Below are 55,900 nucleotides of genomic sequence, written 5' to 3'. Positions count from 1 at the left end.
CTTGGGGTTGCTGCCGGTGACCGGGATGCGGGTGCACGCGGAGCGGTTGCGCTGCGAGTAGACCAGGTTGACCGGCGCCTCGAAGCCCGGCACGAGCCGCCGGTACGAGTTGATCGTCGGGTTGGTGAAGGCGAGCAGCGACGGCGCGTGGTGCAGCAGGCCGCCGATGTACCAGCGGGCGGTGTCGGACAGGCCGGCGTAGCCGGTCTCGTCGTAGAACAGCGGCTGGCCACCGCGCCACAGGCTCTGATGGGTGTGCATGCCGGAGCCGTTGTCACCGAACAAGGGCTTGGGCATGAACGTGGCGGTCTTCCCGTGCGCCCACGCCTCGTTCTTGATCAGGTACTTGAAGAGCTGGAGCTGGTCGCCGGAGTGCAGCAGGGTGGAGAACTTGTAATTGATCTCCGACTGCCCGCCGGTGCCCACCTCGTGGTGCGAGCGCTCGACCGTGAACCCGGCGTCGAGCATCCGGCGGACCATGCTGTCACGCAGGTCGGCGTAGTGGTCCACGGGCGGTACCGGGAAGTAGCCGCCCTTGTAGGCGGTCTTGTAGCCGCGGTTGCCGCCCTCCTCGACCCGGCCGGTGTTCCAGGCGCCCTCGATCGAGTCGATGTAGTAGAACGACTGGTGCGCCGACGTCTCGTGGCGGATCGAGTCGAAGATGTAGAACTCGGCCTCGGCGCCGAAGTACGCGGTGTCGGCGATGCCGCTGGCGGCGAGGTACGCCTCGGCCTTCTTGGCCACGTTGCGCGGGTCCCGCGAGTACGCCTCGCGGGTGAACGGGTCGTGCACGAAGAAGTTCAGCGCGACCGTCTTCTGCGCCCGGAACGGGTCCACGAACGCGGTGGCCACGTCCGGGAGCAGCAGCATGTCCGACTCGTGGATCGACTGGAAACCGCGGATCGACGAGCCGTCGAACGCGAGGCCGTCGGTGAAGACGCTGTCGTCGAAGGACTCGACCGGCAGGTTGAAATGCTGCATCACGCCGGGCAGGTCACAGAAACGTACGTCGACGAACTTCACGTCCTCGTTCTTGAGGTATCGCAGGAGTTCCTCGGGATTGGCGAACACACGTCCTCCTGGCAGGCGTTGTTGATCTCCGGCCACGTCCCGTGGCCGGACCGCCCGGGGACATGGCCCGTACGGCCACCGTACGACGGCTCGCCGTTCCCGGCTCGCCAACCGCCCATCCCGGGTTTCCTCCGTCACATGCCGGGTAGTCGCCGACATGTGCGGGATCAGCGGTGAGGCCCGCTTCGACGGGGCGGCCCCGGACGCCCGGGCGGTCGACCGGATGACCGAGGCCATGCGCTCGCGCGGCCCCGACGGTGAGGGCCGGTGGAGCGACGGCTGGGTGAGTCTCGGGCACCGCCGCCTGACCGTCATCGACCTCTCCGAGGCCGGCGGCCAGCCGATGGCCCGCGACGACCTCGACCTCGCCCTGGTCTTCAACGGTTGCGTCTACAACTATCCCGAGCTGCGCGACGAGCTGCGGGCCGCCGGACACACCTTCCGATCCACCAGTGACACCGAGGTCGTCCTGGTCGCGTACGCCCAGTGGGGTGAACAGTTCGTCGACCACCTCGTCGGCATGTTCGCGGTAGCACTGGTGGACCGGCGGCGGCGCCGGCTCGTGCTGGCCCGCGACCGGTTGGGCATCAAGCCGCTCTACCTCGCCGAGACGCCCGGCCGGCTGCGGTTCGCCTCCACGCTTCCGGCGCTGCTGGCGGCCGGCGACGTGGACACCGGCATCGACCCGGTGGCGCTGCACCACTACCTCTCCTGGCACTCGATCGTGCCGGCGCCGCGCACCATCCTGCGCGGGGTGCGCAAGCTCCCCCCGGCCACCGTCCGGGTGGTGGAGGCCGACGGGCGGACCCGCGAGCACGTCTACTGGCGCCCCGAGTACCGGCGCGACCCGGCCCACGACGGCATGGACGCCCACGACTGGCGGGCCGCGATCGGCGACGCGCTACGCACCGCGGTACGCCGGCGCCTGGTCGCCGACGTACCGGTCGGGGTGCTGCTCTCCGGCGGCCTCGACTCCAGCATGATCGTGGCCCTGCTCGACGGGGCCGGGCAGCACCACCTGCAGACGTTCAGCATCGGCTTCGACAGCCGCGGCGACGAGGCCGGCGACGAGTTCCACTACTCCGACCTGGTCGCCCGCGCGTTCGACACCGACCACCACCGCATCCGCCTCGCCGACGGCGACCTCGGCCCGGCGGTACGCGCCACCGTCGCGGCCATGACCGAGCCGATGGGCAGCCACGACGTGGTGGCGTTCCACCTGCTCTCCGAGCAGGTCGCCCGGCACGTGAAGGTGGCGCAGTCCGGGCAGGGCGCCGACGAGGTGTTCGCCGGCTACGGCTACCACCACCGGCTCGCCGAGGCGGCCCGGCCGGACGCCGCGGCGGAGTTCACCACCGCGTTCTTCGACCGGGACCACGCCGGGCTGAACCGGGTTGTCGACCCGGCGTACGCCTGCGACGCCGACGTCAGCGGCGAGCTGGTCGCCGCGGAGCTGGCCGCGCCGGGCGCGCAGACCGCTGTCGACGCGGTGCTGCGCCTGGACACCCACCTGATGCTGCCCGACGACCCGGTCAAACGGGTGGACAGCATGAGCATGGCCTGGGGGCTGGAGGTGCGGACCCCCTTCCTCGACCAGGACCTGGTGATGCTGGCGGCGGCCTGCCCACCCGAGCACAAGCTGGCCCAGGGCGGCAAGGGCGTGCTCAAGGACGTGGCCCGGGAGGTGCTGCCGGCCGAGGTCATCGACCGGCCCAAGGGCTACTTCCCGGTGCCGGCGCTGCGCAACGTCGACGGTCCCGTGCGAGAGTTGGTGGTGGAGGCCCTGGGCGCGCCCGAGGCACGCCGGCGCGGCCTGTTCCGCCGCGCGTACGTCGACGAGCTGCTCGCCGAGCCGGACCGGGCGCAGGCGGCCGCCGGCAGCAACAAGCTGTGGCAACTGGGCCTGCTGGAGCTGTGGTTGCAGTCCCACGGCGTCTGATCGGCGGAAGGAGCGCGGTGAAGTTCGTGATCGAGAGCGAGACCGACGGCCGGGTGGGCTTCACCGTGCTGGGCGGCGACGGGCAGGTGCTCGCCACCGGCCGGCCCTGCCCCGACAAGGGGTCGGCGCTGGCCGCCATCGGGGAGCTGATGCACGGGCTGGGCGATGCCTGCATCGAGGACCGCACCGAGGCCGTGACCCCGCCGCCGACCGCGACCAGCGAGATCGGTGGCGGCGACATGTCCGCCATCGGCCGCTCCGGCATCCCCCCGGTCTGACCGCCCGTTCTCGGCGGGTCACTGCTCGTCGTCGACGACCTCGGTCCGGCCGTCGACCGTGGTGGTGACGTCGAGGTGCTCGTCCGGCTGCGGCGCCTCCGCCAGGGTGTGGTGCGGGTCGCCGTCGGGGGAGTAGAGCACCTGGTCGGTCTTGCGGGTCTTCTCCTGGTCCTCTTCCGGTTCGGTCACGGCCTTCCCTCCGGTCCCGGCCGCCTCCCTGACAGGCCGCCCCTGCCCCCACGCTATGTGCCACCGGCACCCCGGGCGGGCGTTTCCGCCGTCCGGCGCGGTCACAGGTGCTGGCGCCGCCAGGCGCTCACCGCCTCCTCGGCGGCCTGCTCCTCCTGCCGCGCCCGGGCCTTGATGCCCCGGCGATCGCCGGTGAGCCGCTGGACCAACGCCAGCGCGCCGCACACCGCGACCAGCAGGCCCAGGTCGACCAGCGGCGGGATGACGATCGCCGGCACGGCCAGCCCGGCGACGACCAGGCCGGCGACGAGCCGGGTGCGTCCGCTGCCGTGGAACGTCCGCCGCGCCACCGCGGCGGCGGCGAGCAGGAAGAGCGCGACGCCGGCGTGCAGGATGATGTTGGTGATCGGGGGTACCGGACGGGGCGCGGCAATCGCCTCCACCAGCAACTTGAGCCCGAGCGCGGTGGCCACCACGCCGAGGACGAGCAGCAGGTGCAGGTAGGTGTACACGTCGCGGGCAAGCGGGATCCGGGCCTCGTCGCGGGTGGCGTGCAACACCTGCTCCACCCGCGACGACAGGCTGTCGAAGTGCAGCCACCACAGGGCGGCGATCAGGGCGATGCCGAGGACGCAGGCGACGAGCACCATGGCGGTGAGGGCGAGCCGGTCGAACTGCCCCGGCCCGAAACCCAGCGAGATCACGGCCTCGCCGAGGGCGATGAGCACGATGAGGCCGTGCCGCTCGGCCCAGTGGCCGGCCGACGGCAAGGTCCAGCGCGCGTACGGCAGGAACAGCCCGACCGCGTACTCGACCACCAGCGCCGCGGCCCACAACGCCAGGCGCACGGTCAGGACCGCGTCGGCCGGAATCCACCAGGACACCGTGACCGAGGCGACGACGAGCGCGCCGGCCACCAGCGGCGGGAGCGCGGTCACCAGGATCTGTCGGCGGTTCTGCCGGGCCGGGGTGAACACGAACGCGAAGCCGGCCACCGTCAGCACCCGCACCACCAGGTACGCGGCGGCGAACACCGCCGGCCCGGACAGGTCTCCCGGCTGGTCGACGAACGCCTGCGGAAGCGTGACCGCCAGCACGAAGACGGCAGCCATGATCCCGAAGCCGAGCAGAGGCAGCACGCCGTGGTCGGCGCGTACCACGTTGCCGAGCGCGGCGAACCCGGTCCAGCACCACCAGAGCAGCGCCACCACCATCGCGCCGGCGAGCAGCCCGAGCCAGGACAGGTGGCGGGCGACGAGCGCGGTGACGTTGAGGAACGCGAAGACGAAGATCACGTCGTAGAACAGCTCCAGCCGGGTCACCCGGCTACCCGGCGCCACCGGCATGGCCCACCGTGACCGGCGCACACGCGGCAGGCTGCTCACCCGGTCAGTCTGGTGCACGCCGACGGGCTGGTTCCCGGCTTTGCCGGCACCCGCGCGCCCACCCCGCCCGTGTCGTACCGGGGTCGTAGGGTCACCGCCATGACGACGACACGGACCCACACGCTCGCCGTGCCCGGCGCCGATCTGGTCTACGACGTGCGCGGGCCGCTTCCGCCGGCGGACGCCCGCCCGGTGCTGCTGATGATCGGCCAGCCGATGACGGCGGAGGGCTTCTCGGCGCTCGTCGAGCACTTCGCCGACCGCACCGTGGTCACCTACGACCCGCGCGGGCTGGGCCGCAGCCGGCGCACCGACGGCCGGTCCGACCACACGCCACAGCAGCAGGCCGCCGACCTGCACCTGCTGATCGAGGCGCTCGGGGCCGGCCCGGTCGAGGTCTTCGGCAGCAGCGGCGGCGCGGTGACCGGGCTGGAGCTGGTCGCCACCCACCCGGGCGACGTCGTCACGCTCGTCGCGCACGAGCCGCCGATCAACGCGGTGCTCCCCGACGCGGCGGGCGCCGAGCGGGCCCGGGCCCGCTTCCACGAGGCCTACCAGGCGAAGGGCTCCGGCGCGGGCATGGCCGACTTCATCGCCATGACGTCCTGGCAGGGCGAGTTCACCGACGACTACTTTGCCCGGCCCTCGCCGGACCCGGCGGCGTTCGGCATGCCGGCCGACGACGACGGCAGCCGCGACGATCCGCTGCTGTCGAAGAACTCGTGGGCGGTCATCGACTACCGGCCCGACGCGGCCCGGCTCACCGCCGCGCCGACGCGCATCGTCGTCGCGGTCGGCGAGGAGTCCGCCGGCACCTACACCGCACGCACCGCGCTGGGCACGGCGGCGCTGCTCGGGCAGGAGGCGGCCGTCTTCCCCAGCCATCACGGCGGTTTCCTCGGCGAGCACTCCGGCTACGCCGGCAAGCCCGCCGAGTTCGCCGCCCGCCTCCGCGAGGTCCTGGCCTAGCCGTACGGGCGGCGGGTGAGCGTCGCGTGGGCCATCGTGGTCAACGTGACGATGTCGAACACCGGCACGCCCAGCCGCGCCTGGATCCGGTGGGCGAACGGCACCAGGTCGGTGCACTCGATCACCAGCGCGCCCAGCTCGGGGTGGGCGCGGGCGAGCGCGTCCACCCGGCCGTCCACCTCGGCGGCCAGCCGGTCGACGTCGAGCGTGTCGCGCCGCCCCTGCAGCATCACCTCGCGGAACTCCGGCTGACCGGCCATGCCGGTGACCGCGACCGGCACGTCCGCGGCGCCGACCGCGGCCAGGTGCCGTGCGGTCAGCGCCGCCTCGTCGGCGACCAGCAGCCCGACGGTGCGTCCGACCATCCGGTGCACCATCGGCAACTGCACCAGACTGGACGACCACAGCGGCACGTCCACCGCGGCGGCGAGTTCGGCCTGGAACAGCACCAGGAAGCCGCACGCGCCGGTGATGCCGGCCACCCCGGCGGCCTGCAGGTCGCGGGCCGCCGCGACGAACGGCTCCAGCAGCGTCGGGTCGGCCTCGCGCACCAGCCGCTGCGGCGTCGCGCCCTCGACCACCCGGTAGCGCACCGGGAAGTCGAACGTGGTCGGGTTGCGGATGTGCCCGGGGATCTTGTCGAAGCTGGTGTCGAGGCAGAGCACCCCGATCTCCGGCCGGTCGTCCATCAGATCCCCCTCCGAAAGCGGTCCAGGGCGAACGTCTGCAACGGCTGGGCCGGTTCCGCGCCGGTGACGAGCTGGGCGAGCAGCTCCCCGCCGGCCGGCGCGAGGCCCATCCCGATGTGCCCGTGCCCGGTGGCCACGCTGACGTTGTCCCAGCCGTCGGCCCTGCCGATCAGCGGCAGGCTGTCCGGGGTGCACGGGCGCAGCCCGCTCCACACGTCGAGCCGCCGGTCGGTCTCCAGCGCCGGCAGGTAGCGCCGGGCGGTGTGCAGGATCCCGTCCACCCGGCGCGGCGACACCGAGGTGTCCAGCCCGGACAGCTCCAAGGTGCCGCCGACGCGTACCCGGTCACCGAGCGGCATCACCGCGACCTTGCCCTCGCTGAGCAGCACCGGCCGGGTGGGCGTGCCCGGCCCGGCCGGCACGGTGACGGTGTAGCCCTTGGCCGGTTGCAACGTCAGGCCGACGCCGAGCATCCGGGCGCAGGCCGCCGACCAGACCCCGGCGGCGATCACCACCTCGGTCGGGCGCAGGTCGCCCCGGCCGGTCCGGACGCCGCGCACCCGCCGGCCGGTCACCTCGAAGTCGCGTACCTCGGCGCCGGTGAGGATCTCCACGCCGCGCGCCCGCAACGCCTCGGCGAGGGCCACCAGGAAAGCGGGGATGCGCAGCGCGGCACCCTCCTCGTTGAGCAGCGCGCCGGCCACCGCGAAGTCGACGCCCGGCTCCAGCCGGGCCAGCTCCGCGGCGTCCAGGTCGCGCAGTGGCACCCCGCGCGCGGTCGCCGCCGGGATCGTGCGGCGCGCCTTCGCGTACCCCTGCTCGGTGTGGCAGGCCAGGATCATGCCGCGTTCGGTGAGCGTCCCGGCCAGCTCGTCGGCGGCGCAGATCTGGCGCAGCAGCGCCAGGCTGCGCTGCTTGAGCGCGAGCAGCGTCTCGAAGCCGGCGCGGGCGTGCCGTTCGGTGCAGTGCCGGCGGAAGTGCCACAGCCAGGCCAGCAGCGCGCCGTCGAGGCGGGGCTTGACCGAGAACGGGCTCTCCGGGCTGAACAGCCAGCGGACGCCCTTCGCCGGGACCCCGGGCTCGGCCAGTGGCGCCGAACCCTGGGTGCCGACGAAACCGGTGTTGCCGGCCGAGCAGGCCGCCGGGTCGCCGACCTGGCCCCGGTCCACCACCGTGACGGTGTGCCCGGCACGGCGCAGGAACCAGGCGCAGCACAGCCCGGCCACGCCGGCGCCGATGACCAGCACGTCGGGGTCGCTGCGGGCGGGTGTCGTCATCGTCCCTGCCGGTCAGAGCGTGACGACGAAGAAGCAGGTGGGCAGGTTCACCACGACCCGTTCCCAGATCTCGGCGCGCAACGCCACCCCGGGCTCGGCGAACGTGCCCGGCGGTGGCTCGGCGAAGCCGATCCGGGACCGGCCGGCGTCGAACAGCAGCGCGCCGTGGCCGAAGTCGCCGACGATCGCGGTGCCCGGGTCGACCAGGCGGGTACGCACGATGAAGACGCCGTTGTCCTCCACGTCCCGCATCAGGGTGCCGCTGCCGAGCAGCCGGTAGTAGTCCGCCGGATTGATGATCAACCCGTCGGCGGTGCTGCCCATCTGCTCGACCTCGTTGCAGGCGGAGAGGATGGTGGAGCCGAACGGTCCCGGGTCGGTGAGCCGGCCCAGCTCCGGCATGCCCAGCAGCCCGCCCTCGCCGCGCAGGATGGTGTGGTTCTCGGCGGTCGCCAGCCGCACCACCAGCCGGTAGTCGATGAACTGCGCGAAGCTGACCGGGTCCTCCCACAGCGTGTCCGGCACCTGCACCCACGCCGTGGTGGTGAGCAGCGGCGGGATGGGGGAGCGGTGGAAGTGGTTCGCCGCCTCCCGGCGCAGGTCCGCGCCGTCGACCGCCGGGTCGTCGGGCCGGGGCGGGCTCTCGTGCCAGTAGAAGTCCTGCGGGTCCGCCGACAGGTCCACCACCTTGAGCACGTTCCGGGACGGGTAGCGCGGTTTGCGCCGGGAACTGGTCAGCGAGTCGGTGATCGTGACGTCGTAGTCGACGCTGGTGTCGAAGCCGTCCTTGGCGAACGCCTCGACGAACAGCCCGCCGGGCGACATCTGCGTCTTGCGGGCGGCGACCACCTCGGCGATCGTCCGCTTCACGGTGTCGACTGGTTGTGGCATCTGGTGTCCCTTCCTCAGGCCGGCTTGCGGGCGACGAACATGCCCCAGCCGAACTCGCCCCGGTCGATGGCCGACTGGATCTCGTCGCAGGAGTCGGCGAAGTTCCCGATCCAGGTCCGCGCCGCCTCGTCGGTCGTGGCCGCGGCGCGCTCCCGGGCGGTGCGGCCCAGCACCCGGTACGTCTGCCGGATGTGCGCGTCGAGGCTGCGGGCCACCACGTCCACGAACCCGGCCTCGGACAACGCCTCGCGGTAGCCGTCGAGCGAGTAGCCGCCGTTCCAGCGCACCCGGTCGTAGACGTGCCGGCGGGCCGCCTCGCCGATCCGCTCGGTCGGCTGGAGGAAGTCCGAGACGGCAAGCACCCCGCCGGGGGCGAGCACCCGGAACATCTCGGCGTGGCTGCGCGGCTTCTCCGGCACCAGGAACAACGCGTCCTGGCTGACCACGTGCGTGAACGTGCCGTCGGCGTACGGCAGCGCGGTGGCCGAGCCGTGCCGGAACCGCACGTCCAGCCCGGCGCCCCGCTCGGCGCGCCGCTGTTCGGCGAACCGGACCCGCTCGATGCTCAGGTCCAGCCCTTCGCCCCGGCACCCGGTGCGCCCGGCCAGCCGCAGCAGGAAGTTGCCGCAGCCGCAGCCGACGTCGAGCACGTTCGACGACGCGTCGATGCCGGCGTCGTCGGCGAGGATGTCCGAGGTCCGGTCCGCCGCCGCGTGGTAGTCGACGTCGTCGTCGCCGGCGAAGTAGCCGGTGTGCAGCACGCCCTCGCTGTCCCAGAAGCTGAGGTACGTCTGCGTGGTCTGGTCGAAGAACTCGGAGACGTCGCGCTCGGTGAACTGGCTGGTCGTGGACATGGGCACTCCCTCGTGCGGCGGTCGGGTGGACTCAGGCGTAGGTGTCCTTGCGGACCCCGGTCAGGTGCGGCAGGTCGGGGCCGGTGGCGGCGGCCCCGCCGTCGATCAGGTGCACGCCGGCGGTCACGTACGACGCCCGCTCGCTGGCCAGGAACGCGGCCACCGCGGCCACCTCCTCGGGGCGGGCCAGCCGGCCGACGGCGCTGTGGTGGCCCATCGCGGCCAGCCGGGCCGCCACGTCGCCGTCGTCGCCGGCCAGTCGGGCCGCCGCGCGCTCCATCGGCGGGGTACGCACCCCACCGGGCGCGAGCACGTTCACGGTGATCCCGTCCCGACCCACGTCCACGGCGAGCCCCTGGGCGAAGCGGACCAGCGCGGCGCGGGTCACCCCGGACAGCACCAGCGGGCCGATCGGCACGCAGGCGGTCTCGGAGGCGACCAGCAGCAGCCGGCCCCGGCCGACCGCGCGCATGTGCGGCACCGCGGCCAGCGACAGCGCGACCGCCGGCAGCAGCACCCGGTCGACGGCCGCCCGGTAGTCGTCCGTGTCGAAACCGGTGGCGGTGCCGATCGGCGGGCTGCCGCCGCTGACCAGCAGCACGTCCGCCCCGCCGAGGTCGGCGGCGACCCGGTCCACCCAGCGGGCCGCGGCGTCGGTGTCGGTGACGTCCACCCGGTCGGCGCTGACCCGCCCGGTGGCCACCGCGGCCAGCTCCCGCTCGGCCGCGGCGAGACGATCCGGATCGCGTCCGCAGACCGCCACGTGCGCGCCCTCGACGGCGAACTCCTTCGCGCAGGCCAGCCCGATGCCGCTGGTGCCGCCGGCGACCAGCGCCACCCGGCCCTTGAGCCCCAGATCCACGTCCGTCACCTCTCCGTCTCGCCGACGCGCGTCGCCGCGCCGGGATGTGTGCCGGTCGGCCCGCCGCCGGGCCGGTAGCCGTAGCGGGCGGACAGCGGCCAGGCCAGCGCCGTCACGGCGAGGCGCTGCCGGCCGTTCAGCGTGCGCCGCCACCCGTCGTCGGTGTCCCGGATGACGGTCGGGCCGGTCCGGAACCGGTCGGGGTTGCCGGTCACCGTGTGGTTGCCGCGCAGCTCGACGGTGCGGTCCCGGACCGGGTTGCCGGCCGGATCCGCGCCGACCAGCCGCAGCAGCGTGTCGACCGTGCCGGCCGGGTCGGCGGTGAAGTCCTCGTAGCGCAGGAACGTCGACCGTGCGGGGTGCCGGCGGTTGATCGCCGCCGACGCCAGGTTGAACCCGTGCCAGTACGCCGTGCTGCGCGCCGCCGACATGGCGTAGACGTAGTCCTTCGGTTCCCGCCAGGAGTGCGCCACCGCACGCGGGTCGCGGACCAGGTGCAGCCAGTACGGCCCGACGCCGGGCACGTGCGGCAACAACGCCGACTCCCCGGGGATCTTGGTGCTGTCCACGATCACCCGGGCGCCGGTGCGCGCGGCGATCTCCTGGTAGACCGCGCCGAGCAGTTCGGCGTGCGCGCGGGTGTCCGGGTCGGGTGCGCCTCGGCGCAGCACCCGCCAGGTGTGCCGGGTCCGCAGCCGGGCGCGTTGACGCCGGATCACCTCGGCGGCGTGCGCGTCGGCGGACATGCCGGCCGGGCGGCCGACGGGCAGCACCGCCGACCAGAGCGGGCAGGCGGTCAGCGGCAACCCGCAACCGCACCGGTCGTTGACCCCGCGGCCGGCGGAGTTCTTCCACAGGAAGTGCAGTTCGCCGACGTGCACTACGCCGGGCACCTCGCCGAGGACGTTGCCGATGATGGTGCTGCCGTTGCGACACCAGCCGGTGACGCTGAGCACGGTCACGGGTGCGCTCATGTGCGTACCTCCATCGGGGTTCGGTGGCCGATGCGCAGCGCCATCGCGGCGGCGACCGCCGCGCCGGCCGCGCCGGCCACGAACACCGCCGGGTAGCCGAACCCGGCGGCGACCAGACCGGTCGCCGGACCCCACACCGCCAGCCCGAGATCCCAGAACGAGGTGTACGCACCGATCGCCGCGCCCTGCCGCGCCGGGTCGGTGCGGTTCATCACCATCAGCGCCAGCGACGGGTGCAGCAGCGAGAACCCGACGCCCATCACCACGCTGCCGGCCACCGCCACCGGCAGGTTCGGGGCGACCGCGATGACCAGCAGCCCGACCGCCTCGCCCACCCCGCACCAGGCGGCCACCCGGCGGGGGCCGAGCCGGTCGGGCAGGTGCCCGATGACCAGCCGGGTGCCGGCGTAGACCGCGCTGAAGCAGCTCAGCACCACCACGCCGTGGCCGATGCCGCGGGCGTCCAGGTGCAGCACCACGAACGCGGCCAGCCCGGCGTACCCGGCCGCGCCGAACGTCAGCGCCACGCCGGGCAGCAGCGCGGGGCGCAGCAGCAGGCCGCCGCCCCGGGCCGCCGGCGTGGCGCGCGGCGGCGTCGGCGCCAGCGCGACGAGCGCGGCGCCGAGGGCCGGGGCGGCGGCGCTGAGCACCCAGACCGCCGGGTACCCGACCTGCTGCACGGTGGCGCCGAGGAACGTGCCGGCGGAGATGCCACCCCACATGCTCACCCCGTAGAGGCCGATGAGCTGGCCGCGCCGGTGGTGCGGGGCGAGCTGGACGATCCACACCGCGCCGGCGGTGAACAGGGCCGCCTCGCCGGCGCCGAGCAGCAGCCGGACCGCCACCAGCGCCGGCACGTCCAGCGGCGCCAGGTACAGCAGGCCGCCGGCGGCCACCACGAGCGCGCCGGTCAGCATCACGGTGCGATGGCCGTACCGGTCGGCCAGCGCGCCGGCGACCGGCCGGACCAGCAGCGCGGTCACCGCGGTCACGGTGACCACGACGCCGACGGTCAGGTCGCCGGCGCCGTGCCGCTCCCGCAGGAAGCCGGGCAGCACCGGGATGACCGCGGTCAACCCGAGGTAGCCGGCGAAGAGGCCACCGAGCAGCCCGACCAGCGCGCGCCGTGGCAGTCGCCGCTGTTCGGTGTCCACGGCGGTCACGGCCGCGCCGGCGCGCTGTCGCAGGCGGCGGCGACCTTGCGGACCGCGTGGACCAGGTCGTCGCAGTCGTCCGGGGTGAGGTTGGACGACAGCGGCACGTCGACGGTCTCGGTGAGCAGCCGCGCGGTGCGCGGCAGCGTCGCCCGGACCTGCCCGGGGTCGGCGGTGTCGTAGAGGAAGCGCCAGTTCCAGAACGCCCGGACGTTGAGGTCGTCGTCCGCGCCGATGTTGCGGGCGTCGATCCCCTCGGCCCGCAGCGCCCGGGCGAACCAGCCCGCGTCGCCGCCGGGCACGCGGAAGAGGAACGCTTCTCCGAGGTACGCCCCGGGCGCCACCGGTCGCCGCACGGCGATGCCCGGCAGGTCGGCCAGGGCGCGCGAGACGTGGGCGTAGTTGCGGTGGAACAGCGCCAGCCGCTGCGGCAGCCGGGTCAGCTCGGCCCGCAGCAGCGCCGCCCGGATCTCGTCCATCCGCAGGCTGAGCAGGGGCAGGTCCAGGCCGGTGAGCGACGGCTCGCCGTCCGGGAAGTGCCGGCGCAACCGCCCCTCGTACGCCCCGGACAGCGCGACCGCCCGGGCGAAGAGCGTGCTGTCGTCGGTGACCAGGAAGCCACCCTCACCGCAGTTGAGTGCCTTGTCGGACTGGGTGCTGAACGCCCCGGCCGCGCCGAACGTGCCGAGCTTCCGGCCGTGGAGTTCGGCGCCGAGCGCCGGTACGGCGTCCTCGATCAGCGGTACGCCCATCTCGGCGGCGAAGGCGGCGAGCGCCTCGACGTCGGCGGCGAAGCCGCGCATGTGCACCACCATGACGGCGCGGATGTCCGGCCGCCACCGCCGGCGCAGGTCGTCGAGATCCATCCGCAGGTCGTCGTCGACCTCGACCAGAAATGGTCGGCAGCCGGCCAGCACAATGGCACTCGGAGTGGCGACAAAAGTGAATCCGGGGCAGGCGACCAATGACCCCGGCGGCACGGCCGCTCCCATCAGGGCGAGGGCCAACGCGGCGGTGCCGCTGGAAACGGCGAGCGCGTGCCGGGTGCCGAAATAGCGGCACAGTTCGTCCTCGAAGCGACCGCATTCGGTTTCGTTCTGCGCGCGGTGGTCGTATCGGAAGTAGAGATGACTGCGGATGGCCCGAATTGCGGCGTCCTCGTCCTCGGCGTGTACGAATACCGCACCTTTGTCATAGGTGGGCCACGGCGCGCGCCGGACCGGCCGACCGCCGTGCAGTGCGAGCCGTTTTTCCAGCTCAGCGCCGTAGGGAGCCGGCCTAGGCCGGCTCGGCGCGGGAGCGTCGTTGTTCCCGTTCACCGGCGGACTCCTCGGGCGAGCGGCAGCAATTCCTATCCGCCCGATAGGGTTTGCCGAGCGCGCGCCGGGCACGATTGCCCGGCGGAATCTCGCGGTCCCGGCGCGATCCCGTCGAGGGGTGGGAAAAGCCACCAGATCCGACATTGGCGTGGGGTGGATCCAGTGACCATCATGATTGCCCTCATGTTCGCCACCGTCAACATGCGATCGGGAATACGCAGAACAGTTGCTGACAGTGACAGTGGACAATAGGGAATAGTCCCTCGTGGGCGCGTGCCGCCAGGTCTTCGCGGTGCTGACCGGCCGTGCCGTCTCCGTCCCGGCGGGGCCCTCGGGCCCGGTCACCCGCTCGTGCGCGGTCTGCTCGTGCCGGCGGTCCGCCGACGCGGGCGGGTTCGCGCGGGCAGACCGCCTCGCTCTCCTCGCCTCCGCGCGGCGACGGCAGCGGCTCGTCACTCCGGGTGAGGGGCGGGCCGGATCCGCGTCCCCTCCCTCCGCCGCCTTTGCTCTGCAGCCACGGACGCACCGATGACGGAGAGCTGCCGCTGCGCGGATGGCTGCAGAGCAAAGGCGGTGGAGCGGGGTGCCCGGCTGTCGCGACGAATCTCGCGTAACCCCTGCTCAGAGCGATCAGGCACCGTGCGGTCGCCTTTCCGGGGCAACGACCTGCCGTTACCCGGAGTCATCGGCGGAGCGGCACACCGTTCTTCACCGACTGTCACCGGTCGTGATCGCCGGCGAGCCGGCGAGCCGGCGAGCCGGCGGTCAGGTCGTCTCGCGCCAGGCCTCGACCAGGTCGGGCACGCACGCGTACCGCGCAGCGGGGTCGGCCCGGGTGGCCCGCTCCACGACCGCGGCGGCGCGCTCGTCGCCCCGCCAGCCCGACGGCGCGTCGAGCAGATGGTGCAGCGTGCGGCCCAACGCGTGGACGGTGGTGCGCTCGTCGATGATCGAGCCCCGGGTCAGCTCCTCGGGTGAGAGATAACGGCGGGATCCGGGCAGCCGCTCGGAGTCCAGGACGAACGCTCCCGGCCGGTACTCGTCCAGGTCGATCAGCCGCATCCGGCGGGCGTCGAAGTCGTAGAGGAAACACCCGTCGTACAGGTCGATCGCGACGTAGCCGGCGGCGCTGACGGCAAGGTGGGCGTCGAGGATCACCGCCAGGGCCGCCCGCACCTCGGCGACCGGGAGGTGCTGGAAGCGGGCCAGGCCGGAGCGGTCCGACCCGTGCACGGTGGCGTGGTTGAGCACGGTCCCCTCGCACCACGGGTACACCAGGGTGGGGCCGTCGGTGCCGTCGCGCACCAGCTCCGGCCGGACGACCGCCGGGTGCCGGACGGCTGCGTGCAGGCCGAGGGCCCGGGTCAGCGAGGCCCGCGCCTGCGGGGTCCGGGCCTGCTTGACGAACCAGCGCCGGCCCGCCGCCCGCACGCCGTAGGAGAGACAACCGGAGTCCTGGTCGCCGAAGACCACGAATGCGTCGGCCAGGTCCAGTTCGAACACCCGTCGAGGGTAGCGCCGAGGGCGGACGACGAACGGGTCACTCCGGCGGCGCCACCACCTCGATGACCTCGGCGGGCGCGCGCCGGGGAGCCGGCGGCAGGTCCGTGTCCGGGCCCCAGCCGACCCGCACCACCAGGTAGGGGTCGCCGATGCCGGCGAGCAGCTCGCGCATCATCCGGCGCGGCCAGGCCAGCTCGATCGCGTCGCTGAGCGGAGCGGCGGCCAACCCCTCGGCGGTCGCGGTGAGCAGCAGCGCCGACAGCGCCTCGCCGCCACGCAGCCACGCTTCCGGCTCGTCGCGGTCGCCGAACAGGATCAGGTACGCGGCGCCTCGGTCGAAGTCGGCGCCGGCGGTCAGCCCGGCCGCCCCGCCGGGGGCGTGATCGCGCAGCGGGACGCGCCGCGGTGCGGGCCGGACGGCGGTTGTCGTGGGCACGCCGTCGCCGCTGCCCGGCGGGCGGTTGGTCCACCGGTGCAGCTCCTCCCGGTACGCCGGGTCGGCCAGCTCCGCGTCGGCGGCGCGACCGGTGGACACGGCCAGCATCGGCATCTGATCCGGGCGGACCACGTGCAGGTGCGCGCCCTGCGCCTCGACGGCGTCGGTGAGCCGGGTCAGGACCGGCTCGGGCACCGGCCGGTCGCCGTACGCGCGCCGGTCGGTGCGGCGGCGCGGGATCGCGTCGACGAGCCGGAGCGCCGGCACGTCCAGCACGGTCGGGCCGGTGGCGCGCAGCCGGGCGAGCAGCGACGGGTCGGCCGGGTCGGGCAGCCGTTCGACGGTGACCGCCCAGCCGACGGCGGCGAGCGACACCCGGGCGTGGTGCAGGGCCGCGCCGCAGCTCAGGGTGAGCAGCCGGCCGTCCGGGTCGGTGTGGGCGAGCTGCCGGCCGGGGTCGGCGCGCAACTCCAGCGTCCCGGCGTCGATCCGCCAGCGCCAGGGTTGGGTGTTGAACACCGAGGGGGCGTGCAGGGACTGTCGGGCCGCCGCCTCCAGCACCCGTACCGTCGGGTCCTGCTGCGTGCGGGTCGCGGACCGGTCCATGGCGGCGCCTCCTCGTTGCTCGTCCCCTTCCGAGGCTGCCCGCCGCCGGGGCCCAGGGACAGGGCCGGAGGTCCCGGGCCCCCCGAGCCCTGCGGCCCGGCTGTCAAGCGAGGGCCCCTCCTTGCTCGGGTGGGACGGCGAGGGCGATGGTGAGGTCCAGGACGGTGGCGGGGTCGTGCAGGCGGTCGCCGAACAGCTCCCGCAGCTTGCCCATCCGGTAGCGGACGGTCTGCGGGTGCACGAACAGGTCGGCCGCCACGTCGTCCCGGCGTCCCTGGTGCAGCAGCCAGGACCGCAGCGTCTCGGCGAGCCGGTGGGCGGTGGCCGGCGGCAGGGCGGCGAGCGGCGCGAGGGCCTGGGTCCGCAGGTCGGCCAGTGCCTCCGGGTCCATGCTGAGCAGCAGCGTGGCGAGGTGACGCTCGGTGTCGACCGGCCCGGCGTCCGGTTCGCCGAGTCCGAGCGCGAGGGCCCGGGTGGCCCGCTGGTAGGACGCGGCGACCCGGTGCCAGGGGCGGGCCGGGCCGAGCACCGCCCGGTGCCCGTGCAGCAGCCGGATCAGCTGCCGGCGCCGGCCGCCGTGCGCGTCCGGCACCAGCAGCACCGCCAGCTCCTCGGCCGGACGCATGCCGGGCAGGTCCTCGCCGCTCTCCAGTGTCTGCGGGCCGAGCAGGGCGAGCACCGCGCGCAGGTGGCGGCGGGGCAGCAGCACCACGGTCAGCGTCTGCGGCGGCGGCCAGTCGGCCCGCTCCGCGCTGCGCCGAAGCGACTCCTCCGGCTCGCCGGCGAGCAACTGCCGGGTGAGCCGTTCCACATCCCGGCGGCGTACCCGGCCGGCGCTCGCCAGCTCGTCGGCGTGCCCGGCCACGCTGGCCGCGGACAGCTCGTCGATGTACGCGAACATCAGCTCGGCGAACTCGGCCACCGTCTCGGCGGCCAGGCCGCTGCGCACCGTGATGGTGGAGACCTCCCGCCAGGCCACCCGGGCGCCCACCCGGTACGCGGCCAGCAGCGCGTCCATGCTCCGCCCCGAGCGGGCCTCGCCGCTGCCCAGCGCGTACGCGGCCTCCAACGCGGGGGCCAGGGGAGTGCTCGGGTCGTACGCCTGGGTACCCTCGATGAGCTGGAGGAACGTGCCGAGCGCGATGCGTACCGCGTTCTCGATCTTCGCGCGCATGGTGCCGGTGAGCGTGCCGGAGTAGTCCGGCACCTCGGCGGTGATCGCGGTGACCGTGCGTTCGGCGACCATCGGCAGCCGGCCGCGCAGCATCGCCGCCACCTCGGCGTCGAGATCGAGATGGGCGGCCCGCTGCCCGGTCCCGGCCTCCTGCGACATGTTGTTCCCTTCGAACAAAAACCTGTGACCGTTTCACCTTTGTCGGTCAAGATGTTATGCGATTACGCAGCCACGCTGGTCATATGACCACAACTGCGCCCCGCCGCTCCCAGAAGGTCTCCTTCCGGGACAGGCTGCTGCGGCTGGCCGGCACGGTCACCACCCCACTGCTGCCGGGCGACTATCTCGACATGGTCGCGCCGCTGCGCGCGGGCGCGCCGCTGCGGGGCCGGATCGTGGCCGTCCGCCCGGAGACCCGGGACGCGGCGACGCTGGTGATCCAACCGGGTCGCGGCTGGCGGGGTCACCTGCCGGGGCAGTACGTGCGCCTGGGCGTGGACGTCGACGGGGTACGCCAGTGGCGCGCGTACTCGCTCACCTCGCCGCCGGGCGCGGCGGACGGCCGGATCGCCGTGACCGTGAAGGCGATCCCGGACGGCAAGGTCAGCAACTACCTGGTCCGCCGGATCCGACCCGGCACGATCGTCCAGCTCGACCAGGCCCAGGGCGAATTCGTGCTGCCCACGGCCACGCCCGAGCGGGTCCTCTTCCTGACCGCCGGCAGCGGCATCACCCCGGTCATGGGGATGCTCCGCGCCGGGCTCACCGAACGCGCCGACGTGGTGCTCGTGCACTCGGCGCCGACCCGCGACGACGTCATCTTCGGCGCGGAGCTGAGGGCGTTTGCCGAACGCGGCGCGGTACGCCTGGTCGAGCGGCACACCGACACCTCCGGCCTGCTCGACGTGACCGAGCTGGACGAACTCGTACCCGACCACGCGCAGCGGCACACCTGGGCGTGCGGGCCGCTCGGCCTGCTCGACGCCGCCGAGGCGCACTGGGCGGCCCGGGGCGCCGTCGATCTGCTGCACACCGAGCGGTTCCGTCCTACGGTGATCACGCCGGGCGAGGGCGGAAAGGTGAATTTCACCGTGGCGGGGGTATCAGTCCAGGCTGACGGTGCCACCACACTGCTCGACGCGGGGGAGAACGCGGGGGTGCTCATGCCCTCGGGCTGCCGGATGGGGATCTGTTACGGCTGCGTCGTGCCGCTGCGCCAGGGCGCGGTACGCGACCTGCGCAACGGCGACGTGACCACGGCCGTGCCGGGTGACGGCGTGCGGATCCAGACCTGCGTCTCGGCGGCCGCCGGTACCTGCGACATCGAACTCTGAGGAGCCACCGACGTGACCGTGATCCAGAAGAAGGCCGACAACCCGATCGCCCACCTGAGCGCCGAGGACATCGAGATCATCGGCAAGGAGCTGGACGCGATCCGGGACCGGGTGATCGCCGACCGGGGGGAGCGGGACGCCCGCTACATCCGCAAGGTGATCAAGACCCAGCGGACGCTGGAGATCAGCAGCCGCGCGGTGCTGCTGTTCTCGCTGTTCCCGCCGGCCTGGCTCGTCGGCACGGCCGGTCTCACCGTCGCCAAGATCCTCGACAACATGGAGATCGGGCACAACGTCCTGCACGGCCAGTGGGACTGGATGCGTGACCCGAAGATCCACTCCACGACCTGGGACTGGGACCACGTCTCCCCGGCCGACCAGTGGAAGCAGTCGCACAACGAGCTGCACCACCGCTACACCAACGTGGTCGGCAAGGACAACGACCTCGGGTACGGCATCATGCGCGTCGACGAGGACCAGCCCTGGCACCCGATGCACCTGGGCCAGCCGGTGTGGAACCTGCTCAACGCCGCCTTCTTCGAGTACGGCATCGCCGCGTACGACATGGAGCTGGGCGACCACCTCAAGCAGAAGCGGCTCAAGGACCCGAAGTTCCGGGCCAAGGCGAAGGCGGTCGGCCGCAAGATCCGCAAGCAGGTGCTCAAGGACTACGTGGTGCACCCGCTGCTCTCCGGCCCGTCGTTCCTGTCCACGCTCGCCGCCACGTTCACCGCCAACCTGGTCCGCAACGTGTGGAGCCACTCGGTGATCATGTGCGGGCACTTCCCGAACGGCGTGGAGACGTTCGAGAAGACCTCCATCGAGGGCGAGACGCGCGGTGAGTGGTACCTGCGGCAGATGCTCGGCTCGGCCAACATCAGCGGCCCCCGCCTGCTGCACATCATGACCGGGAACCTGTCCTTCCAGATCGAGCACCACCTCTTCCCCGACCTGCCGAGCAACCGCTACCAGGAGATCGCCCCGCAGGTCCGGGCGCTGTTCGACAGGTACGGGCTGCACTACACCACCGGCCCGCTGCCCAAGCAGGTCGCCTCCGCCTGGTGGAAGGTCATCCGCCTGTCGCTGCCCAACCGCCGCGACGGTCGGCAGGCCGTCGCGCCGGGCCCGCTGGTCCCCTCCGGCGCCGCCTGACCGGCATGTGCACGGCCGGTGAAATTCCCCCCACCGGCACTCGCACATTCGGTGTCCTCGCAGCTCAGGCCGCATTTTGCGACCCTCGGGCGGCTCCCGCCTCCCCGTACACTCGCGCCCATGCCGAAGCAGCGGGACGCCGCGCCGCCGCCGGGCGCCGGCCGGCGGGTGGTGATGCTCGTCGACAACGCGGTCGAGGGTGACTCACGGGTGCAGAAGGCCGCCCGGTCGGCCGCCGACGCGGGCTGGCACGTCACCCTCCTCGGCTGCGCCCGCACCGACGCCGAGCGCCGCTGGCAGCTCGGCGACGCCGAGGTACGCGTGCTGCCGCTGGACGCGCCCCGCGCGCTCGCGGCGCCGACGCGGGATGCCGACGACGCGGGCGCGGGAGACGCCGGCCCGCGTGGTGCGGACCGCGACGATTTCGGTGTGCCGGTTCCCGACGCCGCAGTACGTGGCCGGCACCGCGTCCTGTCCGGTCTACGGGGAGGGCTGGTCGCGCGTGGCGGGCTGCCGTTGCGGGTGGCCCGGCTGGCCCGCCGACCGCTGGAGCACGCCCAGGTCCGCTACTGGCGGGCCCGCCTCGGCGACCGGGCCTGGCGCCGGCTGGAGCCGGGACTGTGGGACTACGAACGCGTCGCCGGCCCGGTCGTCGACGAGCTGCGCCCCGACCTGATCCACGCGCACGACTTCCGGATGCTCGGCGTGGCCGCCCGCGCGGTCGACCGCGCCCGTGCGCGGGGACACGTCGTGAGGCTGGTCTGGGACGCGCACGAGTGGCTTCCGGGCGCCCGGCCCCGTCGCGACAACGCCCGCTGGCTGCCCGCGCACCTGGGCTACGTCCGCGAGTACGTCGGCCACGCCGACGCGGTCGTCACCGTCTCCGACACGCTCGCCGACCTGCTGGTCCGCGACCACGACCTGCCGGAGCGCCCCACCGTCGTGCTCAACGCCCCGGTCGCCGGACCGGCACGCGTCGCCACTGCCGGTCCCGCCGCTCGAACCGTGCCGGCTGCCGCCGCCGGGCGCGCTGCCGGCGGGTCTGCCGGTCGAACCGTCCCGGTTGCCGCCGTGCCCGCCGGTCGAACCGTCCCGGTTGCCGCCGTGTCCGCCGGTCGAACCGGCCCGGTTGCCGCCGTGCTCGCCGGTCGAACCGCGTCGGTTGCCGCCGAGGATCGGTCGGCCGGTGGGCCGGCACTCGACCTGCGGGCCCGTTGCGGCGTGGCCGCCGACACTCCGCTGCTGGTCTACAGCGGGGCGATGGCCGAACAGCGTGGCGTGGACACCGTGGTCGAGGCGCTGCCCCGGCTGCCCGGCGTACACCTTGCCCTGGTCGTCGCCGACCCGGCCGCCGCCTACGTCCGGCAGGTCGTCGCCCGCGCCGCCCGCCACGGCGTCGCCGAGCGGGTGCACGTGCTGCCGTACGTGCCGCACCGGCAGCTCGTCGCGTTCCTCGCCACCGCCGACGTCGGGCTCATCCCGCTGCACCACTGGCCCAACCACGAGATCGCGTTGATCACCAAGTTCTTCGAGTACGCGCACGCGCGGCTGCCGATCGTGGTCAGCGACGTCCGGACCATGGCCGACACGGTCCGGGCCACCGGCCAGGGTGAGGTCTTCCGCGCCCGGGACGCCGCCGACCTGGCCCGCGCGGTCCGGGCGGTGCTCGCCGACCCGGCCCGCTACCGCGCCGCCTACGACGGCCCGAACTCCCCGCTGCCCACCTGGACCTGGGAGTCTCAGGCCGACCGCCTGAACACCCTCTACCACCACCTCCTGACCCCCACCCCACCCCGCTCCGCCCTCTGACCGTCCCTGACCGTCCCTGACCGTCCGCCCCGTCGATCATGGAGTTGTGGCGCCTGGCATGCGGCATTCGCGGCTCTTGTCAGGTGCCACAACTCCATGATCGACGGCGGCGTCCGACGCCCACGCCGACGCGGATGTCGACCATGAAGTTGACGGCGACAAATCGGGCGGCGGGGACCGCCAACTTCATGATCGACGGGGCGAGGTGGGGCGGGGCGAGGCGAGGTGGGGCGGGGCGGGGCGGGGGCGGGGCGGGGAAAGGGGTGGGCGCGGGACGAGAGGGTGGGCTAGCGTGGGCGGTATGCAGAGCAGGCGCACCATCACCGCCGCAGCCGCGCGAGCTTTCCGCTCGCCGGTTGCCGCCGCCTGAACTGCCCCAACCCCACGCCGGCGACCGGAAACGGTCCGCCGGCGTCGTCGTGTCACGCCACCCTTCGGCGGACTGTCCGGACGCCCGTACCCGGAAGGCGCCCGCCATGACACCCGACGAGATCATCCGCACCTTCGACGACCACTACCACCGGCTCGACCACTCCGACGCGCCGGAGAGTTCCCTGGTGCCACCGCCCGGCGACCCGGTGCTGTTCACCACCTCGGGCATGCACCCGCTCACGCCGTACCTCCTGGGGCGCCCGCACCCGGGCGGACGCCGGCTGGTCAACGTGCAGCGGTGCCTGCGCACCACCGACCTCGACGAGATCGGCGACCGCACCCACCTGACCGTGTTCCAGATGCTCGGCTCCTGGTCGCTCGGCGACTACGACATCGCGACCAGCCTGCGCTGGGGCTTCGAGCTGCTCACCGACGGCTACCGGATCCCGCCGCGGCGGCTGCACGCGACCGTCTTCGGCGGCGACGACCAGCTCGGCCCGGACGAGACCGCGCGGGAGACGTGGACCGCGCTCGGAGTGCCGGTGGAGGCGCTCGGCGAGGACAACTGGTGGTCCAACGGACCGACCGGCCCGTGCGGACCGGACTCGGAGATCTTCGTGTGGACCGGCGACGGGCCGCCGACCGGCACCCCCAGCGGCGACGCGCGCTGGGTGGAGGTGTGGAACCACGTGCAGATGCGGTACCACCGGCACCCCGACGGCCGGCTCACGTCGCTGCCGCTGTCCAGCATCGACACCGGCATGGGGCTGGAACGGTTGGAGATGGTGCTGCGCGGCGAGACGTCCGTGTTCACCGGTGACGGGCTGCGCCCGTGGGTGGGCGCGGTCCGCGACCGGTGGGACCTGCCGGAGACGGACCTGCGCGTGGTCGCGGACCACCTGCGCTCCGCGGTGGTCGTGCTCTCCGACGGGGTACGCCCGGGCAACACCGGGCGGGGCTACGTGCTGCGCCGGCTGCTGCGCCGCGCGCTGACCGTGCTGTGGCGCGACGACCCGGCGCGCAGCCTGGGGCAACTGCCGCTCACCGGGTACGCGGACACGCTGCGCCGGTTCCGCCGGCCGGTCGACCCCGACCCGCTGCGGGAGCTGCTGTGCGACGAGGAGCGCCGGTTCCGGGAGCTGCTGCGGCGCGGCCGGCCGCTCGTGGACCGGGTCCGCGCGCGGGGTCCGCTGACCGAACGCGACTACCACTGGCTGCACGACACCCACGGGTTGCCTCGCGAGCTGGTCGACGGCCTGCTCAGCGACGTCGGCTGAGGTGGCCGGTCGGCCCGGAGGGTGCCAGACTCGTCCTCACACGTCGCCGCGAGGGAAGAGGACCCATGACCGGGTACGAGGTGCGGCCGGACGAGGAGACGGTGCCGCTGCTCGGCGCCGAGGTGCGCATCACCGACCCGGCCGGGTTGCTCGCCGCCGCCGGAGACGGGCCGGTCGAGCTGCTGGCCGGCGCGAGCTTCCCCGCCCCGGTGCGGGAGGTCCGCTGCACCGTGCGCACCGACACCGCCGACGGTCGGCAGGTGCACCGCTTCGAGGCGTACCTGCGGATGGAGGCCGCGCCGGCGGGCCTGCTCGCCCTCGGGCTGGCCGGGCCGGTCGGCCTGCTGCTCGCCGAGCGGCTGGCCGCGCGCGCCGGCGACGGCCCGGCCGCCGCCGCGGTGGGCCGGGCCGCCGCCGAGGCGTCCCGCCGCCTCGGGCTGCGACCCGCCGGCACCGCCCTGGCCACGCCGCCGCGCGACCCGGCCGGCCGGGCGGTGCTGGCCGCCGCCGAGGCCGCCGGCGTGCGACCCCGCGTCGAGCAGGAGAACGGCACGGTACGCATCCGCGCCGACGTGCCGAGCGCCGAGGTGGGACCGGAGCACCTGCGGGCCGTGCTCGGCCTACTGCTCCAGGCGGTACGCGAACTCGCCGGCGACAGCGTCGAGCCGACCGTGCTGCGCGGACGCACGTACCTGGTGGGGCGGCGACCGGTCGCGGTGGCCGCGCCGCGCAGCGAGACGGTGACCCTCGACCAGGTCGGCGGTCTGGCCGACGTGGTCGCCCGGTTCCGCGAGGTGGCGGTGTCGTTCCGGCACCCGCAGGCGATGGCCCGCTGGGGAGCGCGTCGGCCGCAGGGCATCCTGATGTACGGCCCGCCGGGCACCGGCAAGACCATGCTGGCCCGGGCCCTCGCCAACGAGGTCGGCGCGGACTTCGTGGAGATCCGCACGCCGGAGATCCTGGACAAGTATCTCGGCGGTTCCGAGCGCAACATCAAGCGCATCTTCCGCGACGCCCGCCGCTACCGCCGGCCCACCGTGATGCTCTTCGACGAGTTCGACTCGATCATCAGCTACGCCGGGGCCGGCGGCGACGCGGCCAGCCAGGCGGTCAACGCCGTCGCCGGCATCTTCAAGCAGGAGATGAACACGCTGTTCGAGGAGAACCCCGACGTCATCGTGGTCGCCACCACCAACTTCCCGCAACGCGTCGACGCCTCACTGATCCGCTCCGGCCGCTTCGACCTGAAGATCGCCATCCCGGCGCCGGACGACGCCGGTCGCGCGGAGATCCTCGGCAAGATGATCCGGGAGCTGATCGACCGGCACGAGCGCACCGGCTTCCGGATGTTCGCCGACGACGTGGACCCGGTCGCCCTGGCCGCCGACACCGCCGGGCTCACCGGCGCCGACCTGCGCGAGGCGCTGCGCCGGGTGCAACTCGCCAAGGCGCTGCGGGAGGCCACGGAGGGTGCGCCGCCGGCCCCGATCGGCCAGGATGATCTGCGGGAGGCCGTCGCCGGGTTGCGCCGCGGCTGAGGGGAAGGGGCCCGCGTGTCGTCGTCCGAGCTGTTGTTGTCCCGCCGTGACCTGGCGTTCCTGCTGCACGACTGGTTGGACGTCGCCCGGCTGACCGAGCGACCCCGCTACGCCGAGCACTCCCGCGAGACGTTCGACGCGGTGCTCGACCTCGCCGCGCGGGTCGCCGCCGAGCGCTTCGCACCGCACAACCGGGCCGCCGACACGAGCGAGCCCACCGTGGACGGCGGGCGGGTACGCACCATTCCGCAGGTCAAGGCCGCGCTCGACGCGTTCGCCGACACCGGGTTGTTCGCCGCCACGCTGGACGAGTCGGTCGGCGGCATGCAGCTCCCGCACGCCGTGGCCGCCGCCGCGTTCGCCTGGTTCCAGGCCGCCAACGTGGGCACCTCGGCGTACCCGTTCCTCACCCTCGGCAACGCCAACCTGCTGCTCGCCCACGGCAGCGCCGAGCAGGTCGACACCTGGGTGCGCCCGATGGTGGAGGGCCGGTTCTTCGGCACCATGTGCCTGTCCGAGCCGCAGGCCGGCAGCTCCCTGGCCGACCTCACCACCCGCGCCGAGCCGCAGGACGACGGCACCCACCGGATCACCGGCACCAAGATGTGGATCTCCGCCGGCGACCACGAGCTGGCCGAGAACATCGTGCACCTGGTCCTCGCCCGCATTCCCGGCGGACCGCCCGGCGTGAAGGGCCTGTCCCTGTTCGTCGTGCCGAAGGTGCTGCTCGCCGACGACGGCACGCCCGGCCCGCGCAACGACGTGGTGCTGGTCGGGCTCAACCACAAGCTCGGCTACCGGGGCGCCACCAACACGCTGCTCAACTTCGGCGAGGGCGTGCACCGCCCGTACGGGCGGGTCGGGGCGGTCGGCTATCTCGTGGGGCAGCCGCACCAGGGGTTGGCGCTGATGTTCCACATGATGAACGAGGCGCGCATCGGCATCGGCGCCGGCGCCACCGCGCTCGGCTACACCGGCTACCTGAAGTCCGTCGCGTACGCCCGGCAGCGCCCGCAGGGCCGCCCGGTCGCCGACAAGGACCCCACCACGCCGCAGGTGCCGATCGTCGCCCACCCCGACGTGCGCCGGATGCTGCTGGCCCAGAAGAGCTACGTGGAGGGTGCGCTCGCGCTGGTGCTCTACTGCGGACGGCTGCTCGACGAGGAGAAGACCGCGCCCGCCGAGGCCGACCGGGAGCGGGCGCACCTGCTGCTGGAACTGCTCACCCCGATCGCCAAGAGCTGGCCGTCGCAGTGGTGCCTGGCCGCCAACGACCTGGCCATCCAGGTGCACGGCGGCTACGGCTACACCCGCGACTACGACGTGGAGCAGCACTGGCGGGACAACCGGCTCAACGCCATCCACGAGGGCACCCACGGCATCCAGGCGCTCGACCTGCTCGGCCGCAAGGTCACCATGCGCGACGGCGCGGCGCTGGAGCTGCTGCTGGAGTCGATGCGTGCCACCGTCGACCGGGCCTGGAAGGCGGACGGGTTCGCCGCCGACCTGGCCGGGCGCTTGGGGGCGGCGGTGGACCGGATCGCGGTGGTGACCCGGCGGTTGTGGGCTTCGGGCGATCCGGAACTCGCCCTGGCGAACGCCTCCGTGTATCTGGAGGCGGTCGGGCACGTGGTGGTCGCCTGGATGTGGTTGGAGCAGGTGCTCGCGGTGGACGCGTCGGGGTCCCCGACGGACGAGTTCTCCGCCGGGAAGCGGGCGGCGGCGCGCTACTTCTTCCGGTGGGAGCTGCCGAAGGTGGCGGCGCAGTTCGACCTGCTGGAGAGCCTGGACCGCACCACGCTGGACATGCGGGAGACGTGGTTCTGAGCAGGTTCACTGCGCTGACCCGTCCCGTGCGTCGGCAGGCCCCTTCCGCTGCCTACCGCGCAGCACGCCAGCACGGCCGGGGAAGACAGGGTGGGCGCAAGGGCAACGTGTTGGCGCGTACCGGGCGGCCGGCCGAAGCGGTCCAGTCCTGCCGGACGGCGTTGCTCGCGTGCTCCCGGCACGATGTGGTGGACCGCGCGCACATTCGGATGGACGAGGTGTTGGCCTTGCTGCGGCTGGGCGAGGCCGATGCCAGCACGAAGACGGCGATCGAAGCATTGACCTCGCTTCCGGCGTCCGCAGGAGTCGCCGCTGTCCATGCCCAGACCGAGGAGTTGATTCGTCGGATGACGACGGCGGGAGCGAACGCGTCCGCGCGGGTCACGCGGGAGGCGCTACAGGCACGACAGCCCCATCCGGCCGCCTGATCGCGGTCTGGATCTACCGCAACCTGCTGACGGCCTCTTCCGGTCGGCCGACACTCATGTATCAGCCAGGCGGAGACGGACAGTCCGGGACCGCGATCGAGTTTCCGGCGAGCAGCCCCAAGTGCGGATGTCCGGAGAAGATCCGAACTTCCTCGTCGTGCGAGATCAAGACGAGCGACCCGGCGAGCTGACGGTTGGGCCACTGGCAGCGGAAACGGCTCTCGGCATCTCTCAACGCTTCCCCGGCTTCCGCCATCCTTCTGCGGACTGAATGCGGACCGCACCCCTCCTGAGAGTCGGTGGCCGATTGCAGGGCTACCGGACTGGCAACCTCGGCCTACGATCCTGCGCATGAACGTGACGCGGGTCCGCCTGCTTGCCTGCGTGGTCATTCCGCTCCTAGCGGCCTGCGACGCCGAGCCCTCCAGCCCGGAAACGGCCGCATCGGTCACCTACAGCTGCTGCGAGGCCCAAGACGTCGACAAGCCGTACCAGCCTGGCCAGACCTTGACCGTGCACTGGACCGTCGAGCCCTCGGATGAGCCGGGCGGAACCCCACCGCAGGTTGAGTTGACCGCACGCCTGACGGGTCCGTTCGCCACCGTAGGTGACCTCAAGGCCGCCACAGAAGGCACCCCAAGCGTTCCGGGGCTGGTCACCTTCGCGGCCGCACCGGTTCGACCATCCGGCACGCCCGACGAACGTCCCGTCAGCACCCTCGTGATTGATCCCGACGCCAAGCCGGGTTACTACAACCTGGTCACCTCCGTGGTCGACGGCGGCAGCACGGCGGGCGGCGACAGCATCGTCCAGGTAGTGCCCAAACCTTGAGCGTCGTGGCTCGCGTCCCTATTTGCGTCAGGCAACTGACCGGCCTGGGGATTAGCAGAAGATCGCGGATGGCTGGTCGGGTGGCTGCGTACCTGGTCAGCCCGTCCGTCGTTGTCGGGTGGCGTAGGCGTGAGCCGGTGGTCCTGGCTGTACGAATGGCTGTAGCGGCAGCGGCAATGCCTGTCTATCGTCCATGATCATGGACGCTTCGATCGTTGTTGTTCTCTACCCCTTGCTGGCGCTGCTCATCTCCTACTGGGTGATCCGCCTAGCCGTCCGGCACGCAATCCAGGATGCGGACAAGCGAAGGTCACGGGGTGGTGCGTAAGCCATGACCATGCATCACTCAGGCGTCGACTGGTGGTGGTAGCTCCGGTCACTGCCTGAGGATCTGCAGTTCGTCTCCCCAGCCTTCGATGATGGGGGTCAGCACGGGTACGGGACGCTCGTTGTCAAAGGTCGCGCACAGGCTCTCGACCCGCTTGAAGGTTGCCCGTACGGCGGCCGGATCGCCGTCGAGGGTGGCTTGCAGCAAGGACAGGAGTTCCCGGGCATCCCACTCCGGCACGGGGTGTTCGCGGAGTTCCCATGGCAGGTACTTGTGATAGGGACGCACCCGTCCGGCCAGCGAAAAGATGACGTCCAGCAGCCAGGGCACTGATTCGGCAGCATCGAGGCGGCGTTCCAATTCGCGTCCGTCGCGGTCGTTCTTGAGGGCTCGGTAGGCATAGTTCAGCCACCCGTCCAGGCGGTCGTGCTCGACGAGAATCGTCTCTGCCTCGTCGGGCGTCACCGTGGCCAACCGGTGAAGGGCGGAGGGCAGCCGGCCCTGTGTGCGGTCGAGGAGGATCGGGGCCCACGCGAACGACCAGCGGAACCACCAGCCTCCGCTCCCGAACGGGGGTACCTTTTCCAACTGGGAGAGCGGGACCGGGATCTCGTCGAGGTCAGGGGACCGGGTCGTGGTGCGCTCGCCCATGCCGTGCTCGGTGAGAACGACGTACACGTCCAGGTCCGAGCGCTCGGTGGCGAGCCCTCGGCCTACCGAACCGGAGAGGACCAGGCCCAGCAGGTCCTCGCCGTGATCCGCATCGTTCCGGGCCGCAAGCTCTGTCAGCACCTCCAGGCGCTGGGACGAGAGACCCGGTGGAAGGTTCAGGCCCTCGGGTGCTTCGGTCACACGCGGCACCCTTCTCTCACCGAGCCGGCTGCAGCAAGCAGGTTTCTTCGACGCGCGCTCCGGCCTGGCAGGACGCTCCACCGTTGAGCCAGGTGAGTGCCGTAATACCTGACACCTGTCGCACGTCAGCCGTCGGCCTGCGAGTCATAGTGAGACCGGGTCGTCAGTCGATCGGGATGCGGTAGACGAGGTCGTAGCGGCCACCGGGGAGCGCGATATCAGCGGTTTCCACGGGCTTGCCGGCAGCGGTGTAGGTCCGTTCGATGCTGTGCACGAACGAGCGAGTCGGCAGGCTGAGCGCGTCGACCTCCTCCGCCGTCGCCGCTCGCAGGCTTACGCGTTCCACCACCTCGTCCACTCGGACGCCGATGGTGTCCATGCGGGCGACGACACCCACGGCGGCGCCTTCCTCCGGCCACTCCACCGGCGTGCCCTCGGTGAGGGCAAGCGGCTCGTACGAGGTGGAGAGCTGTATAGGTTCGCCGTCGGAGAGGAATCGATATGCCGTTCGCATCACCGGCGCACCGGGTCCGACGCCGAGTCGCGCCGCGATCCGCTCGTCGGCCTGGTCACGGCGACTCTCGTGTTCCCAGGTGCCCTGCTGGCCGGCGCGGGCGGCATCGCGCGCGAACGGGGACGTTGGCCCTTGCTCGGCGCGGAGGTCGCGAGCCTGAGCGTGACGGACCAGCCGCGTGGTGTTCCTGACGTACACGCCGGAGCCTGCGCGACCCTCCACGATGCCTTCACCTTTGAGGACTGCGATGGCCCACTTGGCGACCGTGCGGCTCACCTCGTACTGGCGCATCAGGCCGGACTCCGACGGCAGCTTGGCGCCGGCGGGAAGCTCTCCGGAAAGGATGGCGGCGCGTAGGTCGGCGGCGATCGTCAGGTAGGCGGGTGGCGTGGGCATGTCGGCGGTACCTCCGGTCAGCCTGCACAGTCGACCACAGGCAACCTGGTGTGCCAAGTTCGCGCGCCTCTCTTGCTCATCAAAATCTAGTGCACTAGCTTGTCGGTTGGCGTCCCGTTATCGCGCGACTTCGGTCAGCAACCACGTCGGCGGTAACGGGACGCCTCTCAACCTGCGGCGGCGACCGGCCTTGGTTTCGCCTGCGCGAACACCGATGGAGGTGCGGTGGAGATGAGCATCTTCGGTCTAATTCACAGGCTTGGGCGTCGAGACAGGCCTGCGACGCGCACTACCGGGCAGGCCACTCAGGAACGTGAGCAGGCCGCCGCGCGACGGCGGCTACTGGATCAGGCTGGGCGGCTCTCCGACCAAGGAACTAGGGACGAGCCAGATTCCGCAGGTGGACGGGCGTGACAGGAGCATGCGCGATTAACCACGTCAGCGGACGAGATGGCGGCGGAGCGGCGAGCGTAATGGGCGCGGCTGACTCCGTACCCCTGTTGGAAGGTGGCGTGCACGGGCCGGTGCTGCCGGTCTGGACGTGCGGTGGGTGCGGTAGGCCGTGGCCGTGTGTGACGCGGCGGCGGGAGCTGCGGGTGGAGTACGAGGGCGCGCCGATCTCCCTCGCGTTGTACATGGGGGCGCAGTTGGCGCGGGCGACGGCGGACCTGAGCTGGGCGCCGGCGGGGTCGCTGCACCGGCGGTTCCTGGGATGGCTGCGGTGAGCGTGCTGCGGGCGGGGGACGAGAAGTACCACTACAGCGACGGGTCGCATCGGTGGACGGCGCCGGATCCGGAGTACGACCAGGACGTGTGGGAGGAGCAGGTCCGTCAGCACAAGCTGGGTCACCTGCGTAACGAGCGCCCGAGGATACGCATTCGGCGGATCGTCTGACTCCATCCAGGTAGCGGCAGTTGCGATACGGGATGCGACGCTGATCGCGTGGCTTACCGATCGGCGTACACCCCGGACGCCCGCCGCTCCCTGCGCCGACGCGGTGGCCATCCGCCGGTGACGCCCGGATGAGCCTGGTGTCGGCGTTCGTACCGATCTGGGCCCTCACCGCCGTCGGCTACGCGGCCTGTCGGCGGGGCCTGCTGGGCGAGGCGGCGGCGTCGGTGCTCGGCCGGTTCGTGTTCCAGCTCGCGATGCCGGCCGCCCTGTTCCTGGCCCTGTCCCGGATGCCGCTGTCCGGGTTCGCCGGCCGCTCGCTGTTCGCCTTCGGGGTGAGCACCGTCGCGGTCGTCGGGTTCGGATGGACCGGTGCGAGCCGGCTGTTCGGTCGCGGGCCCGGCGAACGGCCGATCTGGGGCATGGCCGCCGGATACGTGAACTCGGCGAACCTCGGCATCCCGATCGCGACGCAGGTCCTGGGCGACGTGTCGTTCCTGGCGGTGGTGGTGCTGCTGCAGGTGCTGGTGGTGGCGCCCGTGATCGTGGTCGCCCTGGACCGCCGCAGCGACCCGGCCGGGCGGGTCCGGGTCCGCCGGATCGCCTCGCTGCCGGTACGCAACCCGGTGATCCTGGCGTCGCTGCTCGGTGTCGCGTGCTCGGCGGCCGGCCTGCGCCTGCCGTCGGTGGCCGAAGCGCCGCTGACGCTGCTGGCGGGCGCCGCGGCACCGGCCGCCCTGGTCGCGCTCGGCGCGTCGCTGCACCGCATGGCGCCGTCGCGGGCCGAACCGACCGGGCCGGCCGAGCTGGCCGCGATCAGCGCGCTGAAGCTGGTCGCGCAGCCGGTCATCGCGTACGCGGCGGGGCTGGCCCTGCACCTGTCCGCGTCGCAGTTGCTCGCCGTGGTGGTGTGCGCGGGCCTGCCGACGGCGCAGAACACATTCATCTTCGCCCAGGAGTACGGCGTCGGCGAGGCGGTGGCCAACCGGGCGGTGCTGACGACCACGACGCTGTCGCTGGCCACCCTGGCCGCGGCGGCGGCGCTGCTCGGGTAGGTCCGGCAGCGGACTCGTCCGAGCCGCGTACCCGACGTCCGGGTGTGCGTCGGGGATACGATGACCCGGGTGGCGACGGACAAGTGGGCACAGTGGCTCCTGACCCGCCGGGACGGCGACAGTGCGGGCCTGCGCGCCCGCAACGCCCTGGATCTGGCGGCGTTCCGTGACGGCGTCCTGGCGGGAGCCGACCTGGCGGCCGACGACGTGATCCTCGACGTGGGCTGCGGGACGGGTCTGATCGGGTTCGGCGCGCTGGCTCGACTCGGCCCGCACGGTCAGGTCATCTTCAGCGACGTCTCACCGGATGTGCTCGACGAGTGCCGGCGCACCGCCGGCGGCGACGGGCGGTGCAGCTTCGTGCTCGCGTCCGCCGACGATCTCACCGGAGTCGCCGACGCCTCTGTCGACGTGGTGACCACCCGGTCGGTGCTCATCTACTCCGATCGCAAGGCCGCGGCCTTCGCGGAGTTCCGCCGGGTCCTGCGGCCGGGCGGACGGATCTCCCTGTTCGAGCCCATCAACCGCTTCGCGGCGCGGCTCCGGCCCGACGACCTGTTCGGCATCGGCGACGCGCCCGTGAACGACCTGATCGCCAAGGTCAACGAGGTCTACCGGGTCACCACCGAGGAGACCACGCGACCGATGACGGACTTCGACGAGCGTGACCTCGTCGACTGGGCGGTGGCCGCCGGCTTCGAGGCGGTGGAACTGGACTACCGCGCCGAGGTCGACGTGCCCGCCGACCCGATCGGTGACTGGGAGACACTCAAGCGTGTGGCGCCCAACCCTCTGGTTCCCACGTACGGTGAGGCGATCGCCGCCACCCTGAGCGACGACGAACGCGAGCGTCTCGACACGTACATGACCGCCGTGGTCGCGGCCGGCACGCCGACGCGGCGCACGATGGCCACGGCGTTCCTTCGCGCTCGGCGTCCGTAGCGGAACCGCTGGGGTCGTACCCCGCCGTCGAGGCGCGACACCGACCGGATGCGCGGTGCCGACGTCGAGGCCGGCGGCTGCGATGATGTGGGCGTCGCTGTCGGTGATCGCCGTCCGGTGGTCGGCGATGATCTGTTCCGGGGACCGGTCCGACCGGTCCGCGCTCGCTGCTCGACTCGAGAGGCACACCTATGCCCGGTACGACCGCACCCGTCACGTACCTCATCGTGGACGGCGAGAACATCGATGCCACTCTCGGCAACAGTGTTCTGGAGCGCCGGCCGGCCCCGGCGGAGCGCCCCCGGTGGGAGCGTCTGCGGGACTTCGCGCGGGACACCTGGCAGCAGCCGGTGAAGGCGCTGTTCTTCCTCAACGCCTCGGGCGGCGGTCTGCCGATGCCCTTCGTCCGGGCCCTCCTGAGCATGGAGTACCGGCCCATTCCGCTCGCCGGATCATCGGATCAGAAGGTGGTGGACATCGGCATCCAGCGGACGTTGGAGGCCATCGCCCGCCGTCCGGGCAACGTGATGCTCGCCAGCCACGACGGCGACTTCCTGCCGCACATCGAGGAACTCCTACAAGGTGATCACCAGGTCGCGGTCGTCGGGTTCAAGGAGTTCCTCAACGCCGGCTTCGCCGAGCTGCCGGGCCTGCACGTGTTCGACATCGAGGAGGACGCGGACTGCTTCACCAACGTCCTTCCTCGGGTGCGCATCATCGACCTCGACAGCTTCGACCCGGAGCGCTTCCTGTAGGCCGGGCCCTAAGGCGTGTTTCACAAGCCGGTCGGAGCCACTCGGTGATGATCGTGATGGTCAGGACGGCTTGGAAGCGGACGACGAGTTTGTCGTAGCGTGCGGCGACGCCGCGATGGCGTTCGAGCCGGTTGATGCCGTTCTCGGCGGCGTGGCGTGACCGGTAGAGACCCTTGTCGAAGGTGGGCGGGCCCCTGCTCGCAAGCCAGGTGAGTCTTGGTGGTCAGCCCGCCCCGCGAGCGGCCCAGCGCATGATCGGCCGGCTCGTCGTGCACGCCGCCGGGCGGTTCCTTCTGCAGATGCCCGTCGGTGCGGACGCCGGCGGCGTGTCGGTGGGCGCGGCTGGTCACCGGGTCGACGCTCACCGTCCAACCGATCCGGCCCTGCGCATCCCCTGCGGCCTGCAACGCCGATAGGATCTTGTCCCAGGTCCCGTCCCGCTGCCACCGGCGGAACAGGCCGTGGACGGTGGGCCAGGGCGGGTACTCAGCCGGGACGTCCCGCCACGGGGCGCCGATCCGGATCCGCCACCGGATCCCATCAATGAGCTGTCGCTTCTCCCACTTCGGCGGACGACCTGTCCTCGGCGCGGCAGGCAGCAGCGGAGCCAGAACAGCCCATCGCCCGTCGGTCAGGTCATGCCGCCTCGTCAGCCGACCGGGCGGCCTGCTCGATCTTCGCGCAGTAGGCTGCACGGGCTTCCTCGTCGATCTGGTTCTCGTGTTCGGGGCGCAACCCGGCCCGACCGTCGAGGCCCTCGCGCAGGATGTCGGCGTGCCCGGCATGCCGGATGGACTCGCCGAGGACATGGACCATGATGGCGAACAGGTTCGTGTCGGCATAAGGCTCCGGCCACCACGGCACGTGGCCGGGGGCGTCGAGGGGAAGCGCGTTGATCGTCGCGTCCGAGTGTTCCCACATGCGCCGGTAGAACGCGATGATCTGATCGCGGGTCTCGTCCTCGGTGGCCCACAGATCGCTGCCGTTGGAGTCCTGCCACCGGGGCAGCGGTTCCGGGGAAGGGCGGTTGAAGACCTCGCCGAAGTACCTGGCCTCGACGGTGGCCACGTGTTTGACCAGGCCGAGGAGATTGGTCCCGGTCGCTGTCAAAGGTCGGCGGGCGTCGTATTCGGACAAGCCGTCGAGTTTCCAGAGCAGCGCCTTGCGGTCTCGCCGCAGTCTCCCGTGCAGGTTGGCTTTCGCGAAATCATCGATCATGCGGCATCAGCCTGCCATGGGCTACTCGTGGTCTCAAGATCCCGTACGTGGTCCGCAACGACCGGCAGAGCCGAGACCTGGCCACGGCCACCGCCCTGACCTGCTACAAGCAGCTCGCGAGACTTGCCACGTGAGACAACCTCGTACGAAACACGTCTTAGGCGCATGCCATGCAGAAGCGGGCGAACGGCCGGGCGGCGAGCCGTTCGTCGCCGATCGGCTGCCCGCATCGTTCGCAGAGGCCGTAGGTCGCCGCGTCCACCCGACGCAGCGCGTCGTCGACGTCGGCGATCCGCGCCCGCGCCCCGGCCAGCAGCGCGGTCAACTGGGCGCGTTCGAAGCCGATGGTGGCGCCCTCCGGGTCGTGCTCGTCGTCGGCGTTCGAATCCCGTGATGCCAGGAACAGCGCCTCCAGGTCCTGGGCCAGCGTCGCCGCCTCCGCCTCCGCCCTCGCTCGCAGCCGCAGCAGTTCATCCCGGACCACGTGTGCAGCCTATCGGTTGTCGCCGGCGGTAACCCGGTGGTGTGGGTGCCGCGCCGCGCGTGAGGATGTGTCAATGGCCCCTGATCCGTTGCTCGTCCGGGCCCGCGAGGCCTGGCGCGAGCTGTCCGGTGTGTCGATGGCCTTCCCGGCCGAGGGCGGCGTCGACGTGGAGGTCTCGGCCGGCTCGCTGCTCTGTCCGCCGGGCTGGGTCGGGATCGTCGCGCTGGGCGACGCCGCCGTCGTCACCGTACCGTCGGCTGGTTCGGTGGGGATGGTGCGTGCGGTGCTGCGGCGGCTGCCCGTCGCGGAGCTGACCGACGCCGGTCGGTTGCGCGCCCTTCTGCCGGTCGCCGACGTGCTCGGCCCGGCGAGCCTGGCCTACCTCGACCGGAGCCACTTCCGGCCCGCGGCGTCCGACGACGTGCCTGTGGCTCCCGGGGAACCGGCCGACCTCGCCGCGCTGCTGGCCTCCGTCCCGGCGGACGACGCCGACGAGTGCGGGCTGACCGACATCACCTCCCGGGCGTTCGTCGCTCGCCGCGGGGGCGACGTGCTCGCGGCGGCCGGCTACCGACACTGGCCGGGGCAGGTCGCGCACCTGAGCGTGCTCACCGGGGCGGATCACCGTGGGCGTGGGCTGGCGCGTGCCGTGGCGTCGGCGGCGGTCGCGGACGCGTTGGCGAACCGGATGCTGCCGCAGTGGCGGGCTCGGCCGGAACCGTCGCGCCGGGTGGCGCGCGCCCTGGGCTTCCGCCGGCTCGGCGCGCAACTGAGCATCTCGCTCACGGGGGAGTGACGGCATGGAGTACGGCACCCGAGGCGATCTTCTCCGCCACCTGGCCGAAGCGGTCGATTCCGTCGCAGTCGGACACCCGACGCGGGTCGCCGTCGACGGACCGCCCGCCGCCGGCAAGACCACGCTCGCCGACGAGTTGGCCGTCGCCCTGCGCGCCGGGGGTCGGGAGGTCATCCGCGCGACCGTCGACGATTTCCTCGTCCCCCGGGCGCGACGCTATCGGCGCGGCGAGTTCTCGGCCGAGGGCTGCTATCTCGACGCCCACGACCACGGGGCGTTGAACCGGGTGCTGCTCGACCCGCTGGGCCCGGATGGAGACCGTCGCTTCCAGCACGCGGTCTACGACCATGCCGCGGACACCGAGCTGTCCCCGCCGGTCCGGACCGCCCCGGTCGACGCCGTGCTGGTCTTCGACGGCGTCTTCCTGATGCGTCCGGAGCTGGTCGACCGGTGGGACCTGCGCGTCCTCGTGTCGGTGGCGGTCGACCGGACCGTGGAACGTGCCGTGGTCCGGGAGCGTCGGGTGTCGTCGGGCACCGAGGTCGAGCGGCGCTGGCGGGAGCGTTACCTCCCCGCCCAACAGCTCTACACCGTCGCGGCCCGCCCGATCGAGCGCGCCGACGTCGTCGTGCACAACGACGAGCCGCAGCGGCCGGCCTGGGAGATCAGGCGTCGGACGGGTGGCGGCTAGCGCGCCGGTTCCAGGACGACGACGGGGATCTGGCGGGTGGTCTTCCGCTCGTAGTCGGCGAAACCCGGGTACGCGGCCTTCTGCGCGTCCCAGATCCGCTCCCGCTCGTCGCCGTCGGCGACCCGGGCGACCAGGTCGACCGTGTCCGTGCCGATCTCCGCCCGGACGTGGGGTTCGGCGAGCAGGTTGTGGTACCAGGCGGGATTGGTGGGCGCACCGGCCTTCGAAGCGAACACGGCGTAGCCGCGGTCGAGCCGTTGGTACATCATCGGGTTGACCCGGGGCTGGCCGCTCTTCGCGCCGACGGTGTGCAACAGCAGCAGCGGTGCGCCGGCGAACTGGCCGCCCACCTGACCACCGTTGGCCCGGAACTCTGCGATGATCTTGTCGTTCCAGTCGCTCACGTCTGCTCCTCACGCCGCCGTCCGGCCGGCCGAAACCCTACCCTGACAGGTGATGACGCCAACACTGTTCCTGACCGTGGGACTTCCGTGCACCGGGAAGACCACCGCCGCTCGGCGCATCGAGACCGAGCGGCAGGCGCTTCGTCTCACCAAGGACGAATGGGTGAAGGCCCTCTACGGGGACGAGAACCCGCCCTCGGCGCAGGACGTGATCGAAGGACGGCTCATCCGGATCGGGCTGCGCGCCCTCGAACTCGGCACCAACGTCGTGATCGACTTCGGTCTGTGGAGCCGGGACGAGCGCTCCGCCCTCCGCCAGGCGGCGACCGACGTCGGCGCGGAGGTGGAACTGCTCTACTTCGCCGTCACCGCCGCTGAGCAGCGCAGACGAGTCGATCGACGCCAGGCCGAAGCACCGCACACCACGTGGCCGATGTCCGACCAGGAACTCGCCGAGTGGGCCGCCGTCATCGAGATCCCGACGCCCGGCGAACTCGACGGCAGCGAACCCGTCGACGACCCACCGGCCGGATTCGCGACCTGGCAGCAGTGGCGCAACCACCGCTGGCCGCCGTCGATCGCCTGACATCCATCACGCGTACCCCATGGCCGGGACGACCGGGCCGAGCACCGCGTCGATCCGCGCCCGGGTCTCGTCGTCGAACCGGCGGTCGCGGTGCGCCAGCCGATGCGCCTCGAACGTCGACCGGGTGGTGACGTCCCCGACGCCGAGCCGCTCGAACAGGGCGCGGCGCTGCCCCGGCCAGTCGGCCGCGAGATCCTCCGCCTTCACCTCGACGTAGCGCCGCCCCGCCAGGTCGGCCGTGTCCCTCCAGGCCAGCCAGCGGTGATAGATCGGCCCCAGGTAGGCGAGCGCGCCGTCGACCGTGGACGGCGCCCACGGCTGGGCCAGATGGGAGGCGAGCACCGCGACCGGGTGCCGCGTGACGTGCACGATGGTCGCCTCGGGAACCAGCTCCCAGAGGAAGCCCATGCACAGCAGATTGAACGGCGTCTTCTCACACCAGGTCGGCTTGCCCGCGTCGGCGGCCGCGCCTTCGAACAGCGTGTCCACCAGATCCCGCAGGATGCCGAGCAGGTCGCCCCGGTCGCGGAAATACCTGGGTACGACCCGCCGGCGGCTGGGCGGCCCGAACGGCCCGGCAGGCCGGTCGCCGTCCCCGAAGCCCTCCGCCGGCGCCGGCTCGTCGAAGGTGTGCGCGACCAACAAGGGCCACAGCTGCTGCACCGCGTCCCGGTAGCGCCCCTCGCCGACCAGCTCGGGGACCGTCCTGCCGCGATCGTCACGCCGGCCGGGCACCCGGACGGTGAGGAGGTCGCTCAGCCGGTGCAAGGCGTCCTCACCGACCGTCGGATCGTAGCGGTGGGTCAGCGCGTCGGCCACGTCGCGCAGGCCACCCGGGTCGACAAGGAACCGGGTCTCCATCGGAATCCGGTGGATCAGCGGATGCTCGCCGATGACGTCGGCCAGCCGGGACGTGCCCGAACGACCCGTGCCCGCGACGAAGACCGGTGAGGGGGACGACATGCCGGGCAGTCAACTCCCGGTCCGCGCTCGGGGCAAGTCGTTTGTCCGCTTGGTCGTGCGCCGTACCGTGACGAGGTGACCGCTGCCCGCAGGGCGCCGCCGGGGGCGATGAGCCGCCCGCTGACGTTCCTGTTCGCGGTGGCGGCCGGGGCGGCCATCGGCAACCTGTACTGGACGCAGCCGCTGCTCGGCCTCATCGCGGGCGACCTGCGGACCGCCACCACGACGGCCGGCTGGCTGGTCACCGCGACACAGCTCGGCTACGCCGCCGGCGTGCTGCTGCTCGTGCCGCTCGGCGACGTCCTCGACCGCCGCCGGTTCGTCCCGCTGATGCTGACCCTCTCGGCCGTGGCGCTGCTGCTGTGCGCGCTGGCACCCGCCGTCGGCGTACTCGGTCTCGCCCTCGGCGTGCTCGGCGTGACGACGATCTCCGGGCAGATCCTCACCCCACTCGCCGGGGACCTCGCCGGCGCGGCCCACCGGGGTCGGATCGTCGGCGTCGTCGGATCCGGGACCCTCACCGGCATCCTGGCCTCCCGGACGATCAGCGGCCTCGTCGCCGAGGCCGCGGGGTGGCGGGCGATCTTCGCCGTCGCCGCGGTCGTCGCCGTCCTGCTCGCGATCGTGCTCCGCCGCGCGATCCCACCGCTGCCGCCACGGACGCGGATGCCGTACCCGCGGCTTCTCGCCTCGGTCTTCGCGGTGGTCGTGCGGGAGCGGGCGGCCCGCTGGACGCTGGTCCTGGCCGGCGTCGGCTTCGCCGCGTTCTCGCTGTTCTGGACGGCGCTGACGTTCCTGCTCAGCGGCCCGCCGTTCCGCTACCCGGCGCCGGTGATCGGATTGTTCGGACTGGCCGGCCTCGCCGGTGTCCTCTCCGGACTACGTGGCGGCCGGCTGCACGACCGCGGCTGGTCGCTGCCCGCCACCGGTGTGGCCTGGGCACTGGCCCTCGGCGCCTTCGTCGTCGCGGCGTTCGCCGGCCGCACCGTCGCACTCGTCGTCATCGCGGTCGTCATGCTCGACGTCGCCCTCCAGACCCAGGCGCTGCTCAACCGGGCACGGCTGTTCGCCCTCGACGACGCGGCCCGAAGCCGGCTCAACACAGCGCTGGCGACCAGCAACTTCATCGGCGCGGCCGGCGGCTCCGCCGCCGCGACCACGCTCTGGTCCGTCGGCGGCTGGACCGCGGTCACGATCACCGGGATGGCGCTCTGCTGCTTCGCGCTCGTCGTCTGGGCGCGCGGACTGCGAGGGCCGCTCGTGGTCCACACCGCCGTCGACGCGCCGCCGCGTCAGCCCTCCGGCGAGCCGGGACTGACCAGGCCGGTCTCGTAGGCGACCACCACCGCCTGCACCCGGTCGCGCAGCCCGAGCTTGCCGAGGATGCGCGCGACGTGGGTCTTCACGGTCGCCTCGGACAGGTGCAGCGCGGTCGCGAGTTCGGCGTTGCTGAGGCCCCGCGCCAGCAGGCGAAGCACCTCCGTCTCGCGCGGCGTCAACGTGGCCAGGTCCCGGTGCAGCGTCGCCGTGGCCGGGTCGCTGCGGGCGAAGCGCCGGACCAGGCGGCGGGTGATCGCCGGGGCGAGCAGCGCGTCGCCGTCGCGGACCAGGCGTACGGCCGCGACCAGGTGCTCCGGTGTCACGTCCTTCAGCAGGAAACCGCTCGCCCCGGCCGTCAGCGCCGCGTAGACGTACTGGTCCAGGTCGAACGTGGTCAGGATGATGATCCGCGGCGGGGCGACGGCGCCGGTGAGGATGCGGCGGGTGGCCTCCAGGCCGTCGAGTTCGGGCATGCGCACGTCCATCAGCACCACGTCGGGCCGGGTGCGGCGGACCGCGTCGACCGCCTCCCCGCCGTTCGCGGCCTCGGCCACCACGTCGATCCCACCGGCGGTGAGGATCATCCGGAACCCGGTGCGGACCAGCGCCTGGTCGTCGGCCACCACCACGCGCACCGTCACGCCGCCTCCAGCGGAATCAACGCCTCGACCCGGAAACCGGCGCCGGGCCGGGCCTCGGCGCGCAGGGTCCCACCGTAGACCGCCAGCCTTTCCCGCAGGCCGATCAACCCGCGCCCACCCGCAGCGCCGGTCTCGACGGGAGCGGCGGGCCCGTCGTCGCGGACCTCGATCCGCAGCGTCTCGGGGGAGTACTCGACGTCCACCTCGGCGACCGCGCCGGGGGCGTGCCGTACGACGTTGGTCAGCGCCTCCTGGACCACCCGGTAGGCGGTCAGCCCGACCCCCGGGCTCAGTGGCCGAGGCTCGCCGGAGACAGTCAGTCGCACCGGGACCCCGACGTCGTCCATGCGCCCGACCAGCGCGGGAAGGCTCTCGATGCCCGGCTGCGGGGCCTCCGGCCCGTCCGACGCGGCGCCGGACAGCAGGCCCATCACGTGCCGCAGCTCGGTCAACGCGGAGCGGCCCGTCGCCTCCACCGCGAGCAGCGCCTCACGCGCCTGCCCGGGCGTGGTGGCGAGCACCGAGCGGGCCGCCCCGGCCTGGATCACCATCACGCTCACGTGGTGCGTCACGACGTCGTGCAGCTCACGGGCGATCCGCGCCCGCTCACCGGCGACCGCCTCCCGCAACGCCTCCTCCCGGGCGTGCGCCTCGGCGTCGAGGCGCCGCCGGTCCTCACCCGCGCGCCGCCGCCAGACGTGATGACCGCCGGCGGCGGCCACCAGCGGCGCCAGCAGGACGAACGGCAGGTACTCCCCGGGCACGGTGACCGACATCCACTCCCGCAGGACCGCGACGAGGAGTGCGGCCACCGGGACGGTGGCCAGCGCCACCGACCGGTACGGCGTGTGCGCGGCGGCGCTGTAGACCGCGACCAGGCAGGCCAGCACCACGCACGGGTACACGTTCGGCTGCCGCTCCCCGCCGGTCACCAGCACCAGCGACGCGGCGGCCATCGTCACCCAGAGCACCGCGAGCGGATAGCGACGGCGCAGCACCAGCGGCGCGCACAACACGAAGACCAGCAGCAGCGCCCCGAGACTCGAGCCCGGCGCCGCCGGCGCCACCTCCGGCGGCACCAGCGGCGGCAGCGGCGGCGGCACCCGGGTGTCCGCGACGTCGTCGGTCGCGGCCTGGAAGCAGGCGAACCCCAGCGCCGCGGCCAGCGCGCCGTCGAGCAGCAACGCCCGCCAGCCCGGCCTCGGTAGCGGCCCCACCGCCGCGATGCTCCGCACCGACCCATTCTCGCCGCAACCCGCAGGTCCGGGCGTCCGCCGCGGTGTGCAGGTCGACTACATCGCAGGGATGACCCCGGACGAGGATCCACCCCCGGGGGTACGGCAGTTGCTCCGCGCGACCGACGCCCGCGCCCCCGACCCGCCCCTAGCGTCGCCACCGACCGGACGAACCGGTACCGACGAGGGGGACGACGACATGACCGACCCGGTGATCGACCTACGCGGGGTGACCCGCCGCTACGACGAGGGTCCGCCCGCGCTGCGCGACGTGACCCTGACCGTGCGGCCGGGTGACTCCGTCGCCGTGCTCGGCCCGTCCGGCAGCGGCAAGTCCACGCTGCTCAACCTGATCGCCGGCCTGGACCGGCCCAGCGAGGGCACGGTGACCGTCGCCGGCACCCGGGTGGACCGGCTCGGCGAGGCGGCCTCGGCCCGCTACCGCCGCGCCCACGTGGGACTGGTCTTCCAGTTCTTCAACCTGCTCGACGACCTGACCGTGCGGGACAACGTGCTGCTGCCGGCCCAACTGGCCGGCACACCGGGGCGCGCGGCCCGGGAACAGGCCGACCGGCTGCTGGACCACCTCGGCCTCACCCGACACGCGAACGCCACACCGGGGCGGCTCTCCGGCGGTGAACGGCAACGCGTCGCCGTCGCCCGCGCCCTGGTCAACCGGCCGGCGTTGCTGCTCGCGGACGAGCCGACCGGGGCGCTGGACACCGCCGCGGGCGAGGACGTGCGGCGGCTGCTCACCGACCTGCACGGTGCTGGGCAGACCGTCGTCCTGGTCACCCACGACCTGCGGCTGGCCGAGTCGTGCGCGACCCGCGTGGTCCGCCTGCGCGACGGCCGTGTCGAGGAGGACCGGTGAGCGGCCTCGGCCGGGTGGTCCGCTCCGGGGTGCGCCGACGTCGGGTGCAGACCCTCGTCGTCGGGTTGGTGGCGGCGGCCGCCACGACCGCGTCCGTGCTCGGCGCCGGGCTGCTCGTCGCGTCCCGGGCGCCGTTCGACGACGCGTTCGTCGCGCAGCGCGGCGCGCACCTGAGCGTGCAGACTCAGCCGGGCGCCGTCACCCCGGCACAGCTCACCGCGTCGACGTCGGCGCCCGGCGTGGCAGCCGCCGCCGGCCCGTACCCGCTGCTGGTCCTGACGGTCAGCGGGCCGGAAGGAATGCCGATGCCGCCGCTGACCGTCGTCGCCCGCGCCGACCCCGGTGGCGCCGTGGACCGGGTCGAGGTGACCGCCGGCCGGTGGCCGAGCGGCCCGGACGAGATCGTGCTGGGCGGCGGCGCGGTACGCATGCCGCCCGGCAGCCGGGTGACGACGGCCGGCGGCACGGTGCTCACCGTCGTCGGCGAGGCCCGGTCGGTCAGCGCGACCGCCGTCGCCTGGGTGTCGCCGTCCGCCGTCGGCGCGCTCGCCGGGCCGGGCGCCGCGCCCGCGTACCAGATGCTCTACCGCCTCGCCGCGGCGGACGACCCGGCCGACGTGGCGGCCGGCCGGGACGCGGTGACCGCGAGACTGCCGGCCGGCGCGGTCGCCGGCACTCGCTCCTGGCTCGACGTCCGGCAGCACGCGGTCGAGGACGCGGCCGTCTTCGTGCCGTTCCTCGTCGCGTTCGCGCTGCTCGGCATCGTGATGGCGGTGCTGGTCGTGGGCACGGTGGTCGCCGGGACGGTCGGCGCCGCGACCCGCCGGATCGGCATCCTCAAGGCGCTCGGCTGCACCCCCGCCGGGGTGGTGCGCGCCTACGTCGCGCAGGCCCTGCTTCCCGCCACCGTCGGCGCCCTCGCCGGCGCCGTCGCGGGCAACGTGATCGCGCTGCCGGTGCTGGCCGAGACGGAACAGCTCTACGGGTCCGCGAACGCGGTCATCGCCTGGTGGGTGACGCTCGTCGCCGCCGGCGGAGTCCTGCTCGTGGTGGCGTCCAGCGCGTGTGCGGCGGCGCTGCGGGCCGGTCGCCTCCGTACCGTGGACGCGATCGCGCAAGGCCGCGCGTCGGGTCCCGCGCGTGGACGCCGCGCGGCCCGGCTCGCGGCCCGGCTGCCCGTGCCCCGCCCGGTCGGGCTCGGCCTGGCCCGCCCGTTCGCCCGGCCGGTACGCACGACCGCGATCCTGCTGGCGGTCGCCGCCGGCGCCGCGGCGGTCACCTTCGCGACCGGGCTCGGCGCCTCGCTGCTGCGGATCCAGACCGCGCTCGACCAGAACGCCGCGGACGTCACTGTCGGCGCCACGCTCGGCGGCGGCCCACGCCCCGACGGCCCGCCCGCCGCCTCCACCGCCGACCCCGCGGCCGTGCTGGCCACCATCCGGTCGCAGCAGGGCACCCGAGCGGGGTACGGCGTGACGCAGGCGCCGGGCACGGTGGCGGGCGTGAGCGACCCGGTGCGCGTCAGCGGAATCGTCGGCGACGCCGAGTGGGACGGCTTCGAGATGGTGTCCGGACGCTGGTTCGCCGCCCCGGGCGAGGCGGTGGTGAGCGCGCCCCTGCTGGACGCCACCGGAACGCGGCCGGGTGACCTCCTCACGGTGCGGGTCGACGACGGCGCGCCGGTGCGCCTGCGCGTCGTCGGGGAGGTCTTCGAGTCCGGCAGCGCCGTGCTCACCGCCGCCGCGACGGTTCCGGACCTGGGGCCACCGGGCGAGTACCGCATCGCGCTCACCGGCGGCACCGACGCCGGCGGCTACGCGGCGGCCCTGACCGACGCGCTGGCCGGCGACGGCCTCACCGCCAGCCCGGCCGGCGTCGAGACCGACCCGCTCCTGCTGGTCGTGCAGGGACTCACCGCCACGCTGACGCTCCTGCTCATCGCGGTCGCCGCGCTCGGCGTGCTCAACATGCTCGTGCTCGACCTGCGCGACCGGGTGCACGACCTCGGCGTGCACAAGGCGCTCGGCATGACCCCGGGGCAGACCATCGCCATGGTGGTCGCGTCCGTCGCCGGGGTCGGCCTGCTCGGTGGCCTGCTCGGCGTGCCCGCCGGCATGGCGATGCAGCGGTACGTCGTCCCGGCGATGGCCGCCAGCGGCGGCCTGCACCTGCCCCGGGCACTGCTCGACGTGTACGGGCCCGGCACGCTGTCCGCGCTGGCGCTGGGCGGCCCGCTGATCGCGCTGCTCGGAGCGTTGCTGCCGGCCGGCTGGGCGGCCCGGGCCAGGACCGCGGCGGCGCTGCGTGCCGAGTAACGCGGTGTGCTCAGCCCGGCCCCTGGATGAGGCGGTCCAGGATCTCCCGGGCCGCCGCGAGCTTCTCGATCGACCTGGTGATCCGGACGCGCTCCTCGGCCAGGGCGTCGAGGAGTTCGGGGCAGGTGGGTGCCAGCACGGTCCGGTCGTCGGGGATGCAGGGCAGGATCTCGGCGATCGCGGCGGTGCCCAGGCCGGCGGAGAGCAGCAGCTGGATGTGCCGCACGACGCGTACGGCCTGCCCGTCGTAGTCCCGGTAACCGCTGCCGCGACGGTTCGGCTTCAGCAGACCCTGCTCCTCGTAGTAGCGCAGGGCGCGGGGAGTGGTGCCGGTCTTCCCGGCCAGTTCGCTGATCCGCACGCCCAGAGCAGAACAGGACTTGACCCTCACGTCAACGGTAAGGTTTACCGTCGCCGCTGTGACAGACAACAACGCCATCGCCGTCCTGGGACTCGGTCCGATGGGCCGGGCGCTCGCCGCCGCCGCACTCGCCGCGGGCCACCCGACGGTGGTCTGGAACCGCACGCCGGGCAAGGCCGACACCCTGGTGGCCGAGGGTGCGATGCTCGCGCCCACCGCCGCCGACGCGGTACGCCGGGCGCGGACCACCATCACCTGCATGATCCACTACGACGCGGTCGAGGCGAGCGTGGCCGACCTCGCCCTTCCGGCCGGCAGCACGCTGGTCAACCTCAGCAGCGGTCACTCCGGAGAAGCACGCGCCATGGCGGACTGGGCCGCGCGGCACGGCGTCGACTATCTCGACGGCGCCATCCTCACGCCGGCGCCGACGATCGGCACACCCGCCGCGACGATCCTCTACAGCGGCCGACACCCGCTCTACCAACGCAACCGGGCCCTGCTGGACGCCTTCGGCGGCACCGGCATCCACCTCGGCGACGACATCGGCGTCGCGGCGGCGTACGAGATGGCGCTGCTCGACCTGTTCGCCACGTCGGTCGGTGGACTCGCGCACGCCTTCGCGCTGGCCACCGCCGAGGGCATCGAACCGGCCGCGTTCGCCCGCTTCGCCAAGGGGATCGGTGGCCTGCTTCCCGGCCTCACCGACCGGTTCGCCGCCCAACTCGCCGCCGGCCGGTTCCCGGCCGACGTCTCCAGTGTCGCGTCGGCGGCGTCCGCGCTGTCCCACGTCAGCGCCGCCGCGGCCGCTCACGGCATCGACACCACGCCGCTGGAGGCGGTTCGGCGCATCGTCGATCGCGCCGTCGCGGCCGGTCACGGCGGGGACAGCTACGCCCGGCTGGCCCGGTTCCTCACCGAAGCCGACGGCGCGGCCACCCCGACGGGCTGACCCGGGTCACCTCGTGGCGGAAGCGTCCGACCCGCCGGCTCCGTACCCCTCGGAGAGCCATCGCCGCACGGCCGTGAGGTCGGCGCCGGTCAGGCCCAGAAGCGGGCCGACGCGGCGCAGCAGCGCCGGTCGCGGGTGGTGGGCGGCGACCCACCGCCGGTCGGTCTCGGTGATCTCGTCGTCGAGCCAGCCGAACGGACGCCCCGCCGCCCGCCGTGCCAGCGTCGCGGTCTTCCAGTGCAGGCCACCCCGCGGCTCGTCGTCGGGCCAGTCGACGAGGGGCAGGGCGGGCAGGCCGAGTCGGGGCGCGACCACCTCGTTCGCGTCGGCCATCCAGGTGCTGGCCCAGACCAGATCGCCCGGCAGGGCGAGGAGACGGCGGCCGTCGTCGGGGTCGAGACGGTCCAGCAGGGGATTGCCGGAATGGTCGTCACCGGGGGTGCGGGCGGTGCCGATCGGACGGCTCCGGAACGGGATGAGAACGCCGTCGATGTCCACGAAGATAAACGGCCGCGTGTCGCCGGTGGGCATTGCCGAACCCTACGCCGGTACGAAGCCGGCCGGACGCCCCGGCGACCTCACTGCACGGGGCGGTAGACGGCGGCGAGCCGGGGAAGGCGGGCGCGCATCTGCTCGTCGTCGTCGAAGTCGAAGTCCTCGTCGTCCGGATCGGCGGGTGCCGCGGGTTCGTCGTCTCCCTCGGTCTGCTCCAGCGCCGCCCAGAACGCCTCACGGTCACCTGTCGACGCGGCGTGGGCGTCACCGGCTGCCGTCACCATCGCCTCGCATTCGACCATGTCGTCGTCCGGGTCGACGCCGACGGTCGCCAAGGAATCCGGGTCGGCCACCGCCTGCTCCCACACGACCCGTCCCTGCGCGACCAACCAGCCACGGAAATAGTCGAAACCGTCGTCGGAGCAACCGCCCCGCAGGAGATAGGCGGCTGCCCACAGGTCCCAGCGATAGGCCTCCTCGTTCAGCGCCTCGTAGACGTGCTGGAACTCGACCGCCGCCGACGGTCCCAGGGCGGTCAGCCGCGCAACCACATGACGTGCGACAGCTGCGGCCGACGCGGCGTCCCGGGTGTCGCCCACCTCGGCCCGTGACCGCTCCACGATCTCCCAGAAATCCTCACGATCCATGATCGGGATCGTACGGACAGCATCCGCCCTCGGCGATAGGCTGCGACCTGCCCTGCCTCGACAGCGCAAGGGGAGGTGTCGATCATGGCCATGGTCCGTGTCGAAGCCGTCGTCGACCTGCCCGCTCAGCGGGTGTGGGCGGCCGTCGCCGACGTCGGCGCCGTACACCTGCGGCTGTTGCCCGGGCGGGTCGCCGACGCCCGGGTCGAGGGTGACGTGCGGATCCTGACCATGCCGGACGGTCACCAGGTCCACGAACTCGTCCTGGGCGTCGACGACGACCTCCGGCGGATGGCCTACACCGTCGTCGAGGGACAGCGCCTGCCGCTGACCTACCACCACGCGGCGTTCCAGGTGTTCGACGAGGGCGACCGCAGCCGGCTCGTCTGGCTGACCGACGTGCTGCCGCACGCGATGGCGGACGCGGTGCGGGCCCGCGTCGAGCGGGGAATCGTGGAGATGAAGGCGACCCTGGAGAGAACCGAAGCCGAATGACTCGGCGGCGGCCGGAGGGTCACGGCGCGTTCGGCGGCGTGGCCTTCTGCGGGTAGATGGTCTCGTGGCGGGCCAGCATGGCGACGAACTCGCCGATCTTCCGGGCCCGGGTCTCCGCCCGCTTGACGGCGTTAAGCCGGTAGGTGAGCGCGAACCGGTTGGCCTTGGTGAGCACGTCGAACATGGCCTGGGCGGCGGGCTCGGCGGCGATGGCGGCGAGCAGGTCGGCCGGGACCTCGGCCTCCGACGGAGGGGCGTAGGCGGCCGCCCAGCGACCGTCCGCCTTCGCGGCCTCCACGGCGGCGCGGCCCGCCGGCTGCATCCGCCCCTGCTCCTCCAGCCGGGCCACGTTGGCGACGTTGCGCTGCGACCAGGAACTGCGGGCACGGCGCGGGGTGAACCGGATCCAGGAGGACTCGTCATCCCGCCGGCGGGCCTGCCCGTCGATCCAGCCGAAGCACAGCGCCTCGTCGACCGCCTGTTGCCAGGTCAGCGTCGTCACGGTGCCGCCCTTCCTGGTCAGGGCCAGCCACACGCCGGGTGAGGTGGCATGGTGGGTCGACAACCAGGCACGCAGCTCGTCGGCGTCCCTGACGACCAACTCGTCCAGCTCGGCGCTCGGCATGACGGAAGGCTAACCGCTCGGTATGACACCGGAGATCACCGCGGAGTTGATCCGGGATCTGCTCCGCGACCAGCACCCCGACCTCGCCGACCGCCCGATCCGGGCGGCCGCGCGCGGGTGGGACAACCAGATGTGGCGGCTCGGCGACGACCTGGCGGTCCGGCTTCCCTGGGCCACGCGGACGGCGGGCCCGCTGCTGTACAAGGAACACCACTGGGTGCCCGGGCTCGCCGGGCGACTACCGCTGCCGGTTCCCGTCCCGCAGCGGCTCGGCGAGCCGTCCGAGAGGTTCCCGCATCCGTGGCTCGTCACGACCTGGGTTCCGGGTACGCCCGCCGACCGCGCCCCGGTCACCCGACCCGTGGACGCGGCCATCTCCCTGGCCACGTTCTTGTCGGCCCTGCACCGGCCCGCCCCCGACCACGCGCCGACCAGCGCGACCCGTGGCGGGCCCCTGGTCGAGCAGGCGGACGGCTTCGCCGCGGCGCTCGACGACGCCACCGGCCGGGGGCTGGTCGACGACCCGGGCGCCGTGCGCGCGCTCTGGCACGACGCGGTGGCCGCGCCGGGGTGGACCGGGCCACCGCTGTGGTTGCACGCCGACCTGCACCCGGCCAACGTGCTCGTCGAGGACGGCACGCTCTGCGGTGTGATCGACTTCGGCGATCTCTGCGTGGGCGACCCGGCGTACGACCTGGCCGCGGCGTGGCTGCTGCTGCCGGACGGCGCCGCCGACGACTTCCACGCGGCCTACCGACCGGCGCCGGACGCCGCCACCGTACGCCGGGCCCGTGGCTGGGCCGCGGCGCGTGCCCTCGGTGGCATCCTCATCGGCGACAACGGCGTCCACGGTCGACCGGGCGGCAAGGCCACCTGGGGGCCGCCCGCCGACGCCGCGCTGCGACGCCTGATCGCCACGATCCGCTGACGGGTGTCGTACCCGGATGCGACGCTGCGGTGCATGGCGACGTTCGTGCTGATCCACGGTGGAGGCGGCAGCGCCTGGGACTGGCACCTGCTGGTTCCGGAGCTGGCCGCCCTCGGCCACGACGTGGTGGTGCCGGAACTGCCGATCGGGGACAGGTCGGCCGGCTTCACCGAGTTCTGTCGGGCGGTCGTCGACGCGGTCGGCGACCGGCGGGATCTCGTGGTGGTCGGTCAGTCGTACGGCGCGTTCACCGCGCCGCTGATCGCCGAGAGGCTGCCGGTCCGGCTGCTCGTCCTGCTCACCCCGATGGTCCCGCGGCCAGGGGAGCGGCCCGGCGACTGGTGGGTCAACACCGGCTACCGGGGTGTGGACGGGCTCACCGAGGAACAGCAGTTCTACAACGGCGTGCCGGCCGAGGTCGTTGCCGAGGCCGCGGCCCAGGTCCGGGAGCAGGTCAGCGCCGAGGGCGACGAGCGCTGGCCCCTCGACGCCTGGCCGGACGTGCCGACGCGGGTGCTCATCGCCCGCGCGGACCAGTTCTTTCCGGCGGACTTCCTGCGCCGGGTGACCGAGGAACGGCTCGGCGTCACGCCGGATGAGATCGACGGCGGCCACTCGGTGGCGCTCAGCCACCCGAAGCAGCTCGCCGACCGGCTGTCCGGCTACCTGCGGTCCTGAGGCCGGGGGTTCACCGGTCGCGCTTCCTCAACTCCCGCAGCCGGGCGACCTGCGCGCCTGCCACAAAGGTCATACCGACCGCGGTCGCCCAGGAGCCGATCCGGGAGGGATCGAGCAGGGCCAGCACGAGACTGGCGAGACCGACGGCGACGGCGGCCACCAGCAGGATCAGCGTGCCGCGTTCGCTCTTCACGCCGGGCGCCGATCGGGTGCCGGGTCGGTGCCGGCCGACCGGCGACCACCGTGCGAGGTGACCAGCGCGTCAGCCACGGCGTCGGCGTCGGCGTCGGCGATGTCGGCGGGGTATTCGGGCAGCAGGTCGTCCCAGACGACCAGCCAGGACCCGAAGAGCTGCGCCTGACCCGCGGGCCGGGCGAAGAACCACACGTGCAGGTGGGCGGCTCCGTCACCGAAACGATAGACGTGGGCTCTCGAGATGTGCGCGAGCGCCTGCACGTGGCGGACGATGCGCGTGGTCAGCAGGCCCAGCTCCGCGGCGAGATCATCGGGAAGATCCGCCAGGTCGTGGTGGTCACGCGGATAGAGCATCAGCACGAGCGGCACGCCCACGCCGGGGATCCGGGCCAACCGCCAGTTGTCGTTGAACCAGATTCCCTCGTCGCGCTCGCGGCACATCCCGCAGTCCGCCGGATCCTCGCCGTGCCGCGCCGCCTCGGGCAGCACCGGCGGGCGCAACGGCGCGACGCGCAGCCCGTCCTGCTCGAACGGGCTGATGTCCCATCCGGTCATCCGTGCCAGCGGCAGCCGACGCTCGCCGTCCGCGACGGTCAGCGCGTGCTCGTGAAACTGATCGGGGGAGAGGGCCACCGCGCAAGGTTAGACCAGGCGGCGTCCTACCGGGACGGTGCGATCGCCCGGCATCGTTGATCATGGCAGGGTGACGAAACCCGCCGCGTACTCGTTGGCCGTTCCGCCGCTGTTCGCCGCGCTGGCCCCGGCCCGCAACATCCTCGTCGCCGGCGCGGGCGGCGGGTTCGACGTGTACGCGGGCCTGCCGCTGGCGCTGGCCCTGTGGCACGGCGGCGCGCGGGTGCACCTGGCCAGTCTCTCCTTCTCCGAGCTGGAACTGCTCGACCGCGACGCGTGGGTGGCCGAGCACGTCGCGGCGATCGAGCCGGGCACCACCAGCCCGGACTGGTACTTCCCCGAGGGCACGCTGGCGCGCTGGCTGGCCGCGCACGAACTGCCCTCGACCGTGTACGCGTTCCCGCCGCTCGGGGTCCAGACGCTGCGGGAGGCGTACCGGCACCTCGTCGACCGGCTCGACATCGACGCGATCGTGCTCGTCGACGGCGGCACCGACGTGCTGCTCCGCGGCGACGAGAGCGACCTCGGCACCCCCGCGGAGGACATCGCCAGCCTGGCCGCCGTCGCCGCGCTCGACGTCCCGGTCAAGCTGGTGACCAGTCTCGGGTTCGGCATCGACGCCCACGACGGCGTCAACCACGTCGAGGTGCTGGAGAACCTCGCCGCGCTCGACCGCGACGGCGGCTACCTCGGCGCGCTGTCCATCCCCGGCGCCGGTCGGGAGGCCACGCTCTACCGCGACGCCGTCGCCGACGCCCGGGCAGCCACGCCGGACCGGCCGAGCCTCGTCCAGGGGCAGATCGCCGCCGCCACCGGCGGCGCGTTCGGCGACGTACGGTTCAGCCGGCGCACCGGCCAGGGTGACCTGTTCGTCAACCCGCTCATGGCGATCTACTTCACCGTGGACCTGGACAAGCTGGCCGCCCGCTGCCTCTACCTGGACCGGATCGAGAACACGGTCGGCCGGCGGCAGGTCATCACGCGCATCGCGGCGTTCCGCGAGGAGCTGGGCCAAGCCCGCATCCCGCGCGCCTATCCGCACTGACGGCACGAGTGCCTGGCCGGATCGGGTGCGCCGGGGCACAATGACCCGGTCGCGTGTGGCCCGAGGGAACGAGGCAGGCCGTGGACCAGTTCGCCGTGGTGGTCGGCGCCGGCTCGCTCAGATCGAGCGCGGCCGACGCGGTCCGGTTCCCGCACCGCTGGACGCCGGAAGGGGTGACGGTCGCCGCCGACTTCACCGGCGCCCACCTCCTGCACGTCGCGGCCGCGGGCTGCGTACTCAACGACGTCTACCGGGAGGCCGGTGAGCTGGGCATCCGCATCGACGGCGTGCGGGTGACCGCCTCGGGCGGCTTCGACCCGCAGACGTGGGCGTCCACCGGCATCACCTATCAGGTCGAGCTTCGCTCGCCCACGTCCGCCGACGAGCTGGACCGGCTGCTGGCGCGGGTCGACGAGGTGGCCGAGATCCCGCGCGCCCTCCGCGCCGGGGCCGCCGTGCGCCGGCGCTGACCCGTAGGGTCGCGGCGTGACGACGGACCAGGTCCGGCGGGCGTACGCGTCCGTGGCGGATCTCTACATCGAGCTGTTCGGTACGCGTGAGCTGGTCCCCGCCGACGACCTGGCGTTCATCCGGCGGCACCTGGCCGACCGGCCCGGTCCGGTGCTCGACCTCGGTTGCGGGCCGGGCCACCTGACGGACTTCCTGCGCTCGTGCGGCGCCGACGCGACCGGCTTCGACATCGTCGGCGAGTTCGTCGCCCACGCGCGGGCCACCCACCCGGGCGGTCGCTACGTGCTCGGGTCGATGCGTGACCTCGCGGTCGCCACCGGGCGCGTCGCCGGCATCCTGGCCTGGGGCTCGGTGATCCACCTGCCGCCGCCCGACCTCGACGGCGTGCTCGCCGAGTTCCGGCGGGTGACCGCGCCGGGCGCGGCCGTGGTGTTCGGCATCTTCGTCGGTGACGAGGTCGCCGCGTTCGACCACAAGGTCACCACCGCCTACCGCTGGCCGGTCGACGAGTTCGCCGCGCGGCTGGCGCGCGCCGGTTTCACCGAGGTCGAGCGCCTGCACCGGCCGGGCGACGACACCCGCCGGCCGTACGCCGCCGTCGCGGCGGTCCGGACCGCCGGCTGAAGCGACCGGTGAGCGGCGGCTGAGGCGGGCCGGTGAGCGGCGGCGCAAAACGATCGCCGCGTAGGCCGCTCCGTGCCAGAGTTGCCGGATGCCTCAACCGATCTTGCGTACCGGCCGTTTGCTGCTCGTTCCCCTGGCCGGCCGCCACCTCGAACTGGAGGTGCGGCTCGACTCCGACGCCGAGGTGCTCCGCTACCTCTTCGCCCGGCCGCACCCCAGGGAGGTGGTGGTCGACTACCACGCGCGGCGGGTGGCCCACGCCGCCAAGGTCGACGGTCTGGGCTTCTGGATGGCGTTCGGGTCCGGCGACTGCGGGCGTGAGTCGGTCTCGCCCGCGACCGAGGACGAGGGCGAGTTCGTCGGTCTCATGATGCTCCCGCCGGCGCACGGACCCGACCAGCCCGACGACCCGACCGTCGCGGAACTGGGCTACCGCCTCGTCCGTCGGCACTGGCGCAAGGGCCTCGCCAGCGAGGCGTCCCGCTGCCTGCTGCGGCACGCCTTCGACACCGTCGGGCAGCGCCGGGTGATCGCACAGACCATGACCGTGAACGCCGGCTCGCGCGGCGTCACGGAAGCCGTCGGCATGCGCTACGTGCGGACGTACTTCCCCACGTGGGACGAGCCGCTGCCGGGGGCGGAGCAGGGCGAGGTCGAGTACGAGATGACCCGGGAGATGTGGCAGGCCGGCTGAGGCGTCATCCGGTGCCGTCGGCGCGTTCCAACGCCGCCGTCGCCTTCGCCCGCACGGTCGCGTCGGTGTCCACACTCAACCTGTCGAGCAGCGGACGGCCGGCGGGCCAGCGCCGCAGAGCGGTGGCGAGCACGTCGACGACGGCCGCCCGCACCCACCAGTCCGGGTCGTCCACGCGGGATTGCAGCGCGTCGAGCGGCCCGCCGAGCAGGCCGAGGCCACGGACCGCCCCGGCCCGCACCGCCGACCCGGCGTCGGCCAGCAGGTCGGCCAGCGCGGCGGCGGCCGCCGGGACCCGATCGCTGTCCGCCGCCCGGCGGCCGATCGCCTCGCCCAGCACCGCGCGGACACACCAGTCGGGATCCGACGTCAGCGGAGCCAGGTGGTCCACCACCGCCGGCGGGGCCGACCAGGCCAGCAGCAGCACGGCGTCGTGCCGGACCCAGGCCTCCGGATCCCGCAGGGCCGCGACGACGAGCGCGTACGCCCGCGGGTCCTCCCGCACGCCGGGCAACGCGCTGAGGGCGACCCGCCGGGTTTCCGAATCGGGATCGTCGCACGCCCGCCGCAGCGTCTCCAGGTCGGACGCCTCGAACACGTGGCCCAACGCCCACAGCGCGGCCCGGCGCGCCTCCGGGTCGCGGTCGCCGAGCATCGGCACGACGACGGTCCGGCAGGCGGCCCGATCAGCGTGCATGACCAGGCCCAACGCGATGCGCAGTCGTTCTCCGTCGTCGTCGCGGTCGCCGCGCAGGGCGTCCGCGTAGACCCGCAGGAGCAGTGGGAACACCTCCGCCCCGGACAGCCGGGCCAGCAGGTGGGCCAGCAGGTCCCGTCCGTACCAGTTGCCTGCGCGCACACAGCGCGCCAGCTCGGTCCGGGTCCGTGCGGCCATCGCCGCGTCGCCGGTCGCGCCCAGTTCCCGGATGAGCGGCCACGGATCGTCGTCGAGCATGTCGTCGGCGATGCGGAGCAGCACGTCCACCGTCACCCGGACCCCCTCCCCGCGAACGACGGCTCAGCGTAACGCCGTCGACCGTCAGCGGAGGAAGCGGCGCAGCGCGGCGGTCAGGTCGTCCGGATTCTCCTCGGCGACGTGGTGCCCCGACTCGATCGGGTGGCCGCGCAGGTCGTCGGCCCACGGCCGCCAGATCGCCAGCGGATCGCCGTAGAGACGCTCCATGTCGTCGCCTGTCGACCAGAGGAACAACGTCGGGCAGCGTACGGAGTGGCCGGCTCGCCGGTCGGCCTCCTCGTGCTCCCGGTCGACGCCCAGGCCGGCGCGGTAGTCCTCCAGCATCGCCCGGACCGTGTCCGGGTCGTGGATGGCCTGCCGGAACTCCCGGTGGTTCGCCGCGCCCATGCGCTCCGGACCCGCGGTGGCGTACCAGGCGTCGGGGTCGGCGTTGATGACCCGCTCCGGGGTGTCCGGCTGGGCGAAGAAGAACCAGTGGTACCAGTCGCGGGCGAACGTGGCGTCGCACCTGGCGAGCGCCTCGCTGATCGGCACGCCGTCGATGACCACCAGGTGGTCGACCACGTCCGGGTGGTCGAGGGCGAGCCGCAACGCCACGTACGCGCCGCGGTCGTGCCCGACCACGGCGAACCGCCGGTGGCCCAGCGTGGCCATCAGCCGCGTCAGGTCCGCCGCCACCGCC

Annotated in this window: 60 protein-coding genes and 1 pseudogene (2 of these 61 running past the window's edge); 30 read left to right on the top strand and 31 right to left on the bottom strand. The window is 73.1% G+C overall.

All coding sequences use genetic code 11. The features are described from left to right. Positions 1-1,071, bottom strand: the 5' portion of a protein-coding gene (glnA, locus tag O7598_RS17220) for a type I glutamate--ammonia ligase (RefSeq protein ID WP_269692352.1). Its footprint begins 354 nt before the window's first position; the window shows 1,071 of its 1,425 coding nt (coding positions 1-1,071); the start codon lies at positions 1,069-1,071; the stop codon falls past the left edge of the window. A gap of 157 nt (positions 1,072-1,228) precedes the next feature. Between glnA and O7598_RS17215 the strand changes: the two genes are divergently transcribed. Then, entirely contained in the window at positions 1,229-3,010 is a 1,782-nt protein-coding gene (locus O7598_RS17215; protein ID WP_269692351.1) for an N-acetylglutaminylglutamine amidotransferase, read from the top strand. A 17-nt stretch (positions 3,011-3,027) separates the two neighbouring features. Continuing rightward, the gene (locus tag O7598_RS17210) at positions 3,028-3,288 is read left to right on the top strand and encodes a hypothetical protein (protein ID WP_091064718.1); all 261 of its coding nucleotides are present in this window, start codon (positions 3,028-3,030) and stop codon (positions 3,286-3,288) included. Between the two features lie 18 nt (positions 3,289-3,306). On the opposite strand, the gene O7598_RS17205 is transcribed toward O7598_RS17210, so the two are convergent. Continuing rightward, the gene (locus tag O7598_RS17205; RefSeq protein WP_269692350.1) at positions 3,307-3,477 is read right to left on the bottom strand and encodes a hypothetical protein; all 171 of its coding nucleotides are present in this window, start codon (positions 3,475-3,477) and stop codon (positions 3,307-3,309) included. Between the two features lie 101 nt (positions 3,478-3,578). After that, positions 3,579-4,862: a low temperature requirement protein A gene (locus O7598_RS17200; protein WP_269692349.1), complete on the bottom strand. Its 1,284-nt coding sequence runs from the start codon at positions 4,860-4,862 to the stop codon at positions 3,579-3,581. A gap of 99 nt (positions 4,863-4,961) precedes the next feature. On the opposite strand from O7598_RS17200, the gene O7598_RS17195 reads away from it, so the two are divergent. Beyond that, positions 4,962-5,831 carry an alpha/beta fold hydrolase gene (locus O7598_RS17195; protein WP_269692348.1) on the top strand — a complete coding sequence of 290 codons (870 nt, stop codon included), beginning with the start codon at positions 4,962-4,964 and terminating at the stop codon, positions 5,829-5,831. On the opposite strand, the gene O7598_RS17190 is transcribed toward O7598_RS17195, so the two are convergent. The 11 genes from O7598_RS17190 to O7598_RS17140 form a co-directional block, all read right to left on the bottom strand. Further along, on the bottom strand, positions 5,828-6,520 hold the full coding sequence (locus O7598_RS17190; RefSeq protein ID WP_269692347.1) for an aspartate/glutamate racemase family protein: 693 nt from the start codon (positions 6,518-6,520) through the stop codon (positions 5,828-5,830). The genes O7598_RS17195 and O7598_RS17190 overlap by 4 nt on opposite strands. After that, positions 6,520-7,797, bottom strand: coding sequence for an NAD(P)/FAD-dependent oxidoreductase (locus O7598_RS17185; protein ID WP_269692346.1), 1,278 nt, complete (start codon positions 7,795-7,797; stop codon positions 6,520-6,522). The genes O7598_RS17190 and O7598_RS17185 overlap by 1 nt, the downstream gene beginning before the upstream one ends. Positions 7,798-7,809: 12 nt before the next feature. Further along, on the bottom strand, positions 7,810-8,688 hold the full coding sequence (locus O7598_RS17180; RefSeq protein ID WP_269692345.1) for a family 3 encapsulin nanocompartment shell protein: 879 nt from the start codon (positions 8,686-8,688) through the stop codon (positions 7,810-7,812). A 14-nt stretch (positions 8,689-8,702) separates the two neighbouring features. Continuing rightward, positions 8,703-9,542: a class I SAM-dependent methyltransferase gene (locus O7598_RS17175; RefSeq protein ID WP_269692344.1), complete on the bottom strand. Its 840-nt coding sequence runs from the start codon at positions 9,540-9,542 to the stop codon at positions 8,703-8,705. 31 nt (positions 9,543-9,573) lie between these two features. Then, positions 9,574-10,404 (bottom strand): SDR family NAD(P)-dependent oxidoreductase, encoded by an 831-nt coding sequence (locus O7598_RS17170; protein WP_269692343.1) that lies wholly within the window; start codon positions 10,402-10,404, stop codon positions 9,574-9,576. 5 nt (positions 10,405-10,409) lie between these two features. Continuing rightward, positions 10,410-11,378 carry a sulfotransferase domain-containing protein gene (locus tag O7598_RS17165; RefSeq protein WP_269692342.1) on the bottom strand — a complete coding sequence of 323 codons (969 nt, stop codon included), beginning with the start codon at positions 11,376-11,378 and terminating at the stop codon, positions 10,410-10,412. Then, entirely contained in the window at positions 11,375-12,541 is a 1,167-nt protein-coding gene (locus O7598_RS17160; protein WP_269692341.1) for an MFS transporter, read from the bottom strand. Before O7598_RS17160 ends, O7598_RS17165 begins: the two co-directional genes overlap by 4 nt. Continuing rightward, on the bottom strand, positions 12,538-13,995 hold the full coding sequence (locus tag O7598_RS17155; RefSeq protein WP_269694894.1) for a DegT/DnrJ/EryC1/StrS family aminotransferase: 1,458 nt from the start codon (positions 13,993-13,995) through the stop codon (positions 12,538-12,540). Before O7598_RS17155 ends, O7598_RS17160 begins: the two co-directional genes overlap by 4 nt. 621 nt (positions 13,996-14,616) lie before the next feature. Beyond that, positions 14,617-15,354 (bottom strand): serine/threonine protein kinase, encoded by a 738-nt coding sequence (locus O7598_RS17150; protein WP_269692340.1) that lies wholly within the window; start codon positions 15,352-15,354, stop codon positions 14,617-14,619. A gap of 37 nt (positions 15,355-15,391) precedes the next feature. Continuing rightward, entirely contained in the window at positions 15,392-16,396 is a 1,005-nt protein-coding gene (locus O7598_RS17145) for an Acg family FMN-binding oxidoreductase (RefSeq protein WP_269692339.1), read from the bottom strand. Positions 16,397-16,499: 103 nt separating this feature from the next. Next, entirely contained in the window at positions 16,500-17,729 is a 1,230-nt protein-coding gene (locus O7598_RS17140; protein WP_269692338.1) for a PucR family transcriptional regulator, read from the bottom strand. Between the two features lie 83 nt (positions 17,730-17,812). On the opposite strand from O7598_RS17140, the gene O7598_RS17135 reads away from it, so the two are divergent. The 8 genes from O7598_RS17135 to O7598_RS17100 all read left to right on the top strand — a co-directional run bounded on the left by O7598_RS17135 (position 17,813) and on the right by O7598_RS17100 (position 28,138). Continuing rightward, entirely contained in the window at positions 17,813-18,904 is a 1,092-nt protein-coding gene (locus tag O7598_RS17135; protein WP_269692337.1) for a ferredoxin reductase, read from the top strand. A gap of 12 nt (positions 18,905-18,916) precedes the next feature. Further along, positions 18,917-20,056: a fatty acid desaturase family protein gene (locus O7598_RS17130; RefSeq protein WP_269692336.1), complete on the top strand. Its 1,140-nt coding sequence runs from the start codon at positions 18,917-18,919 to the stop codon at positions 20,054-20,056. A gap of 120 nt (positions 20,057-20,176) precedes the next feature. Then, entirely contained in the window at positions 20,177-21,865 is a 1,689-nt protein-coding gene (locus tag O7598_RS17125; protein WP_269692335.1) for a glycosyltransferase, read from the top strand. Positions 21,866-22,341: 476 nt separating this feature from the next. Then, on the top strand, positions 22,342-23,514 hold the full coding sequence (locus O7598_RS17120; protein WP_269692334.1) for an alanine--tRNA ligase-related protein: 1,173 nt from the start codon (positions 22,342-22,344) through the stop codon (positions 23,512-23,514). A 65-nt stretch (positions 23,515-23,579) separates the two neighbouring features. Continuing rightward, a complete protein-coding gene (locus O7598_RS17115) occupies positions 23,580-25,052 on the top strand; it encodes an ATP-binding protein (protein ID WP_269692333.1) in 1,473 nt (490 codons plus the stop codon). Between the two features lie 15 nt (positions 25,053-25,067). Further along, the gene (locus tag O7598_RS17110) at positions 25,068-26,879 is read left to right on the top strand and encodes an acyl-CoA dehydrogenase (RefSeq protein WP_269692332.1); all 1,812 of its coding nucleotides are present in this window, start codon (positions 25,068-25,070) and stop codon (positions 26,877-26,879) included. A 209-nt stretch (positions 26,880-27,088) separates the two neighbouring features. Next, positions 27,089-27,307 (top strand): hypothetical protein, encoded by a 219-nt coding sequence (locus O7598_RS17105; protein WP_269692331.1) that lies wholly within the window; start codon positions 27,089-27,091, stop codon positions 27,305-27,307. 351 nt (positions 27,308-27,658) lie between these two features. After that, positions 27,659-28,138, top strand: coding sequence for a hypothetical protein (locus O7598_RS17100; protein WP_269692330.1), 480 nt, complete (start codon positions 27,659-27,661; stop codon positions 28,136-28,138). 376 nt (positions 28,139-28,514) lie between these two features. On the opposite strand, the gene O7598_RS17095 is transcribed toward O7598_RS17100, so the two are convergent. Together O7598_RS17095 and O7598_RS17090 are read right to left on the bottom strand one after the other, a co-directional pair. Beyond that, the gene (locus O7598_RS17095; protein WP_269692329.1) at positions 28,515-29,318 is read right to left on the bottom strand and encodes a nucleotidyltransferase domain-containing protein; all 804 of its coding nucleotides are present in this window, start codon (positions 29,316-29,318) and stop codon (positions 28,515-28,517) included. Between the two features lie 163 nt (positions 29,319-29,481). Then, positions 29,482-30,228, bottom strand: a complete 747-nt coding sequence (locus O7598_RS17090; RefSeq protein ID WP_269692328.1) for a GntR family transcriptional regulator — start codon at positions 30,226-30,228, stop codon at positions 29,482-29,484. 473 nt (positions 30,229-30,701) lie between these two features. Between O7598_RS17090 and O7598_RS17085 the strand changes: the two genes are divergently transcribed. From O7598_RS17085 to O7598_RS17065, 5 genes are all read left to right on the top strand, one after another. Continuing rightward, on the top strand, positions 30,702-30,953 hold the full coding sequence (locus O7598_RS17085) for a hypothetical protein (protein WP_269692327.1): 252 nt from the start codon (positions 30,702-30,704) through the stop codon (positions 30,951-30,953). Then, the gene (locus tag O7598_RS17080; RefSeq protein WP_269695047.1) at positions 30,941-31,123 is read left to right on the top strand and encodes a hypothetical protein; all 183 of its coding nucleotides are present in this window, start codon (positions 30,941-30,943) and stop codon (positions 31,121-31,123) included. Before O7598_RS17085 ends, O7598_RS17080 begins: the two co-directional genes overlap by 13 nt. Before the next feature lie 128 nt (positions 31,124-31,251). Continuing rightward, positions 31,252-32,175: an AEC family transporter gene (locus tag O7598_RS17075; RefSeq protein WP_269692326.1), complete on the top strand. Its 924-nt coding sequence runs from the start codon at positions 31,252-31,254 to the stop codon at positions 32,173-32,175. 69 nt (positions 32,176-32,244) lie between these two features. Then, positions 32,245-33,117: a class I SAM-dependent methyltransferase gene (locus tag O7598_RS17070; protein ID WP_269692325.1), complete on the top strand. Its 873-nt coding sequence runs from the start codon at positions 32,245-32,247 to the stop codon at positions 33,115-33,117. A gap of 191 nt (positions 33,118-33,308) precedes the next feature. After that, entirely contained in the window at positions 33,309-33,872 is a 564-nt protein-coding gene (locus O7598_RS17065; protein WP_269692324.1) for an NYN domain-containing protein, read from the top strand. Here the strand turns inward: O7598_RS17065 and O7598_RS17060 are convergent. The 3 genes and pseudogenes from O7598_RS17060 to O7598_RS17050 all read right to left on the bottom strand — a co-directional run bounded on the left by O7598_RS17060 (position 33,832) and on the right by O7598_RS17050 (position 35,574). After that, positions 33,832-34,525: pseudogene (locus O7598_RS17060) on the bottom strand (IS5 family transposase). The gene O7598_RS17065 and the pseudogene O7598_RS17060 sit on opposite strands and share 41 nt — an antisense overlap. Then, positions 34,509-35,090, bottom strand: coding sequence for a DinB family protein (locus tag O7598_RS17055; protein ID WP_269692323.1), 582 nt, complete (start codon positions 35,088-35,090; stop codon positions 34,509-34,511). Before O7598_RS17055 ends, O7598_RS17060 begins: the two are co-directional and overlap by 17 nt. Positions 35,091-35,247: 157 nt before the next feature. After that, positions 35,248-35,574, bottom strand: coding sequence for a TraR/DksA family transcriptional regulator (locus O7598_RS17050; protein ID WP_091064801.1), 327 nt, complete (start codon positions 35,572-35,574; stop codon positions 35,248-35,250). Between the two features lie 73 nt (positions 35,575-35,647). On the opposite strand from O7598_RS17050, the gene O7598_RS17045 reads away from it, so the two are divergent. Continuing rightward, a complete protein-coding gene (locus tag O7598_RS17045) occupies positions 35,648-36,370 on the top strand; it encodes a GNAT family N-acetyltransferase (protein ID WP_269692322.1) in 723 nt (240 codons plus the stop codon). A 4-nt stretch (positions 36,371-36,374) separates the two neighbouring features. Next, positions 36,375-37,061 carry an AAA family ATPase gene (locus tag O7598_RS17040; RefSeq protein ID WP_269692321.1) on the top strand — a complete coding sequence of 229 codons (687 nt, stop codon included), beginning with the start codon at positions 36,375-36,377 and terminating at the stop codon, positions 37,059-37,061. On the opposite strand, the gene O7598_RS17035 is transcribed toward O7598_RS17040, so the two are convergent. After that, a complete protein-coding gene (locus O7598_RS17035) occupies positions 37,058-37,465 on the bottom strand; it encodes a nitroreductase family deazaflavin-dependent oxidoreductase (protein WP_269692320.1) in 408 nt (135 codons plus the stop codon). The two genes, O7598_RS17040 and O7598_RS17035, sit on opposite strands and share 4 nt — an antisense overlap. Before the next feature lie 52 nt (positions 37,466-37,517). On the opposite strand from O7598_RS17035, the gene O7598_RS17030 reads away from it, so the two are divergent. After that, positions 37,518-38,051 (top strand): AAA family ATPase, encoded by a 534-nt coding sequence (locus O7598_RS17030; RefSeq protein WP_269692319.1) that lies wholly within the window; start codon positions 37,518-37,520, stop codon positions 38,049-38,051. 6 nt (positions 38,052-38,057) lie between these two features. Here the strand turns inward: O7598_RS17030 and O7598_RS17025 are convergent, their stop codons facing one another. After that, positions 38,058-39,014, bottom strand: a complete 957-nt coding sequence (locus O7598_RS17025; RefSeq protein WP_269692318.1) for a sulfotransferase family protein — start codon at positions 39,012-39,014, stop codon at positions 38,058-38,060. A gap of 75 nt (positions 39,015-39,089) precedes the next feature. Between O7598_RS17025 and O7598_RS17020 the strand changes: the two genes are divergently transcribed. Further along, a complete protein-coding gene (locus O7598_RS17020; protein WP_269692317.1) occupies positions 39,090-40,349 on the top strand; it encodes an MFS transporter in 1,260 nt (419 codons plus the stop codon). On the opposite strand, the gene O7598_RS17015 is transcribed toward O7598_RS17020, so the two are convergent. Beyond that, positions 40,307-40,975 (bottom strand): response regulator, encoded by a 669-nt coding sequence (locus O7598_RS17015; protein WP_269692316.1) that lies wholly within the window; start codon positions 40,973-40,975, stop codon positions 40,307-40,309. The two genes, O7598_RS17020 and O7598_RS17015, sit on opposite strands and share 43 nt — an antisense overlap. Next, positions 40,972-42,210 (bottom strand): sensor histidine kinase, encoded by a 1,239-nt coding sequence (locus O7598_RS17010; protein WP_269692315.1) that lies wholly within the window; start codon positions 42,208-42,210, stop codon positions 40,972-40,974. Before O7598_RS17010 ends, O7598_RS17015 begins: the two co-directional genes overlap by 4 nt. 199 nt (positions 42,211-42,409) lie before the next feature. Here O7598_RS17010 and O7598_RS17005 point away from each other — a divergent pair, with 199 nt between their 5' ends. Beyond that, complete coding sequence (locus O7598_RS17005) at positions 42,410-43,084, top strand: ABC transporter ATP-binding protein (RefSeq protein WP_269692314.1); 675 nt, start codon at positions 42,410-42,412, stop codon at positions 43,082-43,084. After that, positions 43,081-45,399 (top strand): ABC transporter permease, encoded by a 2,319-nt coding sequence (locus O7598_RS17000; protein ID WP_269692313.1) that lies wholly within the window; start codon positions 43,081-43,083, stop codon positions 45,397-45,399. Before O7598_RS17005 ends, O7598_RS17000 begins: the two co-directional genes overlap by 4 nt. Before the next feature lie 10 nt (positions 45,400-45,409). Here O7598_RS17000 and O7598_RS16995 read toward each other — a convergent pair whose 3' ends face one another. After that, the gene (locus O7598_RS16995) at positions 45,410-45,760 is read right to left on the bottom strand and encodes a MerR family transcriptional regulator (protein ID WP_269692312.1); all 351 of its coding nucleotides are present in this window, start codon (positions 45,758-45,760) and stop codon (positions 45,410-45,412) included. Between the two features lie 58 nt (positions 45,761-45,818). Here O7598_RS16995 and O7598_RS16990 point away from each other — a divergent pair, with 58 nt between their 5' ends. Continuing rightward, a complete protein-coding gene (locus O7598_RS16990) occupies positions 45,819-46,712 on the top strand; it encodes an NAD(P)-dependent oxidoreductase (RefSeq protein ID WP_269692311.1) in 894 nt (297 codons plus the stop codon). A 6-nt stretch (positions 46,713-46,718) separates the two neighbouring features. Here the strand turns inward: O7598_RS16990 and O7598_RS16985 are convergent, their stop codons facing one another. Together O7598_RS16985 and O7598_RS16980 are read right to left on the bottom strand one after the other, a co-directional pair. Next, complete coding sequence (locus tag O7598_RS16985; protein WP_269692310.1) at positions 46,719-47,243, bottom strand: HAD domain-containing protein; 525 nt, start codon at positions 47,241-47,243, stop codon at positions 46,719-46,721. A 47-nt stretch (positions 47,244-47,290) separates the two neighbouring features. Beyond that, a complete protein-coding gene (locus tag O7598_RS16980; RefSeq protein WP_269692309.1) occupies positions 47,291-47,854 on the bottom strand; it encodes a DUF4240 domain-containing protein in 564 nt (187 codons plus the stop codon). Between the two features lie 84 nt (positions 47,855-47,938). On the opposite strand from O7598_RS16980, the gene O7598_RS16975 reads away from it, so the two are divergent. Continuing rightward, entirely contained in the window at positions 47,939-48,349 is a 411-nt protein-coding gene (locus O7598_RS16975) for an SRPBCC family protein (protein WP_269692308.1), read from the top strand. Between the two features lie 19 nt (positions 48,350-48,368). Here O7598_RS16975 and O7598_RS16970 read toward each other — a convergent pair whose 3' ends face one another. Further along, positions 48,369-48,974: a YdeI/OmpD-associated family protein gene (locus O7598_RS16970; RefSeq protein ID WP_269692307.1), complete on the bottom strand. Its 606-nt coding sequence runs from the start codon at positions 48,972-48,974 to the stop codon at positions 48,369-48,371. 22 nt (positions 48,975-48,996) lie between these two features. On the opposite strand from O7598_RS16970, the gene O7598_RS16965 reads away from it, so the two are divergent. Beyond that, complete coding sequence (locus O7598_RS16965) at positions 48,997-49,902, top strand: aminoglycoside phosphotransferase family protein (protein ID WP_269692306.1); 906 nt, start codon at positions 48,997-48,999, stop codon at positions 49,900-49,902. 33 nt (positions 49,903-49,935) lie between these two features. Beyond that, positions 49,936-50,580: an alpha/beta fold hydrolase gene (locus O7598_RS16960; RefSeq protein WP_269692305.1), complete on the top strand. Its 645-nt coding sequence runs from the start codon at positions 49,936-49,938 to the stop codon at positions 50,578-50,580. A gap of 10 nt (positions 50,581-50,590) precedes the next feature. On the opposite strand, the gene O7598_RS16955 is transcribed toward O7598_RS16960, so the two are convergent. Beyond that, entirely contained in the window at positions 50,591-50,773 is a 183-nt protein-coding gene (locus O7598_RS16955) for a hypothetical protein (protein ID WP_269692304.1), read from the bottom strand. After that, complete coding sequence (locus O7598_RS16950; RefSeq protein WP_269692303.1) at positions 50,770-51,408, bottom strand: hypothetical protein; 639 nt, start codon at positions 51,406-51,408, stop codon at positions 50,770-50,772. The genes O7598_RS16955 and O7598_RS16950 overlap by 4 nt, the downstream gene beginning before the upstream one ends. 70 nt (positions 51,409-51,478) lie before the next feature. Between O7598_RS16950 and O7598_RS16945 the strand changes: the two genes are divergently transcribed. From O7598_RS16945 to O7598_RS16930, 4 genes are all read left to right on the top strand, one after another. Further along, the gene (locus tag O7598_RS16945; RefSeq protein WP_269692302.1) at positions 51,479-52,453 is read left to right on the top strand and encodes a DUF1152 domain-containing protein; all 975 of its coding nucleotides are present in this window, start codon (positions 51,479-51,481) and stop codon (positions 52,451-52,453) included. Between the two features lie 80 nt (positions 52,454-52,533). Next, entirely contained in the window at positions 52,534-52,923 is a 390-nt protein-coding gene (locus O7598_RS16940; RefSeq protein WP_269692301.1) for an OsmC family protein, read from the top strand. A 16-nt stretch (positions 52,924-52,939) separates the two neighbouring features. Beyond that, a complete protein-coding gene (locus O7598_RS16935) occupies positions 52,940-53,548 on the top strand; it encodes a class I SAM-dependent DNA methyltransferase (protein ID WP_269692300.1) in 609 nt (202 codons plus the stop codon). Between the two features lie 88 nt (positions 53,549-53,636). Next, entirely contained in the window at positions 53,637-54,242 is a 606-nt protein-coding gene (locus O7598_RS16930) for a GNAT family N-acetyltransferase (protein WP_269692299.1), read from the top strand. Between the two features lie 4 nt (positions 54,243-54,246). On the opposite strand, the gene O7598_RS16925 is transcribed toward O7598_RS16930, so the two are convergent. Both O7598_RS16925 and O7598_RS16920 read right to left on the bottom strand, forming a co-directional pair. Beyond that, the gene (locus tag O7598_RS16925; RefSeq protein WP_269692298.1) at positions 54,247-55,233 is read right to left on the bottom strand and encodes a HEAT repeat domain-containing protein; all 987 of its coding nucleotides are present in this window, start codon (positions 55,231-55,233) and stop codon (positions 54,247-54,249) included. Positions 55,234-55,281: 48 nt separating this feature from the next. Beyond that, positions 55,282-55,900: the 3' portion of an alpha/beta fold hydrolase gene (locus O7598_RS16920; protein WP_269692297.1), read on the bottom strand. The gene runs 242 nt beyond the window's last position; the window shows 619 of its 861 coding nt (coding positions 243-861); its start codon lies beyond the right edge, outside the window; the stop codon is at positions 55,282-55,284.

Source organism: Micromonospora sp. WMMC241 (genome assembly GCF_027460165.1).
GTDB lineage: Bacteria > Actinomycetota > Actinomycetes > Mycobacteriales > Micromonosporaceae > Micromonospora > Micromonospora humi.
This window is presented reverse-complemented; position numbering and strand designations above follow the sequence as displayed.

Coding starts and splice junctions, on each gene's coding strand:
- O7598_RS17215 (WP_269692351.1), top strand. CDS start 1,229: ATGTGCGGGATCAGCGGTGAGGCCCGCTTCGACGGGGCGGCCCCGGAC.
- O7598_RS17195 (WP_269692348.1), top strand. CDS start 4,962: ATGACGACGACACGGACCCACACGCTCGCCGTGCCCGGCGCCGATCTG.
- O7598_RS17190 (WP_269692347.1), bottom strand. CDS start 6,520: ATGGACGACCGGCCGGAGATCGGGGTGCTCTGCCTCGACACCAGCTTC.
- O7598_RS17185 (WP_269692346.1), bottom strand. CDS start 7,797: ATGACGACACCCGCCCGCAGCGACCCCGACGTGCTGGTCATCGGCGCC.
- O7598_RS17180 (WP_269692345.1), bottom strand. CDS start 8,688: ATGCCACAACCAGTCGACACCGTGAAGCGGACGATCGCCGAGGTGGTC.
- O7598_RS17175 (WP_269692344.1), bottom strand. CDS start 9,542: ATGTCCACGACCAGCCAGTTCACCGAGCGCGACGTCTCCGAGTTCTTC.
- O7598_RS17165 (WP_269692342.1), bottom strand. CDS start 11,378: ATGAGCGCACCCGTGACCGTGCTCAGCGTCACCGGCTGGTGTCGCAAC.
- O7598_RS17155 (WP_269694894.1), bottom strand. CDS start 13,995: ATGTCGGATCTGGTGGCTTTTCCCACCCCTCGACGGGATCGCGCCGGG.
- O7598_RS17145 (WP_269692339.1), bottom strand. CDS start 16,396: ATGGACCGGTCCGCGACCCGCACGCAGCAGGACCCGACGGTACGGGTG.
- O7598_RS17140 (WP_269692338.1), bottom strand. CDS start 17,729: ATGTCGCAGGAGGCCGGGACCGGGCAGCGGGCCGCCCATCTCGATCTC.
- O7598_RS17135 (WP_269692337.1), top strand. CDS start 17,813: ATGACCACAACTGCGCCCCGCCGCTCCCAGAAGGTCTCCTTCCGGGAC.
- O7598_RS17125 (WP_269692335.1), top strand. CDS start 20,177: ATGCCGAAGCAGCGGGACGCCGCGCCGCCGCCGGGCGCCGGCCGGCGG.
- O7598_RS17120 (WP_269692334.1), top strand. CDS start 22,342: ATGACACCCGACGAGATCATCCGCACCTTCGACGACCACTACCACCGG.
- O7598_RS17115 (WP_269692333.1), top strand. CDS start 23,580: ATGACCGGGTACGAGGTGCGGCCGGACGAGGAGACGGTGCCGCTGCTC.
- O7598_RS17105 (WP_269692331.1), top strand. CDS start 27,089: ATGGACGAGGTGTTGGCCTTGCTGCGGCTGGGCGAGGCCGATGCCAGC.
- O7598_RS17100 (WP_269692330.1), top strand. CDS start 27,659: ATGAACGTGACGCGGGTCCGCCTGCTTGCCTGCGTGGTCATTCCGCTC.
- O7598_RS17090 (WP_269692328.1), bottom strand. CDS start 30,228: ATGCCCACGCCACCCGCCTACCTGACGATCGCCGCCGACCTACGCGCC.
- O7598_RS17085 (WP_269692327.1), top strand. CDS start 30,702: ATGGGCGCGGCTGACTCCGTACCCCTGTTGGAAGGTGGCGTGCACGGG.
- O7598_RS17080 (WP_269695047.1), top strand. CDS start 30,941: ATGGCTGCGGTGAGCGTGCTGCGGGCGGGGGACGAGAAGTACCACTAC.
- O7598_RS17075 (WP_269692326.1), top strand. CDS start 31,252: ATGAGCCTGGTGTCGGCGTTCGTACCGATCTGGGCCCTCACCGCCGTC.
- O7598_RS17065 (WP_269692324.1), top strand. CDS start 33,309: ATGCCCGGTACGACCGCACCCGTCACGTACCTCATCGTGGACGGCGAG.
- O7598_RS17055 (WP_269692323.1), bottom strand. CDS start 35,090: ATGATCGATGATTTCGCGAAAGCCAACCTGCACGGGAGACTGCGGCGA.
- O7598_RS17045 (WP_269692322.1), top strand. CDS start 35,648: ATGGCCCCTGATCCGTTGCTCGTCCGGGCCCGCGAGGCCTGGCGCGAG.
- O7598_RS17040 (WP_269692321.1), top strand. CDS start 36,375: ATGGAGTACGGCACCCGAGGCGATCTTCTCCGCCACCTGGCCGAAGCG.
- O7598_RS17030 (WP_269692319.1), top strand. CDS start 37,518: ATGACGCCAACACTGTTCCTGACCGTGGGACTTCCGTGCACCGGGAAG.
- O7598_RS17025 (WP_269692318.1), bottom strand. CDS start 39,014: ATGTCGTCCCCCTCACCGGTCTTCGTCGCGGGCACGGGTCGTTCGGGC.
- O7598_RS17005 (WP_269692314.1), top strand. CDS start 42,410: ATGACCGACCCGGTGATCGACCTACGCGGGGTGACCCGCCGCTACGAC.
- O7598_RS16985 (WP_269692310.1), bottom strand. CDS start 47,243: ATGCCCACCGGCGACACGCGGCCGTTTATCTTCGTGGACATCGACGGC.
- O7598_RS16980 (WP_269692309.1), bottom strand. CDS start 47,854: ATGGATCGTGAGGATTTCTGGGAGATCGTGGAGCGGTCACGGGCCGAG.
- O7598_RS16975 (WP_269692308.1), top strand. CDS start 47,939: ATGGCCATGGTCCGTGTCGAAGCCGTCGTCGACCTGCCCGCTCAGCGG.
- O7598_RS16970 (WP_269692307.1), bottom strand. CDS start 48,974: ATGCCGAGCGCCGAGCTGGACGAGTTGGTCGTCAGGGACGCCGACGAG.
- O7598_RS16965 (WP_269692306.1), top strand. CDS start 48,997: ATGACACCGGAGATCACCGCGGAGTTGATCCGGGATCTGCTCCGCGAC.
- O7598_RS16960 (WP_269692305.1), top strand. CDS start 49,936: ATGGCGACGTTCGTGCTGATCCACGGTGGAGGCGGCAGCGCCTGGGAC.
- O7598_RS16930 (WP_269692299.1), top strand. CDS start 53,637: ATGCCTCAACCGATCTTGCGTACCGGCCGTTTGCTGCTCGTTCCCCTG.